The 57,671-nt window shown below is 40.1% G+C and carries 47 protein-coding genes and 1 pseudogene (2 of these 48 cut by a window edge); 20 read left to right on the plus strand and 28 right to left on the minus strand.

Going from position 1 to position 57,671, the window contains the following annotated elements:
* The 3 genes and pseudogenes from QZL88_RS16720 to QZL88_RS16730 all read right to left on the minus strand — a co-directional run.
* Positions 1-913 (minus strand): annotated as a pseudogene (locus tag QZL88_RS16720) (THUMP domain-containing protein); its annotated part reaches 194 nt to the left of the window's first position; the annotation flags it as partial.
* Positions 914-949: 36 nt separating this feature from the next.
* Complete coding sequence (locus QZL88_RS16725; protein WP_296942977.1) at positions 950-2,500, minus strand: family 10 glycosylhydrolase; 1,551 nt, start codon at positions 2,498-2,500, stop codon at positions 950-952.
* A 22-nt stretch (positions 2,501-2,522) separates the two neighbouring features.
* Positions 2,523-3,440 carry an endonuclease/exonuclease/phosphatase family protein gene (locus QZL88_RS16730; protein WP_296942980.1) on the minus strand — a complete coding sequence of 306 codons (918 nt, stop codon included), beginning with the start codon at positions 3,438-3,440 and terminating at the stop codon, positions 2,523-2,525.
* A gap of 701 nt (positions 3,441-4,141) precedes the next feature.
* Between QZL88_RS16730 and QZL88_RS16735 the strand changes: the two genes are divergently transcribed.
* From QZL88_RS16735 to QZL88_RS16745, 3 genes are read left to right on the plus strand one after another with little or no spacing between them, the layout of a single operon-like run.
* The gene (locus QZL88_RS16735) at positions 4,142-5,386 is read left to right on the plus strand and encodes a metallophosphoesterase (protein WP_296942982.1); all 1,245 of its coding nucleotides are present in this window, start codon (positions 4,142-4,144) and stop codon (positions 5,384-5,386) included.
* Positions 5,387-5,421: 35 nt separating this feature from the next.
* Positions 5,422-6,159 carry a WG repeat-containing protein gene (locus tag QZL88_RS16740; RefSeq protein ID WP_296942984.1) on the plus strand — a complete coding sequence of 246 codons (738 nt, stop codon included), beginning with the start codon at positions 5,422-5,424 and terminating at the stop codon, positions 6,157-6,159.
* 12 nt (positions 6,160-6,171) lie between these two features.
* Positions 6,172-6,771: a ribonuclease HII gene (locus QZL88_RS16745; RefSeq protein WP_296942986.1), complete on the plus strand. Its 600-nt coding sequence runs from the start codon at positions 6,172-6,174 to the stop codon at positions 6,769-6,771.
* A gap of 30 nt (positions 6,772-6,801) precedes the next feature.
* Here the strand turns inward: QZL88_RS16745 and QZL88_RS16750 are convergent, their stop codons facing one another.
* The 8 genes from QZL88_RS16750 to QZL88_RS16785 all read right to left on the minus strand — a co-directional run bounded on the left by QZL88_RS16750 (position 6,802) and on the right by QZL88_RS16785 (position 13,859).
* The gene (locus tag QZL88_RS16750; protein WP_296942988.1) at positions 6,802-7,374 is read right to left on the minus strand and encodes a hypothetical protein; all 573 of its coding nucleotides are present in this window, start codon (positions 7,372-7,374) and stop codon (positions 6,802-6,804) included.
* A gap of 75 nt (positions 7,375-7,449) precedes the next feature.
* Positions 7,450-8,598, minus strand: coding sequence for a 1-acyl-sn-glycerol-3-phosphate acyltransferase (locus tag QZL88_RS16755; protein WP_296942990.1), 1,149 nt, complete (start codon positions 8,596-8,598; stop codon positions 7,450-7,452).
* Between the two features lie 100 nt (positions 8,599-8,698).
* Positions 8,699-9,682, minus strand: a complete 984-nt coding sequence (locus QZL88_RS16760; RefSeq protein ID WP_296942992.1) for a D-alanine--D-alanine ligase — start codon at positions 9,680-9,682, stop codon at positions 8,699-8,701.
* A 103-nt stretch (positions 9,683-9,785) separates the two neighbouring features.
* On the minus strand, positions 9,786-10,853 hold the full coding sequence (locus QZL88_RS16765; protein WP_296945119.1) for an RluA family pseudouridine synthase: 1,068 nt from the start codon (positions 10,851-10,853) through the stop codon (positions 9,786-9,788).
* A 2-nt stretch (positions 10,854-10,855) separates the two neighbouring features.
* Positions 10,856-11,470, minus strand: coding sequence for a PASTA domain-containing protein (locus tag QZL88_RS16770; RefSeq protein ID WP_296942994.1), 615 nt, complete (start codon positions 11,468-11,470; stop codon positions 10,856-10,858).
* 180 nt (positions 11,471-11,650) lie between these two features.
* On the minus strand, positions 11,651-12,115 hold the full coding sequence (locus QZL88_RS16775; protein ID WP_006799740.1) for an Lrp/AsnC ligand binding domain-containing protein: 465 nt from the start codon (positions 12,113-12,115) through the stop codon (positions 11,651-11,653).
* Positions 12,116-12,236: 121 nt separating this feature from the next.
* Positions 12,237-13,253 (minus strand): FKBP-type peptidyl-prolyl cis-trans isomerase, encoded by a 1,017-nt coding sequence (locus tag QZL88_RS16780; RefSeq protein ID WP_296942997.1) that lies wholly within the window; start codon positions 13,251-13,253, stop codon positions 12,237-12,239.
* A gap of 21 nt (positions 13,254-13,274) precedes the next feature.
* Positions 13,275-13,859 carry an FKBP-type peptidyl-prolyl cis-trans isomerase gene (locus QZL88_RS16785; protein WP_296942999.1) on the minus strand — a complete coding sequence of 195 codons (585 nt, stop codon included), beginning with the start codon at positions 13,857-13,859 and terminating at the stop codon, positions 13,275-13,277.
* 173 nt (positions 13,860-14,032) lie between these two features.
* Between QZL88_RS16785 and QZL88_RS16790 the strand changes: the two genes are divergently transcribed.
* Complete coding sequence (locus QZL88_RS16790; protein WP_296943001.1) at positions 14,033-14,725, plus strand: NAD-dependent deacylase; 693 nt, start codon at positions 14,033-14,035, stop codon at positions 14,723-14,725.
* 36 nt (positions 14,726-14,761) lie between these two features.
* Here the strand turns inward: QZL88_RS16790 and QZL88_RS16795 are convergent, their stop codons facing one another.
* Both QZL88_RS16795 and QZL88_RS16800 read right to left on the minus strand, forming a co-directional pair.
* Entirely contained in the window at positions 14,762-16,216 is a 1,455-nt protein-coding gene (locus tag QZL88_RS16795; RefSeq protein WP_296943003.1) for an aminoacyl-histidine dipeptidase, read from the minus strand.
* A gap of 136 nt (positions 16,217-16,352) precedes the next feature.
* Positions 16,353-17,366, minus strand: coding sequence for a lysylphosphatidylglycerol synthase transmembrane domain-containing protein (locus QZL88_RS16800; protein WP_296943005.1), 1,014 nt, complete (start codon positions 17,364-17,366; stop codon positions 16,353-16,355).
* 198 nt (positions 17,367-17,564) lie between these two features.
* Here QZL88_RS16800 and rsmA point away from each other — a divergent pair, with 198 nt between their 5' ends.
* Entirely contained in the window at positions 17,565-18,365 is an 801-nt protein-coding gene (gene rsmA, locus QZL88_RS16805; RefSeq protein ID WP_296943007.1) for a 16S rRNA (adenine(1518)-N(6)/adenine(1519)-N(6))-dimethyltransferase RsmA, read from the plus strand.
* 28 nt (positions 18,366-18,393) lie between these two features.
* Positions 18,394-19,338, plus strand: coding sequence for a magnesium/cobalt transporter CorA (corA, locus tag QZL88_RS16810; protein ID WP_296943009.1), 945 nt, complete (start codon positions 18,394-18,396; stop codon positions 19,336-19,338).
* An 88-nt stretch (positions 19,339-19,426) separates the two neighbouring features.
* Here corA and QZL88_RS16815 read toward each other — a convergent pair whose 3' ends face one another.
* From QZL88_RS16815 to QZL88_RS16840, 6 genes are read right to left on the minus strand one after another with little or no spacing between them, the layout of a single operon-like run.
* The gene (locus tag QZL88_RS16815; RefSeq protein ID WP_296943011.1) at positions 19,427-20,419 is read right to left on the minus strand and encodes a polyphosphate kinase 2 family protein; all 993 of its coding nucleotides are present in this window, start codon (positions 20,417-20,419) and stop codon (positions 19,427-19,429) included.
* Positions 20,420-20,431: 12 nt separating this feature from the next.
* A complete protein-coding gene (locus QZL88_RS16820) occupies positions 20,432-21,223 on the minus strand; it encodes a GNAT family N-acetyltransferase (protein ID WP_296943013.1) in 792 nt (263 codons plus the stop codon).
* A 1-nt stretch (position 21,224) separates the two neighbouring features.
* Entirely contained in the window at positions 21,225-21,746 is a 522-nt protein-coding gene (locus QZL88_RS16825; protein WP_296943015.1) for a gamma carbonic anhydrase family protein, read from the minus strand.
* A complete protein-coding gene (locus tag QZL88_RS16830) occupies positions 21,733-23,160 on the minus strand; it encodes a thioredoxin-like domain-containing protein (protein ID WP_296943017.1) in 1,428 nt (475 codons plus the stop codon). Before QZL88_RS16830 ends, QZL88_RS16825 begins: the two co-directional genes overlap by 14 nt.
* Positions 23,150-24,928 (minus strand): aminopeptidase P family protein, encoded by a 1,779-nt coding sequence (locus QZL88_RS16835; RefSeq protein WP_296943019.1) that lies wholly within the window; start codon positions 24,926-24,928, stop codon positions 23,150-23,152. The genes QZL88_RS16830 and QZL88_RS16835 overlap by 11 nt, the downstream gene beginning before the upstream one ends.
* A 25-nt stretch (positions 24,929-24,953) precedes the next feature.
* Positions 24,954-25,304: a polymer-forming cytoskeletal protein gene (locus QZL88_RS16840; RefSeq protein ID WP_296943022.1), complete on the minus strand. Its 351-nt coding sequence runs from the start codon at positions 25,302-25,304 to the stop codon at positions 24,954-24,956.
* Positions 25,305-25,492: 188 nt separating this feature from the next.
* Between QZL88_RS16840 and folB the strand changes: the two genes are divergently transcribed.
* The 4 genes from folB (at position 25,493) to QZL88_RS16860 (ending at position 30,988) form a co-directional block, all read left to right on the plus strand.
* A complete protein-coding gene (folB, locus tag QZL88_RS16845; RefSeq protein WP_296943024.1) occupies positions 25,493-25,846 on the plus strand; it encodes a dihydroneopterin aldolase in 354 nt (117 codons plus the stop codon).
* A 5-nt stretch (positions 25,847-25,851) separates the two neighbouring features.
* The gene (locus QZL88_RS16850; RefSeq protein ID WP_296943026.1) at positions 25,852-26,379 is read left to right on the plus strand and encodes an RNA methyltransferase; all 528 of its coding nucleotides are present in this window, start codon (positions 25,852-25,854) and stop codon (positions 26,377-26,379) included.
* 64 nt (positions 26,380-26,443) lie between these two features.
* A complete protein-coding gene (locus QZL88_RS16855) occupies positions 26,444-27,961 on the plus strand; it encodes a DUF4301 family protein (RefSeq protein WP_296943028.1) in 1,518 nt (505 codons plus the stop codon).
* Between the two features lie 210 nt (positions 27,962-28,171).
* On the plus strand, positions 28,172-30,988 hold the full coding sequence (locus QZL88_RS16860; RefSeq protein ID WP_296943030.1) for a T9SS type A sorting domain-containing protein: 2,817 nt from the start codon (positions 28,172-28,174) through the stop codon (positions 30,986-30,988).
* Positions 30,989-31,008: 20 nt separating this feature from the next.
* On the opposite strand, the gene QZL88_RS16865 is transcribed toward QZL88_RS16860, so the two are convergent.
* Together QZL88_RS16865 and QZL88_RS16870 are read right to left on the minus strand one after the other, a co-directional pair.
* Positions 31,009-31,359: a hypothetical protein gene (locus QZL88_RS16865; protein WP_296943032.1), complete on the minus strand. Its 351-nt coding sequence runs from the start codon at positions 31,357-31,359 to the stop codon at positions 31,009-31,011.
* A 286-nt stretch (positions 31,360-31,645) separates the two neighbouring features.
* A complete protein-coding gene (locus tag QZL88_RS16870) occupies positions 31,646-32,188 on the minus strand; it encodes a glutathione peroxidase (RefSeq protein ID WP_296943034.1) in 543 nt (180 codons plus the stop codon).
* A 184-nt stretch (positions 32,189-32,372) separates the two neighbouring features.
* Between QZL88_RS16870 and glpA the strand changes: the two genes are divergently transcribed.
* From glpA to QZL88_RS16915, 9 genes are all read left to right on the plus strand, one after another.
* Entirely contained in the window at positions 32,373-34,022 is a 1,650-nt protein-coding gene (gene glpA, locus QZL88_RS16875) for an anaerobic glycerol-3-phosphate dehydrogenase subunit A (RefSeq protein ID WP_296943036.1), read from the plus strand.
* Complete coding sequence (gene glpB, locus QZL88_RS16880) at positions 34,012-35,283, plus strand: glycerol-3-phosphate dehydrogenase subunit GlpB (protein ID WP_296943038.1); 1,272 nt, start codon at positions 34,012-34,014, stop codon at positions 35,281-35,283. The genes glpA and glpB overlap by 11 nt, the downstream gene beginning before the upstream one ends.
* Complete coding sequence (gene glpC, locus QZL88_RS16885) at positions 35,280-36,494, plus strand: anaerobic glycerol-3-phosphate dehydrogenase subunit GlpC (protein WP_296943040.1); 1,215 nt, start codon at positions 35,280-35,282, stop codon at positions 36,492-36,494. Before glpB ends, glpC begins: the two co-directional genes overlap by 4 nt.
* 345 nt (positions 36,495-36,839) lie before the next feature.
* Positions 36,840-37,019 carry a hypothetical protein gene (locus QZL88_RS16890; protein ID WP_006799714.1) on the plus strand — a complete coding sequence of 60 codons (180 nt, stop codon included), beginning with the start codon at positions 36,840-36,842 and terminating at the stop codon, positions 37,017-37,019.
* Positions 37,020-37,600: 581 nt separating this feature from the next.
* Positions 37,601-37,726 carry a hypothetical protein gene (locus QZL88_RS16895; RefSeq protein WP_296943042.1) on the plus strand — a complete coding sequence of 42 codons (126 nt, stop codon included), beginning with the start codon at positions 37,601-37,603 and terminating at the stop codon, positions 37,724-37,726.
* 608 nt (positions 37,727-38,334) lie between these two features.
* On the plus strand, positions 38,335-39,183 hold the full coding sequence (locus QZL88_RS16900; protein WP_296943044.1) for a sulfite exporter TauE/SafE family protein: 849 nt from the start codon (positions 38,335-38,337) through the stop codon (positions 39,181-39,183).
* Positions 39,184-39,188: 5 nt separating this feature from the next.
* The gene (locus QZL88_RS16905) at positions 39,189-39,602 is read left to right on the plus strand and encodes a DUF1634 domain-containing protein (RefSeq protein WP_006799712.1); all 414 of its coding nucleotides are present in this window, start codon (positions 39,189-39,191) and stop codon (positions 39,600-39,602) included.
* 45 nt (positions 39,603-39,647) lie between these two features.
* Entirely contained in the window at positions 39,648-40,649 is a 1,002-nt protein-coding gene (locus QZL88_RS16910) for a M20/M25/M40 family metallo-hydrolase (RefSeq protein WP_296943046.1), read from the plus strand.
* Between the two features lie 4 nt (positions 40,650-40,653).
* Positions 40,654-41,616, plus strand: a complete 963-nt coding sequence (locus QZL88_RS16915; RefSeq protein WP_296943048.1) for a M20/M25/M40 family metallo-hydrolase — start codon at positions 40,654-40,656, stop codon at positions 41,614-41,616.
* Positions 41,617-41,690: 74 nt separating this feature from the next.
* Here QZL88_RS16915 and QZL88_RS16920 read toward each other — a convergent pair whose 3' ends face one another.
* The 6 genes from QZL88_RS16920 to QZL88_RS16945 all read right to left on the minus strand — a co-directional run bounded on the left by QZL88_RS16920 (position 41,691) and on the right by QZL88_RS16945 (position 53,589).
* Positions 41,691-42,863 carry a glycoside hydrolase family 130 protein gene (locus QZL88_RS16920; protein WP_296943050.1) on the minus strand — a complete coding sequence of 391 codons (1,173 nt, stop codon included), beginning with the start codon at positions 42,861-42,863 and terminating at the stop codon, positions 41,691-41,693.
* A 133-nt stretch (positions 42,864-42,996) separates the two neighbouring features.
* Positions 42,997-44,928 carry a RagB/SusD family nutrient uptake outer membrane protein gene (locus tag QZL88_RS16925; protein ID WP_296943052.1) on the minus strand — a complete coding sequence of 644 codons (1,932 nt, stop codon included), beginning with the start codon at positions 44,926-44,928 and terminating at the stop codon, positions 42,997-42,999.
* A gap of 15 nt (positions 44,929-44,943) precedes the next feature.
* On the minus strand, positions 44,944-48,174 hold the full coding sequence (locus QZL88_RS16930) for a TonB-dependent receptor (protein ID WP_296943054.1): 3,231 nt from the start codon (positions 48,172-48,174) through the stop codon (positions 44,944-44,946).
* 300 nt (positions 48,175-48,474) lie between these two features.
* Positions 48,475-48,717, minus strand: coding sequence for a hypothetical protein (locus QZL88_RS16935; RefSeq protein ID WP_296943056.1), 243 nt, complete (start codon positions 48,715-48,717; stop codon positions 48,475-48,477).
* 283 nt (positions 48,718-49,000) lie between these two features.
* Positions 49,001-51,295 carry a GH92 family glycosyl hydrolase gene (locus QZL88_RS16940; protein ID WP_296943058.1) on the minus strand — a complete coding sequence of 765 codons (2,295 nt, stop codon included), beginning with the start codon at positions 51,293-51,295 and terminating at the stop codon, positions 49,001-49,003.
* A gap of 26 nt (positions 51,296-51,321) precedes the next feature.
* Positions 51,322-53,589, minus strand: coding sequence for a GH92 family glycosyl hydrolase (locus tag QZL88_RS16945; protein WP_296943060.1), 2,268 nt, complete (start codon positions 53,587-53,589; stop codon positions 51,322-51,324).
* A gap of 370 nt (positions 53,590-53,959) precedes the next feature.
* Here QZL88_RS16945 and QZL88_RS16950 point away from each other — a divergent pair, with 370 nt between their 5' ends.
* Positions 53,960-56,536, plus strand: coding sequence for a hypothetical protein (locus QZL88_RS16950; protein WP_296943062.1), 2,577 nt, complete (start codon positions 53,960-53,962; stop codon positions 56,534-56,536).
* A 54-nt stretch (positions 56,537-56,590) separates the two neighbouring features.
* On the opposite strand, the gene metG is transcribed toward QZL88_RS16950, so the two are convergent.
* On the minus strand, positions 56,591-57,671 hold the 3' portion of the coding sequence (gene metG / locus QZL88_RS16955; protein WP_296945123.1) for a methionine--tRNA ligase. The gene runs 992 nt beyond the window's last position; only the last 1,081 of its 2,073 coding nucleotides appear in the window; the start codon falls outside the window, past its right edge — the gene reads right to left on this strand; its stop codon occupies positions 56,591-56,593.

Genomic DNA, 57,671 nt, shown 5'->3' on the forward strand with positions numbered 1-57,671 from the left:
GTTCGCCATATGGTGGATTCGTAATCAATATTCCTTTCTCCGCGGGAGCCTGTGTGTATTTTTCGAAAGGCTTCGCTTCGAGATTGATATGACGTTCCAAACCTGCACCCTTAACATTTTTTGCGGCTATATCGATAGCTTCCTGAGAAATATCCGATCCATAAATCTTATAATTGAATTCCCGTTCTCCGCTATCATCGTTGTATATGGTTTCGAAAAGGTCGGCATTAAAATTCTTCCACTTTTCGAAAGCGAAATTCTGACGGTATATCCCCGGCGGTACATTCATAGCTATCATAGCAGCTTCGATAAGCAGTGTCCCTGAACCGCACATCGGATCCACAAAGTCGGATTCGCCCCGCCATCCTGTTTTAAGGATCATTCCTGCTGCCAGCACTTCGTTCAAAGGTGCTTCTGTTTGGGCTACACGGTATCCTCTTTTATGCAATGATTCGCCCGAGCTGTCAAACGACAAAGTACATTTGTCATGCGCGACGTGAAAATTGATAAGCAGGTCGGGATTTTTTGTATCCACAGACGGACGTTTGCCCGTTTTTTGCATAAAGTAGTCGGCAATAGCATCCTTTACACGGTAAGCCACAAATTTAGAGTGGGTGAAATAGTCTGAAAAAGTGATAGCGTCAATGGCGAAAGTACTATCCTCTGTCAGATGTTCATACCAGTTCATAGCCTTTACCTTCTTATATATTTCGTCTGTATTTTTAGCCTTAAATTCAAATACGGGACGAAGTATGCGTAAGGCTGTCCGGCTGTGTATATTTGCTTTATAGAGCATTGCCAGATCTCCTTCGAAGGAAACCATACGCTTACCGATCTCCAGATTATTTGCTCCAAGTCCGATAAGCTCTTCAGCCAAAACATCTTCTAGGCCGGCCATCGTTTTGGCTATCATTGTAAATTCTTTCTTTATCATCGTTTGCTTATCAGCTTATAATTTTATTTTTTTCGATTTCCCTTTCGATTCGTTGTGGAAAGCGTCTACTGCGGTGACTACATATTTATACTCCTTATTACCACCTTCGTAAGGCAATACAAGGCTGTTGTCCCGTGTTATGGCTACAATATACTGAGGGTTGTCCAGATTCTCTTTCTCTCCTTTCGCAAAACGGTAAACCACATAGTATTGGGCTGTTTCAGGATCATATTTGTCCGAATTGCTTTTCCAATTCAATGTATGAGAGGTTGCTGTATAGGATTCCTCCACCTTATTTACCTTCTTAGGACTTTTGTTGTGCATATGCTTATATGCCGGAATAAGGGCAGGGTATTTGTGATAATTATTTTTCAATTGGGTAGCGATACCCTTGTAGTTATCCAATAATTCGTATGCCGGCCAGAAACAGTTGCCATGTACAGTTGTAAAACTACGCGATAGCACCATCTTTTCATTCAGCTGATTATCACCCGAAGGCTGTGTATTAGCATCCATTGTCCGTTTTACATCCTGACCGATATAAAGATGCTGGTCGTAATTATTGAACGCCCACCATTTGATCAGGGTTTTATAATCGGCGGCTTTGTGGCCTATCTCCCAATATACCTGAGGCATATTGTAATCTATCCAGCCATTTTTTACCCATAACTTTACATCGGCATACAGGTCATCGTAATTTTGCAGACCATTAGTATCACTTCCCGAACCGTCAGGGGTGCTTTTCTTATTGCGGTAAATACCAAACGGGCTGATTCCAAATCTTACCCATGGTTTTGATGTCATCAGGGTATGTTTTATCTCTTGTATCAGCAAATTCACATTGTTGCGCCGCCAGTCGGTCAGTTGATTCTGAGAGAAACCCTGTTGTTTTGCATATGTCCTAAAACTGTTATCATCAGGGAATCCTTCTCCGGCAATAGGGTAAGGATAGAAGTAATCATCCATATGTATAGCATCTACTTCGTAACGCATTACAATATCTTTTACCACATCGCAGATAAATTTACGGTTGGCAGGAATGCCCGGGTCGAAATAGATTTTACCCCCGTATTTTAGAAACCGTTCAGGGTATCTACGGTATATATGGTTTTTTGCGAACATATCATTCTCGCTGGCTGATACGCGGTAAGGATTGAGCCAGGCATGAAGTTCCATATTGCGTTTGTGACATTCTTCTACAAGGAATGCCAAAGGGTCGAATCCTCCTTCGGGAGCTACCCCCTGCGTTCCGGTAAGAAAAGCGCTCCAAGGCTCCAGTTCCGATTTATAGAATGCATCAGCATAAGGACGTGCCTGAAAAATAACGGCATTGATACCTTCGGCATGAAGTTCATCCAGTGTTTTTATGAAATATGTTTTCAACTGCGATACTGTCATAGTCCTATACCTTGTTTGCCAGGCTGTACTTAGCCATGCCCCGCGGAATTCTCTTTTGGGGTGGGCTATATCGGTAAATGTAACACGTTGTTGCTGGGTTTTACAGGACGACAGTATAGATAGAACTATAACTGTCAGGAGCAGATGAAGGGCTTTATTTTTATTCATGGAGTCTGTTTAAAATATGTATTTATTTTTTATAGTGTAAATAAACTTTCACCGGATAATGGTCTGATGGCAAACGGGTTTCTGCTTCAGTTGAGAACACTTCTTTCGGGAAATCCCCGACATGCAGTTCTTCGCTGTTTTCTATCGGAACACGGTATGTATCAGTGAGTACACCATAGCGATCAACTTCAAATCTGCCGCTTACGAATATATGGTCGATACGGCTGTTAGTCATCAGGTTAGGCTTGAATGCGTTGAATGTACCATTCAGTGCATAGCGAACTCCGGCTTTCTCATACGAATCGAACAGGATATTCGAATTTGCCAATAGTTTATAACTTTCGTGAGTCTGGTCTACATTGAAGTCGCCTGTCAGTATTACAGCATCTTTACCGCACATTTCCTCTATCTTTTTCAGTACCAGTTGTGCGCTGTGCCTGCGCGCTTCTACACCTACATGGTCCATGTGCAGATTGAAGAACCAAATTTTTTTCTTCTTTTTCCTATCTTTAAATTCGGCCCATGTACAGATGCGCGGCAGGGCTGCATCCCAGCCTTTATTCGGAAAGTCTGTTTGTTCGGCCATCCAGAAATGCCCTGATTTCAGCAGTTCAAACCTGTCCTTTTTGTAAAATATAGGAGCATATTCTCCTGCGGTTTTCCCATCGTCACGGCCAACCCCTACATATCCGTACTGAGGTAATTCACGTTGCAGGTCTTCCAGTTGATTGTGAAGCACTTCCTGCGTGCCCAGAATGTCAAAATCGTTGAACGAGATCAACTTTGTGATTACAGGATAACGGCGCTCCCATCCGTTGCCTTTCTGCGCATCACCCTGATTATTGTAACGGATGTTATAACTGCCTACTACTAAATCCTGCGCATAGATAAAACTCACACATAGGAATACAAAAACCGATAAAGAAATAGTTTTTTTCATAAGGAAAAATATATCAGAAGTAATAATCGTTAATATGTACTTACAAAAGTAGGAATAATAACTAAGATGTCTTTTATATAAAGTAAAGTAAACGCATGATTATATAAAATTTGAGTTCAAATCAGCTATTTATTAAAAAGGTAACAAAGGTAACACATGTTTCAGTTAACAGTCAACAGTTAGCAGTTAACAGAAATACAGTTTTCCAACTTATTGCTTATTGTTTAAGACTCATTACTTGTTGAAAAGGTAACAAAAGTAACAGATATATCATTAAATAGTCAACAATTAGAACTCCTTTATACTTATTACTCAATACTTACTACTTTGAAAAGGTAACAAAGGTTACACTTTTTTACTTATTATTTCTACCCTCTCTGTAAGTCCCCCAAGGGGCAGGGCTGTTAAGTTCTATTTTTTTTACCCTCTGTGTCATGTTGAACGGAGTGAAACATCTCGTTTTTCAGGGTCGGGATCCTTCGTTTCACTCAGGATGACAGCAGAAAATAACAGAACAAAGTAGAGAACTAAACAACCCTGCCCCTTGGGGGATTTAGGGGGCTGTTCATTCTTTCAAAGAACTATAGCTAATAGTCTTTAGCTATCAGCTCTAATTATATAGATAAACTTTCCTAAAACTTATTACACGTTTGCCCTGTTTACATAAATACCTTATTTTTGTTATAGCTAAAAAGATACCCATGAAACAGATTTTACCGTATATATTATTTCTCCTTTTTGCGACTTCAATATTCGCCGGTGAACCGATAAGGATAGGTGTGATAACTGATACGCATTACCTTTCGGAAAAGCTGATGGATGATGGTTATGCATTACAGGATTATATACAGGTGAGCGGGAAAAATATAAAAGATGCCCCCGCAGTATTGGATAAAGTATTAGATGATTATCTGCATAGCGATATACAAGTATTGCTGGTAAGCGGTGATATGACAAAAGACGGCGAAAAACAGAGCCATCTTGATTTTGTAAATAAATTGAAACCCTTACAGGATAAGGGAGTAAAAGTATTCGTTATACCCGGCAACCACGATATAAATATGCCTAACTCTGTAGAGTTTAAAGGAAATAAGACGCTGCCTGTATCGAATGTTACTCCCAAAGAATTCACGGATATTTATGCTTCATGCGGATACAATAATGCTTTACTGAGAGATACGGCGTCGTTGAGCTATGTGGCTCTACTCGATGCTCATACCTGGCTTGTGGCCATAGATGCGGCAAGGTATAAAGAATATAAGACCCGGAGTATTTCGGGCGGAAAGATCTCTTCTGATACCGAAAAGTGGCTTGTTGAAGTTTTGGATGAAGCCAGGTTGCAGAATGTAACTGTAATAGGTATGATGCACTGGGGGCTAACAGAGCACATCGTATACCAGTCTATGTTCTTCAAAGATTATCTGGTAGATGACTGGAAGCGTCTTGCAAATCTTTTTGCCGATAAAGGTATGAAAGCCGTTTTTACCGGTCATTTCCATTCCAATGATATATCGGCCTTTACCTCTGATAAAGGAAATACGATTTATGATATTGAGACCGGGACATTATCCGGCTATCCCTTTTCTTATCGCTTTATAGAATTGAGTGAAAAAGGGATGGATATAAAAACAAAAAATGTAACTTCGTTACCGGATAATCCGGCATTGGCAGAAGAGGATAAACAGCGTATGCAGTCTTTATCTAATAAATTAGCTGTTCAAAAGCTGAAAGGGATGGGTTATAATTTACCCGATGATGTATCGAAGCAATTCGCAGACGTGTTGTCCCAGATATTTGTATTACATCTGTACGGAGATGAAAAGCCGGATGAGAAATTGAAACAATCGATGCTCAGATTATCCAAAGCAATGGAAACCCCGATGGATATGGAAGATTTGCAGATCGACTTTCCTCCTGCCGATAATAATGTACAGATCGCTTTTTGATGAAATTATATAGAAAACACAATAAACTACTATCTATGATTAAAAGATTGATTATTTCTCTACTCATTTTTATTCCTTTGGTATCTTTTTCCCAAAATGTAAATAATTCCGATAAATTAATACCTTTTCCTGATAGCCGGACAGGTAAGGTCGGATATGGAAATGCCAAACTGGGTGTTGTTGTAAAACCTCAGTTTACATCAGGAGGTTATGATATAAACGGTTATTATGTGGTTTCGAAAGGGAAGGCTTTGGAGCCCGATGAAAAGTTTGCAGTGATAGACCGAGCAGGGAATTACTATATCAATTTTAAAGAAGGATATGAATTTATTGCTCTTGGCAACGAAGAGAATAAAGATCTCATAATGGTAAAGAAAAAAGGTAAATATGGTTATATCGACTATAATAAAGTAGTTGTTATACCTTTGATTTATGATAATCTGGGCGATTTTCATGCAGGGTTGGCCTATGCCGAGCAGGGAGGAAAATATGGATTCATTAATAAAAAAGGAGAAGCAGCCATTGACTTCGCATATGAAGGTGCTGGTGATTTCAGGACGTTGAAGTCCGGTGAATATTATGCACGGGTGGAGACAAATGATAAATATGGCTGTATAAATCTAAAAGGGGAGTTTATCATCCCTTGCGAATACGACTTTATAGAAACAAGCCAGGTAAATACGATTGCTGCGACGAAGGGCGACGAAATATATCATTTCGATATAAACGGCAAACTGGAGAAGAAAGAAAAAGCGCAGAACAATATAAAATAAATAATATCCGCAATGCTACAATTATCATTATATCCGGATCAGATAGAAGCCGGATGCGACGAAGCTGGGAGAGGATGTCTGGCTGGGCCTGTATTTGCTGCTGCTGTGATACTACCGAAGGATTTTGAATGTGAGAAACTAAACGATTCTAAGCAGCTGACCGAAAAAGAACGATATAACCTGCGTCCTCTTATCGAGGAGAAAGCTTTAGCCTGGGCTGTAGGAATTGTGGATCATAAGGAGATAGATAAGATAAATATACTGAATGCATCTTTTCTGGCTATGCAGCGGGCTGTAGCTTCATTGAAGATCAGGCCGCAGCATTTATTGATCGACGGCAACAGGTTTAAGAAATATGAGGATATACCCCATACATGTGTGGTGAAGGGGGATGGTAAGTTACTGCCTATTGCAGCAGCATCTATTCTTGCCAAGACATATAGGGACGATTATATGGAGAAACTGCATGGAGAGTATCCCTTGTATGACTGGGATCATAATAAGGGCTATCCTACGAAGAAGCATCGTCTTGCTATAAAGGCGCATGGGGTGACTCCCTATCACCGGCTTACATTTAATCTTACAGAAAGGCAGCTGAAACTTGAATTTTAATAGAAAAAAATAATACTTAATATCGAGGTCTTAGTGGCCGAATTTTCCTTCGAAATCTTTTGAAATTTCATTCAGAAAATATAGTGTACTTTTACGTGTATTTACTCTGAATTCCTGTATATTATCATTAAGTTCGAGAGCATTGTCGGTAATGAAGTCTTCAGCTCTGATTATGCGTGGCAGCAGTTTATTGTTTGCATGGTTCTCATATAAATAAGATATATCGGTAACCTCCAATATGCATTTATCCTGAAACAGGAATCCGTTTATACGGTATCTCATAATCATTTTTTCGCGTACACCTTTCGAATTTGCGGGCAGAAGTAGTTCTATCCTAGATTTAGCAATAAACTCATTGTTCTTCGTATCGTGACGTACACTTGATATGAAAGGGTCTTTGCCATAATTAATGATAGCCCACTCCTTTAGTATCTTATAGTTGGCATCTTTAGAAATATCTTTTTGGGCCGAAATCTCTTTCAGAAATGTAACTTTTCCTTCAATAACGGGAACGTTAATGAAACTCTCACCCGATCTGACAACCTGAGAGAAACATACGGCAGAGAGCATGAAACAAATAGTATAGAGTATTAGTTTTTTCATAGTTTGAGTCATTTGTGTGCTGCAAATATAGGAATATATTTGAAAACTCAAAGAACGAGAAGACTCTATTTCATTTTACGATTGTATGGCTTCCAGGTGATTTTTTAATGTATTAGAATACATTTCCAGCATCTTATCCCACACAAAGTCATAGTCGATATAATCGAGATCTATTTTCTGTATTTGCTTATCCAGATAAGATTTAAAGCTTTCCAACTGCTCGGATGTATACTTATCATTGAACTTACTTACTTTGTAAAACATGTCATAGGCCATGTAATTACATGGGAATATTTCATAGTTGGAGTGTATCTCCTTATCAATGATTTTTGCAGCCAGTTCGGGCTGTAAACGTTTGTCGGGCTCAGTAATCTTATCCAGTTCAGGATTGATACAGTTTCCGAAGCGGAATATTACATTCCCTTTTTGTCCCAGTATGCCGATTTCCATATTCAGAAGATCGTCTCGTTGAGATTTTTTGAAGTCAGGATCATCGCGTTTTTGTTGAAATTCTTTGGCTTTCAGATAATCACACGGGTCATATTCATATGAAATAGACAGTGGTATAAGATTCAGTTCTTTCAGACTTTCAATGAACGGCTTATCTTCCGGATATAATGCCAACATTTTCAACAGGCTGTCCTGTGTTCTGTCATCTGAATTTTTAGCCCGGCCTTCACGCTGTGCGATCCATACCGATTCACCTTTCGATGATATTACATGATGGATATATTCAGATAGGTGCTTGGATGCGGTGAGTCTTTCTTTTATAGAAAGGCCGCGCCTTACTATAAAGCTCTTATTGAGTCTCACCAGCTTATCTATCCAGGGATGGATAAGCAGATTGTCGCCAATGGCGATTTCTGTTGTTTTGAATCCTTCCTTGTGACGGAGTATATTCAACAATCCGGCATCCAGTACAATATCCCTATGGTTGGATAGAAAGAGGTGTTGTACCGATTTGTCGATGGTTTCCCATTTATCACCTTTGATACTGGTTGCTACTTTCATGCCCAGCATTGTTACCACCGGGTATATCATCTCTGCCTGAAACTGTTCTTTGGATTTATATCTCAGCATTTCGGCCGAAAATTCATCCCAGTCTATATTCGGTATTATATATTTTACAGCGTGCTGGAATCCCGGATCTACCAGTATATCCTGAATGGCTTGTTCCACCTCATGGTCGTATAGAGGTGCTATGTCGTCAAATTTATTACTCATAACCGTAGGTAATCGTAAGTATTAATGATATATTCTAAAGTTATAACTGCTCATTGTATTTATACTTAACAAAGCAATAAAAAGGTCTGTGACCTAAAATTCAATTCGCGTTAAATTCGTTTTCTATAATTTCTGTCAGCACATCAGTTATATTTAATCCTGCTGCAGCTACCTGCTGAGGAATAAAACTGGTCTGTGTCATGCCGGGAACGGTATTTACTTCCAGTAAGTACGGCATATTGTCGGAGATGATAAAATCTACTCTGATAATACCTTTGGCTCCTACCATATCATATATGTTGCGAGTTAATCGCTGTATCTCATTTGTCATTTCATCCGGTATGCGGGCAGGGGTAATTTCCTCTACCTGGCCCTCATATTTAGCTTCATAGTTAAAGAATTCATTCGGAGTGACTACTTCCGTAATAGGAAAGACCACTTCTTTACCCTTTATTTTATAACAGCCGCAGGTGACTTCTTGTCCACTGATAAAGCTCTCGATAATTACTTCGGGTGTTTCGCCGAACGCAATGTCTATAGCTTTTTGCAGTTGTTCTATCGATTTTACTTTCGTTGTAGCAAAACTCGAACCTCCTGTGTTTGGTTTTACAAACATAGGAAATCCCAGCTTTGCAGCAATGTCATCTATGCTGCAACTTGTATCTTTATTCAAATATAACGAATCTGCGACTCTTATCCCAAAGTTTTTAAGAAAATTATTGCAGACAAATTTGTTCATGGTCAAAGAAGAAGCCATCATGCCGCAGGTAGAGTAGGGGATGTTGAGCATATCGAAGTAGCCTTGCAAGCGGCCATCTTCGCCTGGTGTACCATGTATAATAATGAACGCAAAGTCAAATTTTATTTTCCCGCCCTTTTCCGGACATGTATAGCTAAAATCGTTTTTATCGACAGCATATGTCACACCGTCTGCTTCGACAGTCCAGCTTTCCCTAACTATTCTAACTTTGTGAATATTGTATTTTTCTTTATCCAAAAAGGAATAAACGCCGGACATACTTTTTTCCGATACTACTATTTCGGAAGAATATCCTCCCCATACTATGGCGATGTTTCGTTTCATTGGTCGATTAAACTTGATAGTTAAGGTCACAGACCTGATTTATTATTTTTATATGTAAAACAATAACTGATCGTTATGTTTATAAATCCTTTTCAATTCCTTCTTATATTTCCCTGTTGGCTATATATCCCCGCCATTTCTCTAGCAGTTGGCCCATATCATCCGGTATAGGCGCTTCGAACATAAGTTCTTCGCCCGTACGTGGTTGTATGAAGCCCAGTGTCTGCGCATGTAGCGCCTGGCGTGGACATATGTTGAAGCAATTCTGAACGAACTGCTTGTATTTTGCAAAATGAGTTCCTTTCAGTACCTCGTTGCCTCCGTACCGTTCGTCGTTGAACAATGTATGTCCTATATATTTCATATGCACACGTATCTGATGTGTACGGCCTGTTTCTAAGCGGCATTGTACCAATGTTACGTAACCAAGGCGTTCAAGTACCTTGTAATGTGTGACCGCAGATTTACCGTGTTCCCCGTCTTTGAAAACGGTCATTAACATACGGTCTTTCAGATCGCGGCCGATATTGCCTTCTATACGTCCTTCATCCTCTTCGATTGCACCCCAGACGAGCGCTACATATTGGCGCTTTGTGGTTTTGTTGAAAAACTGAGCGGATAGATGTGCTTTCGCATAAGCATTTTTTGCCACTACAATCAGTCCTGAGGTATCTTTGTCGATGCGGTGGACAATCCCCAAACGTGGGTCCTTGGCATCATATTCGGGAGTGTCTTTCAGTAGGTACGCTACAGCATTTACCAGGGTCCCCTGATAATTTCCGAATCCCGGATGTACAACAAGCCCCGGAGGTTTGTTAATCACCATCAGGTCGTCATCTTCATAAACTACATCCAGAGGGATATCTTCCGGTATTATTTCCAGTTCGCGTGGGGGGCGGTTCATCACTACGGATATAACGTCGAGCGGTTTTATCTTATAGTTTGATTTTACAGGATTATCATTTACCAGAATACAATTTGCTTCTGCAGCTTGCTGGATTCTGTTGCGTGATACACCCACGATATGCATTGCCAGATATTTGTCGATGCGTATCATACCCTGTCCCTTGTCGGCTACAAACCGGTAATGTTCGTATAGGCCCGAATCTTCCTGTCCTTCGGTTAATTCATCTTCCGGAAGGTCTTCTATGTTGTCAAAAGAATCGTTCATCATTATTGAAAGAAAGATTCATCTACATTGGTATCTGCATCGGGGATGCTGTCTTCGAGAGCTTCTCCTCCCGCACCCACAGTCATTCTCAGAGTAGAACCTTTCGGTATTTTTTGATTTGGAGACAGTGTTTGTCCTTTATATGAAACTGAGATAACGATACCGGCATATGCTGACGGCACCTCTTCTATTATGATCTTGTCAAATCCGAGCGAATTTAGCTGGGCTTCAGCCTGACGGCGCGAATAATCTTTTAGTTCGGGTATAGCCACCATCTGAATGCCTTTAGCCTGAATGGTAAGGAAAATGGTACGTCCTTCTTTTACTTTCGATTGCTCTTTGGGTGTTTGTTCTGTAATAGCTCCGGGAACACCTCCTGTTGTAAAAATAGAGTCCACAACTTCATATTGAAGGTTTGCAGCTTTGAGTATTCCTTCTGCATCTTCTACTTGTAAGCCTTTTACTGCAGGCACAACAACGGATTCGTCGTGTTTGGTATATATGCTCAAAAAGAATAATACGATAATTACCAGGACGAATCCGGCGGCAATCATCAACAATATATTCTTAACGTAAATATTGGTCAGAAATTTCGAAACAAAGCTTTTTTTCTCCATGTAAACAAATTAAGTAAGGTCATAGACCTATTCCATATTGAACGTGATGCAAAAATATTAAAAAATTACGGGTTTTGCTCCTTTTACATTACATATTTATGTTATTATAAGTAAAGATATCCCTAAAGAAAAAGGATAGCCAAAAATGACTATCCTTTTATATTAAGAATGAGTTATATCTTATTCCGATTTAGATATTGGTATCTGGCGTTTAACTCCCTGACTAAGAGAAATCATAGTCTCGGTAGCTACAACACCCGGTATATCCTGTATCTTATTATTCAACAAATCCATCAGATGCTCGTTATCGCGGGCATACAATTTGATAAGGATAGTGTATGGTCCTGTGGTAAAATGAGATTCAACGATTTCAGGAATCTTGTCCAGTTCAGGAATCACAGTCTTATACATGGAGCCTCTTTCCAGTTTTACCCCGATATATGTACACGTGTTATACCCCAATACTTTTGGATTTACAAAATAACCGGAACCTACTATCACATCCATCTCAATCATGCGTTGTACACGCTGATGAATGGCAGCACGGGAGACACCACACTCAAGAGCAACATCTTTGAATGGAATCCTCGCATTCTGAGATATAATCTCCAGTATCTTCTTATCAAGTTTGTCAATTTTCTGCATAATATGAGCGTTTTATCGTTATTTTAATCCAAATATAGGATATTTTTTATAAAAACAAGGCTTTTTGCTCGAAAATTTACATTGGATGTGCCAAAATAGTATCTAAATCTTACTTTTTGACTTATTTCTTTTCAATGTCCAATAGTTCGATATCGAAGATCAAAGTAGAGAAAGGTTTGATAGTTCCTCTGTCTTGTGCGCCATAAGCCAGATCGTAAGGGATATAAACTTGCCATTTAGATCCTACAGGCATCAATTGAAGTACTTCAGTCCATCCTTTGATAACGGCACTTACATTAAATGTAGCTGGTTCTTTTCTGTCTACAGAACTGTCGAATACAGTACCATCAAGAAGGGTACCGTGGTAGTGTACTTTCACTACATCGGTAGCTGTTGGTTTTGCACCTGTACCTTCTTTTACTATTTTGTATTGAAGTCCGTCAGGAAGAGTCACAACGCCTTCTTTGGCTTTGTTTTCATCAAGGAACTTTTGACCTGCTTCTATTTGAGGAGTATATTGTTTCTTCAACTCTTCTTCTTGTCTTGCCTGAGCTTTAGCTTGTACTTCCTGCATTTTTACCTGGAAAAGAGAAGCCGGATCGTTTACGGCAAATTTACCTTTTTTCATTGCAGTAGCCATTGCTGCTATAAAAGCGCTGGAGTTGATTTTTTCTTTCGAGTCCGGTCCGTACATTTGATTGATCAAATTAGGGAACATTTGTTTCGAAATTTGTCCTCCGACAGAAATACCGGCATAATATGCAGATTTAGAATCAGGAGCATCGATGCTTTCTTTCAGCCCTTTCAGGAATTCTGCTATATTTCTTTCGTTTACTTTTACAGTAGAGTCAAGCTTGTGTTTCATTACTTTTTGTAATGAATCTTTTTTGAAAGAATCTTGCTCTGCTTCAATTTGTCTTTTGTAAAAAGCAGTAAGACCGGTAGTATCGCTAACTACACCTAGCTGTTGTAAGTGCATAGAAAGCCCTTGGTCATACAGGCTTGCTCCAAAAGCATAAGAAATAGTATCGTTTTCGGTTTTCAATGAAGCATCTGACGAAACGCTTCCTCCACAAGATGTAAACAACGCTCCTACGGCTACGAAAGCACCAAGGGCAACAACTTGAATTTTTTTCATGTTTTAACTAAATAATTATTATTAAACAATATCTAAAATTTCTACTTCAAATATCAGGGTAGAGTTAGGTTCGATAGATTGTCCTGCTCCCGCTTTTCCATAAGCAAGATTAGAAGGAATGAATAGTTTCCATTTTGAGCCTGCAGGCATTAATTGAAGGGCTTCGACCCAACCCGGGATGACTTGGTTTACACCAAATGTGGCAGGTTGTCCGCGTTCTACCGAACTATCGAATACAGTGCCATCGATAAGAGTTCCGTGATAGTGGCATTTTACCTGGTCTGTAGCTTTCGGCTTAGAGCCGTTTCCTTCTTTCAGTATTTCGTATTGAAGACCACTTGGCAGAGTTACAACACCCGGTCTGTTTTTGTTGATTGCTAAAAACTCTTCTCCGGCTTTTAGGTTTACTTCAAGTCTTTCATCTTGCAGTTTGGTGAAATAATCGTTCATTACTTCCTTAGCCTCATCATATGACATGGCAAGCGGAGCTTCGTTTATTACATCCTGCATCCCTTTCAAGAAAGCTTCAAAATCTACTTTTTTGATACCGGAACTTAAGAAGTTATTACCAATACTTAATCCCAGAGCGTAACTGATTTTATCCATATGTATTTTTATTTTTAATTAATATTGTAAATCAGAATGATAGATAACTGATAACAAAGATTAATTGTTTATTTTAATTAGCCAACAAAAGTAATTCTTTTCGCGATACATTGGTGAAATTTATAGGCGAAAAAACTATATTTGTATGTCATACTTACATTTTTTTAATATTTATGAAACATATTGTTGTTTTATCAGGTGCCGGAATGAGTGCAGAGAGTGGTATATCCACATTCAGGGATTCTGGAGGATTGTGGGAGCAGCATTCGATAGAAGATGTAGCTACTCCTGAAGGATTCAGGCGTAATCCGCAGCTTGTTCTTGATTTTTATAATGCAAGGCGGAAAGCGGCTTTTGAAGCTAAACCCAACAAAGGGCATATCGGGTTGGCGGATATGGAAAAAGAGTATAAAGTATCGATAATCACTCAAAATGTGGATAGCCTTCATGAACGAGCGGGTAGTACCAATGTAATACATCTGCATGGCGAACTGGATAAGGTACGTTCTACGGCCGATCCTTCCATCATCTATACGCTTACTCCCGATAATGCAGAGGTTAAAGTGGGGGATAAATGTGAGAAAGGTTCACAGCTCCGACCACATATTGTCTGGTTCGGAGAGGCTGTGCCAATGATAGAAAAGGCTATAGAGGTGGTGCAGACAGCCGATATACTGGTAGTGATAGGTACGTCGTTGAATGTATATCCGGCTGCTGGGTTATTGAATTATACTCATCGGGGAACCCCCGTTTTCCTGATAGACCCGAATGAAGTAAAGGTTTACCAGCAAGATATTCATTTTATAAAGAAAGGGGCATCGGAAGGTGTAGAAGAATTAAGGGAATTGCTGAAAAAAATGATATAATAGAAAACGGCGGGAACTAATTCCCGCCGTCTCTTTTTATTTAATGTTTTCGAGAGTCTTTACCAGATAATCATAGAACTTGGTTACTGTATCTATTTCTACAAACTCGTCAGGAGAGTGGGCGTTGAGAATTGTAGGGCCAAAGGAAACAATATCCAGTCCCGGTGTACTGCCCAGGATGATACCACATTCCAGTCCGGCGTGTACAACCACTACGTGCGCTTTCTCCTTATACATGGTTTCGTATAGTTTAGCCATCATATTCAGTGTGTCCGATTGGGCATTAGGCTGCCATCCCGGATAACCGTTTTCGATGGAAACTTTCGCACCGGCAAGTGCAAATACGCTTTCCAGACTTGAGCAAATTTCGTCTTTACGGGATTCCGAAGAACTGCGGGCAAGGATCTTAGCTGCAATATGCCCTGATTCTGATTTGATGGATGCAAGGTTGGTGGAAGTTTCCACGATGCCTTCAAAATCGGTAAGCATGCTGATTACACCATTTTGGCAACCAACTACAGCATTAATCAGGCTATCCTGTATTTCTTCAGGTATGAGCGTCTTCGGTAAGTCTGCTTTTGCAGCTTTGAAGGATAAGTTTTGCTCTACGGCTTTGTATTCTTCTTTGAAAATCTTTTCGTACGATTTCACTAGTTTCAGGAAGTCTTTTTCATCCTCTTCGGGAAGTGTCACGATGGCAACGGCTTCGCGAGGGATCGCATTGCGCAGCGAACCTCCGTCGATTGCCGAAAGACGTACTTCATAACTGCTTACAGCTTCTTTGAGGAAGTAGAACATAAGTTTGTTGGCATTGGCTCTGCCCAGATGTATTTCTGTTCCTGAGTGACCTCCTCTCAGGCCTTTCAGCGTGATTTTATAAGCTATATCACCTTTTGGCACTTTTGCATCTTTGAATTCCCAGTCTGCATTTACATCTGCACCTCCGGCACAACCAACACAAAGTTCACCGATTTCTTCAGTGTCGAGGTTTAGTAAGATGCTACCCGAAAGAAATCCTTTCTTCAATCCCATAGCGCCTACCATGCCTACTTCTTCGTCGACGGTAAATAAAGCCTCGATTTTTCCGTGCTTTAGTTTTTTGTCTTCCAGAACGGCCATCATAGCTGCTGCACCGATACCGTTGTCAGAACCTAAAGTGGTTGATTTGGCTTTTACTTTGTTTCCGTCTATAACAGTTTCTATAGGGTCTTTAGTGAAATCATGCTTTACGTCAGAATTTTTCTGAGGAACCATATCCAGATGGGATTGCAGGATTACAACAGGAGCCTTCTCCATACCTTTTGTTGCAGGTTTGGTAATCAGTATATTACCCGTCTTGTCTTGCTTTACGTCCAGCCCGAGCGATTTACCAAAGTCGATGACAAATTTAGTAACCTCTTTCATCTGGCCCGTAGGGCGTGGGATTTGAGTTAAATCGTAGAAGTGCTTCCACAATTGTTGCGGTTTTAGTTTAAGTATTTCTTTCGACATACGATTATGTTTTAAAATTTACGAATAGTAACAAAGATAGAAAAATATCAGTGCAGATAATCAGTATGATCGATATTTTTAGATTATTTCTGAACAGATTGTTGACAATCTGTTTTCTCTGTTGTGGTAAATTATTCTATTTCTGTTTCTTTAAAGCCAGAGCCGCTATTCCGAATAATCCGCAAAGAATAACCCATATGATGGATTGTAACGCAAACACCCCCGTCGCAAAGGCTGTGGCATTTAATTCGCTGACTCCATATAGCATCAATGAAGCTACTACTGCTATCTGCCAGGGGCCCAAGCCGCCGTTGGAGGGAATAATCATACTGAGACTACTCAGAGCAAAGGTTATCAGTCCGGCTGTAATGCCCAGATCTGCGGTGAAATCGAAGGCGTAGAACGTAATGTAAAAGTAAAAGAAATAGGAAGTCCAGATAGCAATTGAGCAAAGCAGCAGGCGTCCTTTGGTTTTCATTCTCCATATGGTTTTCATGTCATTGGCCATGTTGGAGATGAAGCTTTTCACCTTCTTTACTATTATATTTTCTTTGAAGAACTTGAAAACTATATAGGTGGTGATAACTGCTGCAACAAGTGCTATATATAGAACAGGCGATTTTACAATCATCAGAATGATGTCCAGTGTTGATTTGCTTTGTTCCAGTTGAGTGATAAAAAATTGCATGTTTATCAGGAATGCGGCAAGGCAAATAACAATAACTGTTATCATATCGAATATACGGTCGAGGATCATAGTTCCGAATAACTTAGTGAACGGAATCTTCTCTTCTTTAGCCACCATACCGCATTTCCAGATTTCCCCGGCTCTGGGTATCGCAAAGTTTACAGCATATCCTCCGAGAATGGCGTATATAAGGGTCGATAATTTGGGCGTATATCCAAGTGGCTGAATAAATAATTCCCAACGGTAGCCTCTTATAATGTTGCCTAATAAGCCAAATATGAGAGAGGATAGAAGAATCAGCCAATTGGCATTTTTGAGGACAATCCACAATTCGGCTGGGTCTATTTTGCTGATAAGGTAATAAACGATGGCAATGCCCAGCAATAAAGGCAGTACTATCTTTACGAAAGTATTGAGTAATGATTTTTTCTTAGGGGTCGTTACTTCTGTCGATTCTTCCATTCGAATTGTAAAATTGTATTATCTTTATATAACAGTAGAAGTAAGGTCGCAGACCTATTTATTACTTTCATATCTAAAACAACAATAGTCAGTTATAATTAAATAATGTTGCATAAGACACCTTCTTTTACTTATAAGCAAATTTTCAGTAATAAAACACTACCTTTGCGCCTGCAAAGATAATCATAATTGTTAAGCATGGCAGTAGTTAAAGCAAAGAAATTCTTAGGACAGCACTTTTTGAAAGACCTGGATATCGCCCGTCGTATTGCGGATACATTGGACGATTTTCCGGATGTACCTGTAATAGAAGTGGGCCCGGGGATGGGAGTGCTTACCCAATATCTGATAGAAAAGGAAAAGGAGCTTACTGTAGTGGAGCTGGATCGCGATTCGGTTCCATACCTTAATGAGCATTACCCGGCCTTGCGGGGACATATTATTGAAGATGATTTTCTTAAACTGGACTTGTTGAAAATATATGATAACCAGTTTTGTGTAATTGGTAATTATCCATATAATATTTCTTCCCAGATATTTTTTAAAGTACTTGATTATAAAAACCATATACCATGTTGTTCGGGAATGCTCCAGAAAGAAGTCGCCGAACGTATTGCCGCCAAACCCGGCGGGAAGATATACGGTATATTAAGTGTACTGCTTCAGGCATGGTACGATATTGAATATCTTTTCACGGTCAGTGAGAAGGTGTTCGACCCTCCTCCGAAGGTGAAGTCGGCGGTGATTAAGCTTGTCAGGAATAAACGCCAGAGTTTGGACTGTGATGAAAAATTGTTCAAAACAGTTGTAAAAACAGGATTTAATCAACGTCGTAAAACATTGAGGAACTCAATGAAGCCATTGCTCGGAAAAGATTGTGATGCTTATACCGATCCGATTTTTAATGAGCGACCCGAAAGGCTCTCGGTTGCAGATTTCGAAAAGCTGACAAATATTGTTGCCGCTTTTCTGCCCGGGAGACAAGAGGAGAGGAAATAGAGTACACACCCTTTAAAAGAAAGCGCTCATGTCGGAAGTAAAATTATTTTACCATAAAGACAATGCTATAAGAATGAGCCGTAGCATTGAATTCCTGAAAACTACACCCATTAAAAACTTCCTTTGGATCGACCTGAACAATGTAGATGAAGAAATAGAGAACGAACTGGAAGACTATCTGAAAATCTATATACAGGAAGAGGAAGAGATGGTCGAAATTGAGATGTCGTCGCGCTATATGGAGACTACAGACTCTTTGGTAGTCAATTCGAATTTTTTGTTAAGCAATTTCGAAAGAGAACCGGTTTCTTTCATCCTCAAAAATAATATCCTGATTACCGTCCGTGGCGAAGACCTGACTTCTTTCCATGAAACGATAAAGAAGATATCTGCTAATCCAAAAATGTATCCGACAGGTTATCATGTTTTTGTGGCTATATTGGAGACACGGGTAGAAATAGACGCAGATATGGTGGAGGATATGACACAGGAGATTACAACCCTCAGTAATAGTATCAGTATTCAGGAAGCCGATGAAGAGCTTTTGATGGAGATAAAGAACCTTCAGGAAAAGACAATGATGTTGCGTGAGAATATTATAGACAAACAGCGTGCTGTATCCAGTATGTTGAAAAGTGAACTGATGCCAAAGGAACTGCATGGCAGGATTACCATTCTTATTAAAGATATAAACTCCCTGCTCGAACATATCCGTTTCAGTTTCGACCGTCTGGATTACTTACAGGATACTTTCCTCGGGTTTGTGAACATCGAGCAAAATAAGATTATCAAGATGTTTACCGTGATTTCCGTTATATTTATGCCGCCTACACTTATTGCCAGTATATACGGGATGAACTTTGGCGATATGCCGGAACTGAGCTGGGAATTCGGGTATGCATTCTCAATCGGGCTGATGATATTCGCTGTGGCTGTTATTCTGATTTATTTCAAGAAAAAGAAATGGCTTTGATTATAGCATAGGTCATGTGATATAAAAACGCATAAAAGACGGTCTTTTATGCGTTTTTCTTATTTTCTGAATTCTCTATTCTGTTCCTCTACGACTTTCTTATCTTTCTGTCGGATTTGGCGGCTTGCTTATCTTTTATTGTTTTTATTTTCGCAGCCTTTGGGGGTCTCGGCGAAGTTTTGGGCTTTTCCGCTTCAGTGTTTTGGGGTGCCAGAATTTTTTTTGCTGCTTCTAATTCTTGCTTAGCAGTCTCTGTTAATACAGGATAATGTAATTTCAGATCGTTGATCCTGTCACAGATAATTTCTCCTACTGCATATCGCATAAACCATTTGTTATCGGCCGGGATTACATACCATGGGGCATCTTCGGTAGATGTATGGGTGAGCATATCGGAATATGCTTTCATATAATCGTCCCAGTGTTCGCGCTCTTTGAGGTCCGATGCAGAGAATTTCCAGTTTTTTGATTCATCGTCAAGCCTTGCCAGAAAACGCTTCTCTTGCTCTTCGTGTGATACATTGAGGAAGAATTTAAGTATTATGGTTCCGTTTTCGGTCAGGTGGCGTTCAAGGTCGTTGATCTGCTTGTAACGCTTTTTCCAGAACTTGTCGTCAATATCTTCTATTTTGTTGATTTTTGGTAATTTTCCGTTCAATACTATTGATGGGTGCACTTTGGCAACCAATACATCTTCATAGTGCGAACGATTGAATATACCGATCCTTCCGCGCTCGGGCAAGCATTTATAGATTCTCCACAGATAATCATGGTCGAGTTCTTCTGCCGATGGTTGTTTAAAAGAATATACCTGGCATCCCTGCGGATTAATACCCGACATTACATGCTTTACTGTACCATCTTTTCCGGCGGCATCCATCGCCTGAAAAATAACAAGGACGGAATAGCGATCCTGAGCATAGAGTTTATCCTGGAGCTTTGCCAGTTTTTCTGTATTTTCGGTCAGTAATCTTTCTGCTTCGTCTTTTTTTAATCCGGCAGTGTAGCCTGTTTGATAATCGGAGACTTTGTGTTTTTCTCCGGGCTTAGCGATTATTTTCTTCAGAACATCTTTTTTCATAATGGCGCTTTTTTACAATGTAATATATATTCCAATAAACATACAAATGGAGAATATTGTTGCATTTATCAGTAACCCATGTCTGAATTTCAGCCTTTTGTATATAATAGCTACTCCTAATAAAATACCAATTATACTACAAATACTTTTAAGGACAAGAAACCAATCGGGATACATGAAGAAGTATAGTATTCCACCAAAGTGTTGAGAATATAATCTGCTTACAGCAAGATACAGCCAACCGGAATTGAATCCAATCATTAATACACCCAACTGTTTATTGTATTTGGCAGGACTTATTGTCTGGTATTTTTTCTTGATATCCAATACCATCAAATAATCATGTTCTCTTTCCTGTATGATTTCAAATCCCAGTTTCAGATACATTCCCGCAGCATAATTATTCTTGTCTACACTCAGGGATGTTTGTTTGTAACCTTCTTTGCGAAGGTGTTCTATCATCCTTGACATTAACAGTGTACCGTAGCCCTGATTCCTGTATTCTTTGAGTAATGAGATCGCAAATTCAGGAGTTTCATTATCTATATTTCCAAAGCCTTTTACTTCTCCTGCCAGAATGCGAGTCCATACTGCACCTATTATCTTGCCGTTGAGTACGGCTACCAGGCAATAGTCATCTTTCAGTTTGCCAAAATCGTGTATATAAGCGTCTATTTCCGGTCTCTTGATTATATCGTATGGTAGAGGCGCGGAGCCTTCGTCCTGATAAATTGCTTCATATAGCATACTTTCAAGAACAAAGAACTCCTCTCTTTTTATTTCCCTTACCGATATTCTTTCCAAGTTATTCTTCTTCTTTGAACCAGCCCGAATACATCAGGTAATTCTTTGCAATCTTCTGATTCATTTCCTTAGCCTGTTCCGGATCTACTTTTTTTACAAATTTGGCAGGTACACCGGCATAAATACTACCCGGTTCTACCTGTGTACCGCTAAGCACAACTGAGCCTGCCGCTATTATTGCACCTTCGCCGATGACTGCATGATCGAGAATGATAGCTCCCATACCTATTAACGCGCCATTTTCTATTTTAGCTCCATGTATGACTACATTGTGTCCTACAGAAACATCATCGCCAATCTCTACTACCGACTTTTGATATAATGTATGCAGTACACTGCCATCCTGGATATTTACACGGTCTCCGATACGGATGGAATTTACATCACCACGCAGTACGGTGCTGAACCATACACTGCAATCGTCTCCTATAACTACATCGCCGATGATTGTTGCATTCTCGGCCAGATATGTATTTTTTCCTATTTCGGGTGTGAACCCTCTAACTTCTTTAATTAATGCCATTGTTATTTATATAATAATCGAAAAGTTTTTCCAAGTTTTGTTCGCTTACTTTTTTTGCTATGATTGTTTTGTTTTTATTTAAAACGAAGACAGCCGGAATACCTGATGTGTCATAATAAATCCAGTATTGGGATTTATATTCAGGGTCGGCACAATTTATCCAATCGCCGATGTTTTTGCTTTTTACAAACTTTTCCCATTCTTGTTTATCATGGCTCAAATTGATAGTTACTACCTTAAGCCCTTTATCTTTATATTTTGCATACAGTTTGTCGTGAAGCTCGGGTGTGGCTGTTTGACAATGTCCACAACTTGGACTATAAAAATATAAGAGTAAATATTCCGCATCAATATCATTTGTATTGATAGTATCGCCATCAAGGCTTTGCAAAGTCAGATTATGAGCTTTCATCCCGATACGGTTGTTTTTAATTAGCTCGTATTGTCTCCGCAATTCCGAATTCTGGGCACTATCGATCCAAGCTATATCTCTGTCGAAAATATAATCTTCAGCCAGACGAGCCCAGATATTTTCATCACCCATGCGCAGGCTCTTTAGTGATTCGTTTGTTAGTTTCGACAGCATCTCTTTAAAACAAAATTCATTTCCTTTTGTTTTGGCTACAAGTCTGCTAGCAGCACTGGCAACCGAATCGGGCACCTGATCTACCCAATGTTGCAGATATGTATCTATATGGCTGTCCATATAGTTGGTCGACCATAGACGGGGATCGGTAAGGTCTATATTGTCAAAGAAATGCAGTTTACCATATTCTCTGTTTTCTTGGAATTCTTTCCCGTCTTTTGGCTGCTTGTAAGGTAATGTAACAGCTTCCGTACCTTTAAGAAAAATTCCGAACCAGTTATCTTTATTATCTTCTATAGTTTTCCGGATATAAGCCTGTGTATTTTCATCCAACTTTAGTATTTCTGTATCAAGGTCTTTTCTTTTTTGAGCTGCAATAGAGGTGTCTTCAAGCTGTTTCTCCAGTTTGCTTCGTTCTATATCTCTTTTTTGGATGTTATCCAAGTATGCCCACAATAGTTTGGTGCTGTTGCTGCCCGTTACAGTACTTTTTGTAAAGTCTTCTTCGTTTATATATAGATGGATATCATCTTCTCCTTTATCGAGAAGGAGGTCTATGCGAAAGTCTGGCTTGATGAAAATGAAATATTGCCCCGCAGTTAATCCTTCCGGAATGCTAATCTTGGCTTTTCCCTCGCTGGAGAGCTGTACCGAATCGCGTGCATAGGTAGTACCTTTCCAATAGTAGCCTAGGTACAGCATGTTGTTTTTTTGAGATGGAATGTTTGCATCAAGGTGAAAGCTCGCTTCGTCTTTGTTTGTGTTTTTTTGAGCCTCCGCTTTGAATACAAAGAGGAGGCTTATAAGGATCAATATATTATATTTCATTCGTTTTTTCTTTTAACCAGCCTTTTTCTTCCTCAGTTAGCAGAGGTGAAAGACGATCATATACAAATTTGTGGTATTCGTTGAGCCATATGATTTCTTCCTTGGCCAGCATTTCTTTCACTACCGGTGTTGTGTCTATCGGACAAAGTGTAAGTGTTTTGAACGAATAGAAATCACCGAACTCTGTAGTCGTCTCATGCTGTGTAAGTATAAGGTTTTCTGTGCGGATACCATATTTCCCGGCTCTGTATAGCCCCGGTTCATTGGATGTAACCATACCAATCTGTAGTGTGGTAGGATTCTCATTCATACGGATGCTTTGCGGGCCTTCGTGTACATTGAGGAAATGGCCTATGCCATGTCCTGTTCCGTGCAAATAATTTATACCGTTGTCCCACATGGATTTTCGTGCGAGGATGTCCAGCTGGCTACCGCGTGTTCCCTGCGGATAAATGGCGGTGGCAAGGCTGATGTGTCCCTTCAAAACCATTGTGTAATCTTTTTTCATTTGCTCGGTAAGCGAGCCTACAGCTACAGTACGGGTGATGTCGGTAGTGCCGTCAAAGTATTGTGCGCCGGAATCTACCAGGAGGAAGCCTTCGGGCTTGATTTCAACCGAACTTTCAGGTGATACATGGTAATGTACGATAGCTCCATTAGGGCCGTAACCTGAGATGGTGTCAAAACTTTCCCCTACAAAATTATCTTGCCGGCTTCTGTATTCTACCAGCTTTTCAGGAATCATAATTTCTGTAACTCCACCTTTCGGTACAGCTTTTTCGAGCCACATGAAGAAATGCACTAAGGCGACCCCATCGCGTTCCATCGCGTTGTTGAATCCTTGTATTTCGGCTTCATTTTTTATGCTTTTCATCAAATCGGCAGGGGATGGGATATCTACGATCCTGTTCTCTGTCGGGATTGTATTGTATAGGCTGAAAGTTATTTTGCTACTGTCGAGGCAAACAGATGTTTTTATATTTGATACGTAATCATATACTTTAGAATATTCAGCAACTGTTACTCCTTCTGCTTTCAGATAATCTGTCGTTTCCTCAGAAAGTTTTTTCGGATCAATAAATAATACTGTTTCATTGCGTGAAATATAAGCATAACTTACGGTCACCGGATTGCATTTTACATCATTTCCTCTGATGTTGAATATCCATGCAATGGTATCTAATGATGCTACAAGTAAAGATTCGGCTCCGTTTTTTTCGACAGAGTCGCATATGCGTGCTATTTTCTTGCGAGCCGGTTCGCCTGTATACTTTTCAGGAAGTACAAAGAACGGATTCTTTGGGATTTCAGGCCTGTCGTGCCAAATGGTATCGAAAGGGTCATAATCGCTGATCAGATGCAGCCCTTTTATATTCAGCTTATGAGTCAGGCTGAATGCTTCTTTAGCGGCATACACATTGCCGTCTATACCCACATAGTCGCCTTTTCCGAGTTCGGAAGCCAGCCATTCATCAATGGCGGGAGTCTGAGGCAAACCATCTTTGAAGAGGTCTATCCCCGTACCATCCAGTTCACTCGCCGCCTGAAGGAAGTAGCGCGAATCAGTCCATAATCCGGCTTTTTCGCGGGTTACAACCACTGTTCCGGCCGACCCGGTAAAGCCGCTTATCCATTCCCTCGAAGCCCAGTGTAACGCAGGGTATTCGCTCAGGTGAGAGTCTGTACTGGGAATAATAAAGGCATGCAACCCTTTCTCTTCCATGAACCTGCGTAGAGCATTCAGTCTTTTATGAATTGTATTACTCATATATTGTATATTTATATAAAATGTATTATTCTTTATACATCGAACAGCTACCATCAAATTTAGCACCCGGTTCGATTTCTATTGTTGCCATTCTTATATTCCCTTTCAGGAATGAGGAAGCCCTGAGTATAACATTTTCGACACATGAGATATCTCCATTCACGGTTCCCCATATTTCTATGTTGGAACAGTTTATGTCGCCCGTAATTTTACTGTTGTTTCCTACTATAATTTTTCCTTTACAATTTACATTTCCTTCTATTGTGCCATCTATCCGAAAATCTTCTTCAGCACTGATATCGCCTGTTATTTGTGTACCTGAGGCGAGGATGTTGTGAGTGTTGGCTGTTGTTATAACCTCTTTGATTTTTGCCATGCTACTAATTTGTTCGGTTTTATTAGAAAACAAACTTAGTTAAAAATCATCAGAACTATAGGAATCTTCATCAAAAATAGCAATGGTTTTAATAGTTTATAACATGTTTTCTGCATGACCGGTAAATCATTGGAAATGCATCTTTTTACCTATCTTTGCTTGTCGAATAATCAAAATACAACATAATTGTGAAAAGTTTTATATTATTAGAGAACCTGACCTTTTATGCCAATCATGGCGTTTTTGGTCAAGAGACTGTGGTCGGTAATGTTTATATCATTAATCTGAAGATCGGGGTAGACCTCACGAAAGCATCTGTGTCAGACGATTTGAATGATACTATAAGCTATGCGGATGTTTATGAGGATATTAAAATAGAGATGATGGTGCCGTCAAAATTATTGGAGCATGCAGCGAAACGTATCATCGATCGTCTAAAGAGTAAATACACTCAAATAGAAAGTGTTGAGCTTAAACTGTCGAAACGTAATCCGCCTATTGGTGCGCAGTTGGATTGTGCAAGTGTAATTCTGATTGATTAGAAGCTATGAGGGTTAAAAAAATTACGGAACTTAACAGGATTTCGATAGATGAATTTAAGGCTGCAGAAAAAACTCCGTTGGTTGTTATTTTAGATAACGTAAGGAGTTTGAATAATATAGGATCGGTTTTTCGTACTTCAGATGCATTTTTGATAGAATCTGTTTGTCTATGCGGGATAACAGCTTGTCCACCAAATGCAGAAATACACAAAACGGCTTTAGGGGCTGAGGATTCTGTAGATTGGGCGTATTATAAAGATACGAGAGAAGCTGTCAGGGAATTGAAAAACAGAGGTTTTACTATTTGTGCTATAGAGCAGGCTGAGCGCAGTATTAAGCTCGATGAACTGGTGTTGGATAAGGCTAAAGGATATGCTGTCGTTTTAGGAAACGAAGTGAAAGGTGTCCGGCAGGAGGTTGTGGATTTATGTGATTGTTGTATCGAAATTCCTCAGTATGGAACAAAACATTCATTGAATGTTTCCGTTGCAGCAGGTATTGTTATGTGGGAATTTTTTAAACAGTTGGGGTAACTTTGCGATATTTTTGTTAGTTTTGCAGTTGGACTTTAATAATATAGATGTATAACGTAAGGCTATGATCACAGAATCAGATAAACTTTATCTTGAGGAAAAAGGTATTTCCCCGGAAGAATTTCAAAAACAAATCGACAGTTTCAAAAAAGGATTTCCATTTTTGGAAATATCAGCTCCTGCTTCGGTCGAAAAAGGAATAATGGTAGTTTCAGATAATGAGGAACAAAAATATTTGGATGCATGGAGTAAATATGCATCTTCGGGTCGTAAGATAATGAAGTTTGTTCCAGCCTCAGGTGCTGCCAGCAGAATGTTTAAGGATTTGTTTGAATTCCTGGATGCGCCCTACAATGTACCCACTTCTGCATTTGAAAAAGCTTTCTTTGAAGGACTCGAAAAGTTCGCTTTTTATGAAGAATTAGATGCAGTTTGTATCAAAAATGAAGGTAAAGATATCGAGACTTTGTTAGCAGGAGGTGACTATAAATCCGTAGTGAAGAATCTACTGAAAGTGGAAGGGCTTAATTATGGAAGTTTGCCAAAAGGGTTACTTCGGTTTCACCGCTACGACGGTTTTTCCCGCACTCCGGCCGAAGAGCACTTGCAGGAAGGTTATCTGTATGCCCGAAATGACAAAGGAGAGATAAATCTTCATTTTACAGTGTCTCCGGAACATCGAAGCTTGTTTGAAAAGTTGATTAGCTCGGAAAAAGAAAAAGCTGAAAAAGAATTGTCGGTTAGTTATAATATAAGTTTTAGCGAGCAAAAGTCCAGCACAGATACTGTAGCTGTGGATGCAGATAACGAGCCATTCAGGGATGATGATAAGATCGTATTCAGACCTGGAGGACATGGAGCACTGATTGAGAATCTGAATGATTTGGATGCGGATATTATCTTTGTGAAAAATATAGATAATACAGTGCCTGATAAATACAAAGAAATTGAGACTAAATATAAGAAGATACTGGCAGGTGTGCTGGTGGAAACTCAGGGGAAAGTTTTCGATTATTTGAAGCTTTTGGATAGTGGAAAATATACCCATGACGAATTGTTGGAGATTCTACATTTTGTGCAGAGTGTGCTGAATGTAAAGAATCCTGATACAAAATTCCTGGAAGATGCAGAGCTTGTTCTTTATCTAAAACGTAAACTGGACAGACCATGTCGTGCCTGCGGTATGGTAAGGAATGTCGGGGAGCCCGGCGGAGGACCGTTTTTGGCGGTGAATTCGGATAAAACGGTTTCTCTTCAGATTCTGGAAAGTTCACAGATAGATATGTCAGATGAGGCAAAAAAAGAGATGTTTAAAAGTGGGACACACTTTAATCCTGTAGATATTGTGTGTAGTGTAAAAGATTACAGAGGATACCATTTCAATCTGAAAGATTATGTGGATTACAATACAGGGTTTATATCTATCAAGTCGAAAAATGGAAAGGAGCTAAAGGCTTTGGAGCTACCCGGATTATGGAATGGGGCTATGTCTGATTGGAATACAATATTTGTAGAAGTTCCTATTGAGACTTTTAATCCTGTGAAAACTGTAAATGATTTATTGAGAGGACGCCATTTGTGATTGTATACCAGTTGATTGACGTTTTCTCTTGTGTGTGATGGAAAACGGATCATTTTTAACTAAAAAATGGCTTAAAATGTTCATTAATAAGAAAAAAAAATTATCTTTGTAGGGAATTTTGAAGATACATGAAACTTTATAAACTTGTCTTCCTTATGGTATTTTTAGGATAACATTTTGATTTTGACTGACTTTAATAAAACTACAATAATGAAACTTCGATTAGTATTAGTCGTATTACTTCTTCTGCCCTTATTTCTTAAAGGGCAATCTGATGTGATATTTTACTCCAAAGGTAAGATGTATGTCAAATATAAAGATGCTACAGCACCTGAAGTGAAAGGCGAAAGTTCGTCTACTACTTTGTATATCAGTGGTTCTGCTAAATTTGTTACAGGCGCATCAATTAAACAAAAAGGACGTACGGAAATAACAAAAGATTTTATTAATGCTAAAGATCCCAGTAAAAAGGATGATACTGACGAGTCTCCACAGCTTTTTGTAGGAAAAGATGATTCCACGGAAGATGATGGTGTTATTGCTTTTGTGGGTAAGCCTCTTTGGAATGCTACTTTAGGAAGGAATGTGGCTACATTGCAACGTATATATGGTAACAATCTGGATGTTGCAACTGCGACATGGGATAGAAGCCTGCAGAAGCAGTATAATTGGGTGAATTTTCCTACTATTAGTGTAGAGAAAGGGGAACCTGTAAGCATATCAGAAGGAGGAAAGACTAAATATACTGATGACTGGCGCAATTTAGGTTACCTTGTGGTTGATACATCAGCTGCGATTTCTGTTGATTATATTCGTGCTGATAAGCATAACCGTTTTGCGGTTAACGCTTCCTATGATAAAAACGATGTGGATCGTATAAATAGTGGACATGCGAGAATTAATCATGTTCACTCTAAGACGCTGGCCGATCCTTTGGCTTTGGCCAGATACAGTCAGGTGAATCTGAAAATGTATGATTATGAAACCGGTTCATCACCTGTTGATGATGGTGCTTTCGAGGCAGGTTCTATAGCTAACAGACCTGTTCCGTCTTCAAGCACATTTGGTAAAACGTTAAGAACCGGTGTGCCACATCCTCAGGGCGAAGGCTGGAATTATTTGACAGGATTTACTCCTCCTTTCGAGCAATTGGGGGCTGATTATATGTTTTATCATACATTGACTAAACCAAATGGAAGTAGTATTACTTCTTATGAGGGACCTATTGTAGACCCTTTCTTCAGGATGCAGGCCGGACGCGGATACTTTATCAGTATGGAAGTTTCGCATGCAGACCATACTTCAGGGGAAGGTAATATTAATGGAAGATGGGATTTCTTTGGAAGCAACAGAGGTATATTTAATGAAAGACGTGCAAGGGGTGGATATGTTTTTAATCGTAGTGTTTTTCAGGATTATCTGTCTGTTCCGGAAGATCAGTTGTTAGCCGGAGAACAAAGAATGGATAACTTTAGCCGTTTCCTGTATGATAATACAACAGTAGCGGGGATATTCGATCAGGCAACTAAACTTCCGCTTTCCACAACATATAATGTATATGGAGAAACCGATAGACCATTGAAAGGATTGAACCTTCCTCAATGGATGGAGGAAGTTAATGGAGTAAATAAAGATAGATCGAGGTACGAGTTGATGGATCAGGAAAAGTTTAATGTTGGGCCGGTAACAGTAGATTTGGTACCAGGTTTAAACTTCTTGGGAAATCCGTTCATGGCTCCGATAAGTTTAAATCCATTGTTAGGCTTTAATGCCAATCCTGAAAATGATGGTACTTATGCTGAGCTTGGAGAGGCTTCGGGTATTGCAAATGGATTTGAATCCACAATGTTTACACCAGCCGGGGCATCTTCTAAAGTAACTATATCTTCTGTTTCTCCAACTGCTGATGTGAGGGCTAAATATTGGCTGATAAATCAGGCTTTGGTTAAATATTATCCAACTGAAAATATATTCCGTTATCGGACAACTTACGACTTTGTGAGCCGGGTAGGAGCTTCAGCTATATCTGATGTTCAACCGGGTAGGACGTCTGCTCCGGGTACAGGTATTCCTTCTACAGAAGGCGGAGCAAACTGGAATCCATTGACCCATGTTATTTCTCCTATGCAAATGTTTTGTTTGCAAGCGAGCAAGTCTGTAACTATAAAGATAGATTCTGCATTGCAGGTTTTTGGATTGCCTCGTTTTGCTAAAAGTGCAGAGGCGACTAAGGCTTCAGTCAGTGGAGATAACACCTCAATAATGAAAGACTGGTTTATTGTAGAAGCTAAAAGTAATAATGGGCTTGCTGCAGATAGAGCTACGGTTATTTTCAATGATAATGCCAAACCCCAGTATAAGGAAGATTCGTACGATACGCGAAAAGGTGTATCAGAAGCGTTTGAAACGTATGAGGATGTGATAAACGGTAAACCAACCAAAACCTCATTTGAGCAAAGTAAAGCAATCGTTTATACAAAATCCAGTGATCAAGAAAATCTCTTAGGAAATGCAATTCCTACGCAGACAAAAGAGTTAGCTCTGTATTTTATGACACCTTCTTCAACACAGGAGATGACCTTAAGATTTTATGGTTTGGAAAATATAGAATCTGTTCCCGGTGTATGGCTTATTGATAGATATTTAGATAATAAAACAGTGAAGATTACTCCTGAAACTGAGTATACATTTGTATCAGAGGCTGCATCGAACTCTACTAGTGAAGTAAATGATAATCGTTTTATTCTTCGCTTCTATGATGCCGGAGGATCTGTTATAGAGAAAGAACAGATGGCAATATCTTGCTATTATAACTCATCTACATTGTATATATCCGGTTTAATTGAAGATGATGTGAATAGCGATGTCGTTATCTATGATATGCAAGGACGTCTGATGGGACGCACAAAGATTACAGAATTACAGCAACCGTGGTCATATGTGAAGCCACTGAATATTGGTACATACATTGCAAAAATTACAGGAAAAAGAAATCATACAGTTAAATTTGTGAATTTACAGAACTAAATACAACGACGTAAGCTAAGTTAAGTTACACAGACACGCACGCACGTAAAATAAAGATAGATGAAAACGAAACTACGAATATTGATGTTTTTGACGTTATTCTTTTGTTTAACGATTCCTTCGGTATCCATCCAGGCTGAGGAGATTCTTGATGCCCCGGTTATAACAAATGATTTACCTTCAACTTCATATCTGAAAAAAGAGAAGAGATCCATAGCCAGCGATAACCAAACTTCAGCATTGGCTGCGCCAGCACGGGGGTTTTTGGCTAAATCGAGTTCTTGGGAAGATCCATTCTTGCCAGGTGAGGATGAATGGTCTAATCCGGGTAATGTCGGTGCACCGATTGGTGATGTTTCATTACCTATCATTTTGTCTATATTATTCTTATATATGGTATATAGAGGAGTGACTACATCGAGGCGACGAAATAATCTTTAGAATTATAATTATATAGACATATAAATATAAGAAAGAGGGTATCTGCATATATTGCGGATACCCTCTTGCATTTGTTTTTGTCTATAGGATGGGTTCTTACAAAAAGTAAGATTATGGCCGGAATGAATTCGATAATGTTTTTGTCTCTGTTTTATCTAGCTCTATTTTTTTTGATGGCTTTTAAAAACTTCTGATATATAATAGACAATTAAGTATTTATTTTTGTTCAATCCATTTTACTATTTTATCGCAAAACGGATCTTCACGTGGCGGGACGAAATCAACCAGATGGCCGTTTTCATCAATCATAAATTTTTGAAAATTCCATTGTACCTCAGTATCCAATTTGCCATTTTCTGCTTTTTCGGTAAGCCATTTATAGATTGGAGCTTTGTTTTCTCCAACTACATCTATTTTGCTCATCATCGGGAAGGATACATTATAATTTAGTGTACAGAATGTTTTGATTTCTTCGTCTGTTCCTGGCTCCTGTCCATTGAAGTTGTTGGCAGGAAAGCCTATGACAACAAAATTACTATCTTTATATTTTTCATATAATTCTTGTAGCTTTGTATATTGAGGTGTTAAGCCGCATTTGGAAGCTACATTTACAACCAGAACTTTTTTCCCTTTCAAAGAAGAGAAGTCGAATTCTTTTCCATTAATATCCTTTACTTTGAAATCATACAAAGTCTTATCTTCCTGAACCATGGATATCATTATTAAGCTAAAAAATAAAGCAAGTGTCAGCTGTTTCATACCTTTTGTATTTGATTAACTAATAAATAAAACAATTAAGTACTGATAAAGTTTAAGAGCAGTTGGTTGTTTACCTTATTTATTTTCTAAAATAGTTTCGATATGTTTCAAATAGTTTTGAAAATATTTTGAAATGTTCCGATAATTTCTTTTTTTTGTATAGTGAAACTGAAAAAACTAATGTATGAGTACCAATCAGCCTAATTCAGCAAAGTTGTTCGATGTTATCATCATCGGAGGAGGTGCTACCGGAGCCGGAGTAGCCCGCGATTGTTCTCGTCGGGGGTTGCATGTATTGTTATTGGAAAGATTTGATATAGCGACAGGTGCTACCGGACGCAATCATGGCTTGCTTCACAGTGGTGCGCGTTATGCGGTCACAGATAGGGAGTCGGCAGAAGAATGTATAAAAGAGAACATGATTCTGAAAAGAATAGCCAGTCATTGTGTCGAGGAAACAGATGGATTATTTCTCACCTTGCCTGAAGATGACATAACTTACCAGTCGAAATTTGTGGAGGCCTGTACCATAGCGGGTATCAATGCACAAATAATAGATCCGAGGGAGGCGTTGGCAATAGAGCCTTCTGCTAATAAGGATATCATAGGTGCAGTAAAAGTGCCCGATGGATCGGTCGATCCTTTTCGTCTTACTGCTTCCAATATGATAGATGCGAAGAATTATGGAGCTGTGGTTTATACATATAATGAAGTAATTGGCTTGATTCGTGAGCAAAACAGGATTATAGGAGTAAAGGCTTTTGATCATAAAACGAAAGAAACAAAAGAACTGTATGCCTCTGTTGTAGTAAACGCAGGGGGTATTTGGGGACAACATATATCCGAGTTTGCAGATGTGAAAGTAAATATGCTTCCGGCCAAAGGGGCTTTATTGATTTTTGGCCACCGGATAAACAATATGGTGTTGAATAGGTGTAGAAAGCCTGCTGATGCCGATATACTTGTTCCCGGAGATACAATATCGCTGATAGGTACTACGTCGAGTAATATTCCGTACGACCAGATAGATAATATGATTGTGACCCCGGAAGAAGTGGATACGCTTATCCGCGAAGGGGAAAAGTTAGCTCCGATACTCAACCGGACGCGTATATTACGGGCTTATGCAGGAGTACGGCCCTTAGTTGCTTCTGATAATGACCCTACAGGGCGTAGTGTAAGCCGGGGTATTGTTCTGCTCGATCATGCCAGGCGGGACGGATTGGAAGGATACATTACTATTACAGGAGGTAAATTAATGACTTACCGCCTGATGGCAGAATGGGCCACCGATCTTGTATGTCAAAAACTGAATGTGACAAATAAATGTACTACTGCCGAAGAGAATCTGCCGGGTTCGCGGGAGAAAATGGAAGATATAAGCAAAAAAATAATATCACTTCCCACAGCACAACGTAAATCGGCTATTTACCGTCATGGAGATATGGCCGGTAATTTGTCGGGAAATACAGGGGGTGATAACAGTTTGGTCTGCGAATGTGAAGAGGTGTCGGTAGGTGAGGTAAAATATGCGCTGGAAGAACTGAATGTGACCAATCTGGTTGACCTTCGTCGCCGTACACGAGTAGGGATGGGAACATGTCAGGGGGAACTGTGTGCCTGCCGTGCTGCCGGTATTATGAGTGATGTGGATAAGTTGTGCACAAAGAGTGCCAAAGAAGACTTGGCTTACTTTCTGAACGAACGCTGGAAAGGTATTTATCCCATAGCATGGGGCGATACATTGCGTGAAAGTGAATATACAAACTGGGTATACGAAAGTGTGTGCGGATTGAAGTTGTCACAAAAACAAGAAGGAAAAGATGAAGTTTGATACTGTAATTATAGGAGGAGGCTTATCCGGCCTTGTATGTGGAATACGTTTGTTGCAGCAAGGACACCGTTGTGCGATTGTTTCTTCGGGGCAGAGCGCGTTGCATTTCTCATCAGGTTCGTTCGACCTGTTGAATGTATTGCCTGATGGCGAAGTGGTGACTAATCCGCAGAAGTCAGTAAAGGATTTGATCCGGATGTCGCCTTGCCATCCATATGCAAAATTAGGTGGAGATAAATTTTGTGAATTGGCGGGTGAATCAGAAGCTTTTCTCAGAGGAATAGGCCTCTCTTTTCAAGGTGATTCTATGGGAAATCATTACCGGATAACTCCTATGGGAACATTGAAACCTACCTGGTTGTCGACATCTGATTTTGCTGTCAGTAAATCGGAACGGGAATTACCGTGGAAGAAAGTTTCGATTTTTAATATTGCCGGATTCCTTGATTTCTATCCTCAGTTTATAGCGGACGAATTTGCTAAAGTAGGAACGAGGAGCGATATTCATCTGTTTAGCCTGCCCGGTCTGGATTATCTCCGCCGCAATCCGAGTGAGTTGCGTTCGACAAATATCGCACGGATACTCGATAAGGAATCTAATAAAGATGAATTGATAAGGATATTGGGTAAGGCGGCGCCGGATAGCGATGCTATCATCTTTCCGGCGTGTTTGGGATTGGAAAATGCAAATATGCTTGCCGCCTTGAGGAAGGCCACAGGTAAGCCGATATACCTGATTCCGACATTGCCGCCATCTATAATAGGAATACACACGCAACAGTATATGCACGACTATTTTATTCATCTGGGAGGTGTATATATGTTGGGAGATACGGTGAAGCGGGCTGATATGCAGGATAACAGGGTGACGAAGGTTTATTCCTATAATCACGGTAATATCCCTTTCAATGCTAATAATATAGTTCTGGCAACAGGAAGCTATTTCAGTCAGGGGTTGATCGCTACCCGTTCACGGGTTTACGAGCCTGTGTTCGATCTGGATGTGTCTTACAGTCCCGAGAGGAAAGACTGGTACAACCGGAATATGTTCGATAGCCAGAATTATCAGGAATTTGGTGTAAAGACAAATGAATCATTCAATGCTTTGTGTAAAGGTGAGGTTATAGAGAATCTATATGTTTCCGGTGCCGTCTTAGAAGGATTCAATCCTATAAAAGAGGGCAGTGGGGCAGGGGTTTCCATACTTAGCGCCCTGTTTATAGCGGATGAAATAATTAGTAAAAAAGGAGGACGGTTATGAATCTTCAACAACATAACATAAGTGACAATAATTTCGAACAATGTATCAAATGCACCATCTGTACGGTGTATTGTCCGGTGGCAGCTGTAAATCCCGATTATCCCGGACCAAAACAAGCTGGTCCTGACGGGGAGCGTCTGCGACTGAAAAAGTCGAACTTTTACGACGAAGCATTGAAATATTGCATCAATTGCAAGAGGTGTGAAGTGGCATGCCCTTCTAATGTGAAGATTGGCGACATTATTCAGTCGGCACGGATAAAATACAGTAAGAAAAAACCGAAACTGAGGGATTATATTTTGGCCAATACGGATATTGTAGGCTCGCTAGCTACTCCCTTTGCACCCATCGTGAATCTGGCTTTAGGATTGAAGCCGATGAAGTCAGTACTGGATGTTGCTTTGAAGATAGATCATCACCGTACCTTTCCGAAATATTCGTTCGGTACATTCGAAAGCTGGTATAAGAAGCAGGCGGATAAGCAAAAGAAATTTAAAGAGCAGGTCAGCTATTTTCATGGTTGCTATGCTAATTATAATAATCCACAGTTGGGAAAAGATATGGTAAAGGTGTTTAATGCACTCGGTATAGGCGTTCAGTTGCTTAGAAAAGAGAAGTGCTGTGGAGTGGCGTTGATTTCCAATGGACTTATAGATCAGGCGAAGAAACAAGCGAAAGTGAACATGACTTCTATCAGGGAATCGGTATTGGAAAAGAATATACCTGTAGTGGCAACCTCTTCGACCTGTACTTTTACCATACGAGACGAATATCCTCATTTGTTGGATATCGATACATCTGATGTGAGGGATAATGTAGAGCTTGCAACACGTTATATATATCGCCTGTTAAGTACAACCGATGTAAAGTTGCCGTTCGGTAAAGAAAAAATAAAGGTAGCCTATCATACACCCTGTCATATGGAAAAACTGGGATGGTCGTACTATTCGATAGAATTATTGAAACTGATCCCGAATATAGAACTGAAAGTTCTTGATTCGCAATGCTGTGGTATTGCGGGAACCTATGGGTTTAAAAAAGAGAATTATAAAACATCCCAGGATATTGGCGCACCTTTGTTCGGGCAGATAGAAGCAAGTGATATAGATTATGTAGTAACCGATTGCGAAACATGTAAATGGCAGATAGAAATGTCCACAACAAAGCGTTGTGAGCATCCTATTTCGATTTTAGCAAAAGCTTTGGGTTAATTTAGGTTTCGAATAAAGTTTCGATGAAATTCTATTAAAGTTTCTTTTCGAAATTATAAAAGTTTTGATTTGGAATATAATTTTATCTTTTATAGTTATCTATTTCGAAATTTAGTAAAAGATTAAATTTTGTAAATTGTTTATATATAGTGTTTTATTGTTCTATTGTGAATGCATGTAAATCAATGATGTTAAAAATGAATTTTTACGAAACAAAAGTTTGCAAAAATATGTTATTATCGTTATATTTGTTTATACAGTGAAATAAGATAAGGTATTAATGGATTTTTATATTTCAAAATTAGTTATGCTGCTGTTTTATTTTCTCTAAAAAAAAATCAAGTTATGGAAAGAATTTACAACATTGGAAGTAGCCATGAGGCCAAAATTAACGAATGTCGTCCGTTCGGCGTTCAGAGTTTTGAAGTAGAAGCTGAATATTCTTCTACCTACAATGAAATCTTGAAGATTTTCAGGGAAGCTTTCAGCCTTGTTGATGTTACTCAGATAGTAAAGAAACTGTAAGAAACTCGGTTGGGAAGTCAGTCTTTTTACAGATGATTATATGAATAGATTATACCTGTTTTTATAATCAGGTATTTCGTTCACAAAAAAGATGTATTCATTGGATACATCTTTTTTGTTTCTATAAAAACGAAAAAATGAAGTTTTCTTCTATGATGGGAATGGAGTAATTTTATCTATATAATAAGAGCCGATAGTCTTTAGCTATTAGCTGATAGCTCTTTGATGTATTGAATGGCATATTAGTAAATGACTGAAAAGACAGTTATGTTTGTTACATTTTAACGTTCGTTTTTTTACTACGCGCAATCAAAGATTGCTTGTGTTCCTTTTGCCCAAAGCCGCAAAAGGAACCAAAAACGCTTTAGCACCCCACTTCAAAGGCCGACCCGTTAGCAGAAGAGACGGCTAAACGAAAAAACTCGCTCTGAGGTTTGTATAGCCCGAATCGCCGGATAAGCTCAAACACGTTTTCGTTTTTTAGCCTTTCTCTCCTGACGGGTGCCCGTCCGTGAAGCATACGGCGCCTGCTGACGCGTATTTATTCTTCAAAGGGCTTTGCCTTACTAAGGCGTCAGCGGATGCGCATTAGTGACGCAGGCGGGCACCTGTCCGGTGCAGTCGGCGTAGAAAGGGACGGGGCGATAGCCCGTTTGTCCCCTTCAGCCGGCAAACCGTTGACAGGTCGCCGAGGAACGAAGCGCTAGCCTTTTGGTTCGTTTTGGGCAATGCCAAAATGAACATTCTGACGAAACGAAGTGAAGTCGATAAGAATAGAACATTTTTATATTACAATATACTGTCTCAATTACTGATTGGCTTTAATTCTTAATTGCTTTCCCTGTTACCTTTGTTACTTTTTAACCATATATAGTTAGCAGATGCAAAAATGACAAGATAAAAACAATAAAAAAACTGTCAGATGTGTCAGGTTTTAACTAAATATAGTTAATAAACGTGAATTAGGCAATAAGTTATGAATTATGAGTTGTAAATCATGAATTGGACTTTGCACCTTAGCATCTGTGCGTGAAAATACTGTTTGCTGCTAACTGTAAATCACTTATGCGATAGCTAACGGCTAAAAGCTATCAGCTAAAAGCTGAAGTATCTGTTACCTTTTAACTAAATACAGTTAATATATGAATCGTTTATGACGGTTAAGCAGGTACTATCTTAGGTTTATGTCAACATAAATAAAGCTGACTTGTTTACTAGAAAGGATTTGCAGATTTTATATTTGATAATATTACCGTTTGCTTTCCCTGTTTCCCTTGTGAAATAGTATCTTTACATTCGTAAAAAAATAAATGAAATGGACTTAAATTTAGAAGTATTCTCCATCATCCTATTTTTCGGTGCTTGCTTTGCCGGATTTATCGGTTCACTGACAGGATTGGGTGGGGGAGTTGTGGTAATCCCCTTACTTACTTTGGGGTTTGGCGTAGACATGCGCTATGCGATAGGCGCGGCTTTGGTAACATCGATTGCTACATCGTCGGGCGCGGCGGCGGCTTATATCAAAGAAGGAATAACCAATGTGCGTATAGGGATGTTCCTCGAGATAGCGACTACCACCGGAGCCGTGATAGGCGCTATAGTGGCTATGTATCTCGATAAAGTGTATATTGCTATTATATTCGGCTGTGTATTGATTTTTTCGGCAGTACGCTCTATCAGCAAGAAGGAAGAGAATATAGATTATGCTGCCCCGGGTGATAAGCTGGGCGAAAAATTAAAGCTTAACGGTTCTTATCCCACAAAAGACGGGAAAATAGAAAAATATAATGTACACAATGTCGTGGGTGGTTATTCACTGATGACATTGGCGGGAGTTTTGTCCGGACTGTTAGGCATCGGTTCGGGAGCTTTAAAAGTGCTGGCAATGGATACAGCTATGAAGATACCTTTTAAAGTATCTACCACAACGAGTAACTTCATGGTGGGTGTAACAGCTGCTGCGAGTGCGGTTATTTACCTGCAACGCGGATACATAGACCCCGGACTGGCAATGCCTATCGTTGTGGGAGTATTATTGGGAGCGTTCTTCGGCTCTAAAATACTGCCTAAGACCAATGTGAAAAAATTACGCTTGCTTTTCAGTGTCGTGATTTTCTTCCTAGCTGTTTCGATGATATATAATGGTATAACAGGTAAACTATAAAGGGTATGAATATATTTACAAAAGAATTTTGGGCCGAAAGGGATATGGAGCTCTTTATAGGAAAACTGCTTCGCTATGGAGTTACCCTTGCCTGTGGTATTACACTTCTGGGAGGTATTATTTACCTTTTCCAGAATCATGGGGTGTCTATGGAGCATTACAAACCGATTCCGGACGGGCAGCCATTTCCCGGAGTAGAACATTATCTGAGAGAATTGTCTACTATAATTCCCCGTGTTTTATCTTTCGATGGCGCTGCTATTATACAATTTGGGGTATGTGTGCTGATTGCGACACCTATATTGCGGGTTGCTTTTTCTGTAATTGGCTTTCTGATCGAAAAAGACTACATGTATGTGGTGATAACCTTAATTGTTTTATGTATTATTGTAGCTAATATGCTTTTAGGATTACATTAGGACTTGTTTATTACTTTGTTTAGTACAGATATAACCAATAGATAGATGGATAAAATATTTCTTATAACCGTTTTTTTTATATCTCTGTCTGTTCTCGGGCAGTCGGGAAAAGATACAGGCCTCGGCAGTATCAACAAGGAAAGCGCCGAAGCTTATATCGGTTTCCTTGCCAGTGATGCTTTACAGGGACGTGAAGCGGGTAAGAATGGCAGTTGTATTGCTGCAGAGTATATCAAATCTCTGTTGCAGGATATGGGTGTTAAGCCCCTGAATGCCGGTTCTTATTTCCAGCCGTTCGAAGCATATAGCCGCGCGCGTCAGACACGGGCGCGATTTTCCGTACATCCCGATTCTATAGCTAAATATAAGCAGGAAAGGGCCTACAGAAAGCTGGATCTGAAAAACGTTCTGGGATATATCGAAGGTAAAAGGAAAGATGAATATGTGATTGTCGGCGCTCATTATGACCATCTGGGAATGGATGAGAGTCTGGCCGGAGATAAAATATATAACGGTGCTGATGATAATGCTTCCGGGGTATCAGCTGTATTGCAGATAGCAAAAGCTTTTGTCGTTTCAGGTCAGCAGCCTGAGAGAACGGTTATATTTGCGTTCTGGGACGGGGAAGAATTGGGTTTGCTGGGTTCGGAATATTTTGTGGCTGAGTGCCCTTTTGTATCATCTGTCAAAGGATACCTTAACTTTGATATGATAGGACGTAATAAGGATGAAGCAAAACCTGAACACGTCGTTTACTTTTATACCGAATCGCATTCTGCGTTCGGAGAATGGCTCAAGGATGATATAAAAGCATACAAACTGAATCTGAAACCCGACTACAGGCCGTGGGATAAACCTATAGGAGGAAGTGATAATGCTTCTTTTGCAAAACGGGATATTCCTTTGATCTGGTATCATACCGACGGACACCCCGATTACCATCAGCCTACCGACCACACAGATAAAATAAACTGGGATAAACTGGTCGATATCACCAAGGCTTCTTTCCTTAATCTGTGGAATATGGCAAACCTGAAAAACTTTTAAAAACATGAAACATATACTTACTTCTACACTACTCTTACTCTCTATCTGTTGCTTTTCTCAACCCCCCGAGGAAAAGGGTTTGTCTGCTATTACCCGTCACGATGCCGTTACTTATATAGGGGTTCTGGCCAGTGACAGCCTCGAAGGGCGAAAGGGAGGCGAACCGGGAGCAGTTAAGGCTGCCGGATATTTAAAGGATATGCTGGATAGCATAGGTGTAAAACCTTGGCGCGGGAAATATTTTCAGCCTTTTACCCCATCTCGTTTTCAAGGTTTATCGGGTAAGAAACTATCGTTATGCAATGTACTGGGATATATTCCGGGAAAAAATAGTGATGAAATAGTTATGGTAGGTGCTCATTATGATCATCTAGGGATAAGGGCAAATGAAACAAACGATAGCATATATAACGGAGCTGACGATAATGCTTCGGGCGTATCGGCTGTATTGCAGATAGCTAAGGCTTTCGTTGCTTCGGGGCAGAAACCGGAACGAACCGTTGTTTTTGCACTCTGGGATGGTGAGGAAATGGGGCTTTTAGGCTCCTCCCATTTTGTGGAAGAACATTCCTCATACATACCTATTCCGTTGCTTTCACCTATCCCTATAAAAGGATATATCAATTGTGATATGATAGGGCGCAACAAAAACGGAGACGGTGCTCATGTGTCTGTTTTTTATAGCGATAGTAAGCCGGTATTCGGAGAATGGATAAAGTCCGATATAGAAAGATACAGCCTCAAGCTTACACCTGACTTTCCGTCTTTAAACAGTTCGCCGGGAGGGAGTGACCATATGCCGTTTATGCAGAAAGGTGTTCCTGTGATTTTTTATAATACCGATCTGCATCCCGATTATCATAAGCCTAGTGATGAAGCCGATAAGATAAATTACGATAAGGTGGTGGATATAGCTAAACTAGCATTCTTGAATCTTTGGAATATGGCTAATCTGGAGAGTTTCTGAACAGAGTGCCGGATAAAAAATATGCCAACTCTGAATTAGATGTTGGCATATAGCTTATTGATGATGTGGCGTTATTATTCGATAGGATCTCCCGGGACTTGTTTGCCGGGATCATAAATGGCAACCCCAACTTTAGAATCGGCACAACCATAGTATAGGAACCATTTGTTATTGAGATAGGCCAGTCCTTCTATAAAAACAGTCCCGTCGGTATATTGGCCGCTCTTTTCAAATTCGGCCATTGGGCGAAAGAAAGGAGTATCGAGCCGTCCGATGACTTTATATGGGTTCTGCAAATCGAATAATATCTGTCCGGCGCTGTATGTTCCTGCATTGAAGCGCTCGTCACGCTTATCATCGGTTCTGTTCTTTCCATTATAGAGAAGCAGAATGCCTTTATCGGTCATTATCGCCGGAGGGCCGCACTCGGTAAGGGCGCTGTCGAAATACTTATAGCGTGGATAGATAAGGCCTTTCAGCTCGTTCTTTTCATTGAGGAGAGGAGTCCAGTTTATCAGGTCGGTCGATGTAGCGGCATTGATCATGTGTTCGCCCCAGTACATCAGATATGTCCCGTTTACTTTGGTAATTACGAGTTTATCGTCTACTACCTTGGTGACAATCGATGCTGATTTGCTCGCCAGGTCTTTGAAGCGGCCGTCATATGCTTTAGCGAAAGCCGGGCCGTGTTTCTCCCATGTGATGAGGTCTTTGGATGTGGCTACACATAGGCGGGGAATTTGCCGGTTCCATGCGGTGTACATCATTACAAATGTTCCGTCTTCGGTCATGGCAACACGCGGGTCTTCGCAGCCGCCTTCCCATTCATATTCCTTATTGTTATCTTCAGCGGGATATAGCACAGGGGTATTGCGTAATTGCATAGTTATACCATCTGCACTTTCAGCTAAGCCTATACGGGATGTACGTTTGCCTATGCCTGTGGCGGAATTGTCTTCGGCACGGTATAAGACATAGATTTTCCCGTCTTTTACGACTGCTGCCGGATTGAATGTATCACTTTCTTCCCATCCGACTGAATCTTTCCGCATAGGACAGAAGAATTTTGTAGCCGGATTAGGTTCTATTAGTGGATTGACTCCGTCCGGACGGATAAATCCGCCAAAAGCCCATTCCGGAAGGTTGTTAGAGTTATCTGATACAGATGCTTTACTTTCTTTCTTACTACTGCAGGAAAGTATACTAAAACAGATGATCAGAATGAAAAGCGCTCCTAAGTGTTTCATGTTCAGTTGATTTTTGTTATCGTTTCTATTCTAAGGTTCTCATACTTATATTAAGGGATAAAGATAAATAATAAAGGCCATAAAACAGTGAAAGAGAGCTGCAAACTCTCTTTCACAAGATAACCAATAAAATTTACCAATCTGGATTTTGTACCAGATTCACAGCCTTCTGTAACTCGGTTTGCATAATCGGCCAATAATAATGCTTAGGAGCCTCGAATACCCGTGTTTCCTTACAGAAACGTTCCATTCTGTATTTCTTGCCTCCAACTTCGATTTTACCATTAGGATCTTCAACAGGCATCATCCCGTTGATCATGCGTTGGCATTTAGGATATGCTTGATGGTATTGAGCCCAGTAGTTTTTAGACCTTTCGTTGTTTGTAGAACCAGCCGCCAGCCATTGTTGCTCTTTCTTTAACTCCGATTCGGATGTCGGTTCCAGATACAAACGGCTATAGAATGTTCGCTTATTCTCATAGTAGAATTCCACACGACGCTCACGCTTTATGTATTCTCGCATCAGGTCTTTGTTTGTTTTACAGGCTACTGGCATAGGTACCATAAAAGAGCGGGCCCTAACGGTATTCACCAGATCGTATATTGCCTGATTAGGTCCCGATACCTCATTTACAGCTTCAGCGTAGATATAGATGAATTCCGGTAATCGCCATACTGCAGGGGCACTAATGGAAACACTACCACTCCTGTTCCAGCCTTCTTGCAGATATTTGCGGTGATAATAACCGGTGGTGGTGGCATTACTTGCCCCGATTTTGTCACTGCCTGAGGCTGTATTTGTAACAGACGGATTATTCCCTCCATCGCGGAATGCCGCTCCGTGAAATATAATATCACGGTAGAAACGAGGGTCGCGTCTGACTGACATATATGGATTAGTGTCATCATATCCGTCTGCTACGGCTTTACTGTCATAGATAGGATAACCGTATCCATCAGGAGATATATATTCATATTCATCTACTTGTTCCTGTACAGGTTGCTGACGGGATCCACCTCCACGGCTAGGAGGATACATATCACCAAACCAACCTTCATGCTTGTCCTTTGTTACAAACCAGACGGCTTCGTTCTTGAATGCTTCTTCGTCGTAGAACATTTGCCAAAGACGGGTATATACAGTAGATCCGTTATAGTCTTTACCACCGCTGTCATTGAAATCAGCATTAGTATATTTGGTATAAAGGGAATAGCGTGGTTTGCCGTCTGCCTGAAAATCAAGCACAGCTTTAGCTGCATCGCGGGCAGCTTCCCAACGTTTGATATCGTAAGCGTACTCAGATTCAAATTCGCGTTTCCCTGTGTAACCGTAACTGGCAGCTCCGTTGTACATAGGTGCAGCAGCAGTCCATTTTGCGATAGCAATCAGCCCTAAACAAGCACCTTTGTCGGCACGGGCAAAATCTATCCCTGTCTGATTTGCAGGCAGTCGGTTCGCAGCTTCATTGGCATCGGCTGTAATCTTATCAACGATCGTATGTACAGATTCTTTCTTGAAGTCCATAGGTTGGTTGGCATCTACTACATAATCGATATACGGTACTTCACCGTACATACGTACTAGCAGATAATGCAAATAGCCTCTGATGAAATATGCTTCTCCGACTCTTTTGTGCAAGTCGCCCGGATTGATCGGATTGTCGGGAGTATTATACTTGGAAACTCCGGCAATGATTACATTAGCACGGCGTATAGTATTATAGATACCTTTCCAGAACATATCGTTGTTAGGCTGAGGTACAGCCGTAGGACTCCAGTCTCCGCTATTGTAACGGTTCGTGATGTTTCCCTCCACATTAGTTGCCTCAGCCTCATCGGTCAAGCCCGCAGAGGAAAAATGGGATAACCATGTCATTGGCGCATTACATCTTTTGGTTCTCAGGTACAAGTCCGTTACAAGCTGGTTTACCTTCTCATAACTGGCAAAGGTTTTTTCTTCAGGAATCTGATCATCGGGTTGCTTGTCCAGATATTCGCTACATGCAGCAAGAGATACCAACATGACTGCCAGCAGACCTCTTAATATATATTTGAAACTTTTCATATTCTTGTTATTTTATTAAAATGTAATATCCACACCAAAATTAAATACCTTCAATATAGGATACCAGTCTCCTCCTCCATTACGCATTTCAGGGTCTACATCTACATCTCCAAGTTTGTCCCATGTAGCCAGATTTTGAGCCTGAGCATATACTCTGACATTGCTTAGTCCTGCTACTCTTATTATTTTTCGAGGCAGTGTATAACCAAGTTCTATATTCTTTAATCTTACATACGAACCATCGTACATGAATAGAGAACTGCTTTCATTCTTATTGTTAGAGTGCGTACCAATATGCAGAGCCGGATATTTGGCTGTCGCAGCAGTTTCTGGAGTCCATCTGTCGAGGTGCATAGGCCTTACGCGTCCTATCTTATCTTGGTCGAAATTAGGAAAATCGAATACTGCAGCATCTTTTAGCATGATGGTAGAGTTTGTCGCACCCTGGAAGAGTACACTAAAATCGAATCCCTTATATTGTAATGTAATAGGTAATCCGAATTGGATCTCAGGGCTGCGGGGATATCCCATCGCCATGCGGTCATTCTGGTCGGTAATAACACCATCGCCATCCAGATCTTTGTAAACAGCATCTCCCGGTATCAAGGTTCCCCATGGCTGGTAACCATCAGCATTCAATCTGTCTGCTTCGGCTTGATCTGCTACAAAGTGATCGAACACATAAAGCATATTTACATCCAGAGCTTGCCCTGTCTTCCGTCTCCATGCATATTCATAGACAACTTCATTCATGTAATCCACTCTATTGCGGGCAAATGTAAAATTGGGTTTGATAAAATATCTGAAATCTTTGCCTATCTTGTCAGACCATGTTACCTCAAATTCGAGACCATGATTTTTGACTTTACCTGAGTTTATACGAGGGGCGTCTTTTCCTACTATATCAGGGAAACCAAGTTTGTCTCCTGTCAGTTCGGTGAGGATGTCATACCTGTTTTCGTAGAAATAGTCAAATGAGAATCGTAATCTTTGTTTTAGAAAATTAGCATCTAGTCCAATGTTTAATTTTTTTGCTTTTTCCCATGTCAGTATTCTATTAGCCAAGCCACCTTCTCTCCATCCGCCGGGATTTGTATTGAAGCCACCTTCTCCAAAATTATAGCCTTCGCCTCCTTCGAAGAATTGTAGATAACCAAACCTTCCGCCCGGGAGTTTATCGCTACCAACTAATCCGTATGAACCTCTGATCTTTAAGAAGTCCATCCATGATTTAGTGTTATTCATGAATGATTCATTGGAAATTACCCATCCCACAGATCCGGCAGGGAAAAATCCATAACGTTTTTCTTTAGCAAAATTCTCAGAACCATTGTATCCAAAGTTAAATTCCGCGAAATAACGGTCAGAGAAATTATAAGTAAACTGTCCTGTCAGGCCCTGATATCTGTGGTCGGCACGAACTTTGTCTCCATCATATTGACCTTCTGTAGAGCGATTGAACAGAAACATTCCGGTCACATTATGATTTTGTGCGAATGAGTTCTGATACATTAATTTTGCCTGATAGTATGTCCTGTTAGAAGGGTTACTCTGAGTGAAGTTATTACCTACCGTCTGGTCTGTGTTGTATTTATTACCGGTGGAATATACTCCGTCGTAATGACCGGGAGTCCTGTAAATGTCAATGCCATCTTTAGGCTTGAATGTAGCATAAGAAGGATATTGGCGATACCCTTCACTATAAGTGTTGACCTCTCTTCTGGTCCATTGCTCTTCACGGGCATCATATGAGAAAGTTCCTTCGATTTTTAATCCTTTTGTAATGAAGTCCAGGTCATATCCCATAGAGAAGCTACCTTCCAGATAAGTATATTTTTGAGTGTGATAACCCGAACGGGATAGTTCTCCCAATAGATTGAAACGATAAATCTGGTCTCCGAACAGCATTCCTTTAGGATTGCTGACAAAATAGCTTTGATTGGCCGGATTATCGTTCTGTTCCAGTACAATCGGCAGATAAGGAGGCTGGGTCATTGCAATATTCACCAGACGGCTGGCTGCCGAACCAATATTTGTACGGTCTGTAATGCGTGCGCCCAAGTCGAGTTTCACCCAGAACTTATCTGTAATGTCTACATCTATATTAGACCGGAAGTTATATTTCTTGAAATTAGGTGATGCATCATAATCGGATAGGTCTACATGTCTGTAATTGGTTCCCTGATTCATATGTCCGGCCATAACAAAGTATCTGACCTTATCTGTACCTCCGCGAACCGACAGATTATAATCTTGCTGAGCGGCAGATTTGAACATATAATCGAAATAGTCCCAGTTGTATCCTAAACCATCAGAGTTGTCGCCTCTAGCCATTCTGAAATTGGCGATGGCCTCATCTGTAAATGGTTTTTTATAATTTTCCAGAGTTCCGTTCATCATCGCATCGTTTCGCGATGCTTCATTATATAGAGTGGCATAATCGGCAGAGCCTAATAAATTAGGGGTCTTACCTACTTTATTAAATCCAAAAGAAGCCTTGAAGTTCACAGAAGCCTTTTCCGAAGCTTTACCGCGCTTGGTGGTAACAACTATAACTCCATTGGCTCCACGGATACCATAAGGTGCAGTAGAAGCAGCATCTTTCAATATGGTGAATGTTTCGATCTCGTCTGCTGCAAGGTAGGACATGTCGCGTTCTACTCCGTCAACGATTACGATGGGTGATTGATCCCCATAAGTGGACTTTCCACGAATAAACAATTCGGATTTATCCACGCCCGGTTCTCCTCCGCTAAACTGGTTAACGATCAAACCCGGGAGTCTTCCCGCTAGCGCATTATTGATGTTTGCAGTAGGACTTTGTACAAGGTCTTTTGTGGTAATAGTTGCTACCGCACCAGTGATGTTTTCCCTTTTTTGAGTGGTGTATCCCACGACGACAACTTCATCCAGCGCCTTGATGTCCTCTACTAAATCAACATTTAATGTTGTTCTGCCTTTCAGTTCTATCTGTTGTGGCTGGAATCCGATATATGAAAAAACAAGAGTTGCTTCGGCATACGGAACTTTTATGGAGAAATTACCATCTGCATCTGTCATAGTGGCAATGTTTGTCCCCTTTACAGAAACGCTGACACCGGGCAATGTCTCTTTGCTGGAGCTATCGAAAACTTTCCCTGTCACTTCTTTTTGGGCTTGTTCGGTTTTGTGTACTGAAGCCGAGATGTATTGCGGGCTTCCTATTGCTAATAATGTTATTATAAGCAATCCCGTTCTTATGCGCATAAATACTTTTTTAGTAAAAATGTCTTTCATAATAGGTTAATTAAAGTTAGTAATTTGTGGTTCTTTACTATTTAATCGTGTCTCAGAGGGGCGTTTTATAACTCTTAGACACACAGGAATGTCCAGTCGATAGGAGTTTTTTGTTATTTTCATTGTTATAATAATTACGAATAAGGTTAGTTGTTAAAAATCTCTGATCTACTGTTCTCTTTTTTGTTTTCCCATAGGCTATAAATTTTAGATGTTAATAATTGGATTTTTTAATATGAATGGATGTTTTCCCTTCTCCAAACTATAATTTTAACAGATGTATATAAACACGGAAAACCTTCTTTCGAAGAACTGGTCAGTTCTTCGAAAGAAGGTTTTCTTAATAGAAAAGAATAGTCGGATTTTATCTGTTATATCCGGCCTATTGTTTTTTTGTCTTTTTTTAGTTAATGTGTGCTCTCTCTCTCTCTCTCTCTCTCTCTCTCTCTCTCTCTCTCTCTCTAGTAAAATACAGCTAACCGCCAAATTTTCAGTCGAAAAAATGCCTTTCATTGTTATTGTATTTTGTATTATATAGAGCATATATATGAGCTTAAATTAAAGGTCAATTCTTTGTTAATTGCAATCTTTTATATAATTGATTTTTTTTAGGTTTCTTTGGGATTAAAGCAGGAAAACAGTATGCAATATTAATTAATATTAAAATATCTTCTGCTATCCGCTTTACCAAAAGAAGTCTATAATTCGGCCATTGGCGTATATATATACTTCTTTGGTAATTTGGGATACCTGGGTATCAGGGTTGTTTTTGATTAATACAGAAATTTATTTTTTGTTATTTCTCATTAGAGAATGAATAGGGATAATCTGCAGCATTTGTACCTCTTTTTATATTAGGGGTAGCAGCCATTTTGTAATTGATATTAGCCCCTTTCAGTAAGGTATCGTGAGTCAGGTAATTTTTACTATGAGCTTTACCATTGATAGCCATGGATGATATATACCTGTTCGCTTTATTGTTGTTTTCAGCCTTGATAACTACTTTCTTTCCGTTTTCGAGATTCAGAGTGACCGAGTTGAATAATGGCGATCCCAGTATATACTCATCAGAACCTGGGCATACTGGGTAGAACCCAAGTGCAGAAAAGACATACCAGGCCGATGTTTGTCCGTTATCTTCATCGCCGCAATACCCATCAGGATTGGGGTTGTAGAGTTTGTCCATTATTTCGCGTGCCCAGTATTGAGCTTTCCAGGGTTCGCCTGAGTAATTGTACAGGTAAACCATATGTTGTATCGGCTGGTTTCCATGTGCATACTGCCCCATGTCCATCACCTGCATTTCTCGCATTTCGTGAATCATGCCGCGGCTTTCCATCCCTTTACTTCCAGGTACTATGAATACGGAATCCATCATTGTATTGAATTCTTTTTTTCCTCCCATGAGGTCTATCAGACCTTGCGGATCGTGGAATACGCAGAAACTCCAGTGCCAGCTGTTACCTTCACAGAATGCGCGGCTCCAGTCTTCGGCTACAAATGTTTTATCAAATTCACCGTTCTCATTGCGGCCTGTCATCAATTTGAACTTCGGATTGTAGAGATTCTTATAGTTCATGGCACGCTCTTTATATATGCTGGTTTCACTTTCGGGTTTACCCAATGCTTTACCCAATCGGTAGATAGTCCAGTCGTCATATGCATATTCCAATGTACGTGCTGCGCTTTGCCCTATTCTGACATCATCCGGCACATAGCCTAGTTTGTTGTAATATTCATATCCCAGACGTCCTGATGCCGAAACTTTAGGATGTACATTATTTGCTCCGTGTTTCAGGGCTTCCCATAGCGTTTCAATGTCGTAGCCTCTTAGTCCTTTCAGGTATGCATCAGCAACAACGGATGCAGAGTTGTTCCCTACCATAATATTGCGATGACCCGGGCTGGCCCATTCCGGTAAGAATCCGCTTTCCTTGTATGCGTTGACCAGACCTTCCTGCATTTTTTCGTTCATCGACGGATATACCAGATTCAGGAATGGGAATAAGCATCGGAATGTATCCCAAAAGCCAGTATCGGTAAACATATATCCCGGAAGGACTTCGCCATTATAAGGGCTGTAGTGAACAACTTCTCCTTTGGCGTCTATCTCATAGAAACTGCGAGGGAATAGTACCGAACGGTAAAAACAGGAATAGAATGTACGAAGGTTGTCGATGTTGTCGTCTTTTACTTCTATCCGTCCTAATGTTTCGTTCCAGACCTTGCGGCCTTTGTCGGCTATCTGGTCGAAGTTGTCACTGCCGAGTTCTTTGAGGTTTAGTTCGGCTTGTTCGGGACTTATAAATGATGATGCCACACGTGCGTGAACAGCTTCACCTCTCTTTGTAGCGAAGCCGATAATAGCGCCTGTATGGTTTTCTTTAGCTTCAAGTTCGTTCTTACGGATTTCGCTGTCTCCTACAGTTGCCTGATAGGTAAACGGCTTGTCGAAAACAATGACAAAATAGTTTTTGAAATTATCGGGTACGCCGCCGCTATTGCGTGTTGTGTAACCTATTATTTTGTTTTGTTCCGGAATAATTTTCACATAAGATCCCCGGTCGAAAGCATCTATAACAACATAGGAATTATCTTTCTCCGGGAAAGTGAAACGGAATATTGCCGCGCGGTCGGTTGGCGTTATTTCGGTTGTTATATCCGAATCGGCAAGATATACCTTATAGTAATATGGTTTTGCTACTTCCGATTTGTGCGAGAACCAGCTGGCCCGTTTGTCCTGATTGAAAACAGGTTTGTCTACAATCGGCATGATGGAGAATTGTCCGTAGTCGTTCATCCATGGGCTGGGTTGATGTGTTTGTTTGAATCCTCTGATTTTGTCGGCAGTATATACATACGACCAACCATTACCCATTTCCCCGGTCTGAGGCATCCAGAAATTCATCCCCCAAGGACGGGCTATGGCCGGATACGTATTACCTGTCGATAGCTCAAATTTAGATAATGTCCCTGTCAGGATACTTACATAGTCTACCGGATCTGTCTTAATTTGTGCAACAGTAATAATTGCAAATAAGAAGAATATACCAGAAGTAATTGCTTTCTTAATCGTGTTTTTGATATTCATAGTCGTGATAGTATAGTAATTGAAATTTATTTATTCATACTGAATGATGGCGGTACAGCGTTATCGTCTGAGGCCCATTTTTTATTCGGATGTTTTCCCATAACCAGTTCTAACTTTCCGCCTTGCATCAGTTCTTCATGTGAGAACCATGATTTATTCCAATCTTTACCATTTAATTTCGCGGATTGAATGTATTTATTTTCAGGAGAGTAGTTAATTGCCACCACTTCAAATGATTTGCCGTTGCCGATATTCAGTTTTGCACTCTCGAAAGTCGGACTTCCTATTACATACATCGGTAATCCGGGGGTAACGGGATAAAATCCGATCTGCGAAAATACGACAAATGCGGTGAGGCCACCTCCGTCTTCATCGCCGGGAATACCCATCACATCGTTTCTGAACCATTGATTCAGCAGTGTGTGTACACGCTTTTGAGTACGCCAGGGCTGTCCTGCATAATTGTATAAATACGGAATGTGCATTGCAGGTTCGTTCCCCATCGAGAATTGCCCGACATTACCGCTATGATCGGCATAAATATGATAAAAATCGGGTTTTCCTTTCCCCAGAGGGGTGCTGTACATATCTTCAAGTTCTTTTACAAAAGCGTCTTTTCCTCCGAGCATGCTTACTAAGTCTGCAATATTGTGTGGCACGTCCCAGCGATATACATATCCGGTATTTTCATCGTAAGCATCGCGTCCGCCAATACCCGGTGGAAAACGGTAATCAAGGTCTTCCATAAATTTGCCTGATGCATCTTTAGGATGGAAAAACTTAGTCTCGGGATTAAATACCTTATGGTAGTTTAGGCTACGTTTCGAGAAATAATCGGCTTCGTCATTCTTGCCTAATTGCTTTGCAATAAGCGACAGGCACCATTCATCGTAGACAGTACCCAGGGTAACAGCGATAGGCTGGCGTCTTTCCCACCCGTGAACTTCCGGAGCTGTTTCCTTTTCTCCCTTTGCCAGGGAAGGGAAGTATCCGTGTTCTTTGTAGAACCGGTCTAATACTCCGGCGGGCTTGGATGACCAGGGAGCCAGTGTTTTTTCGGTGATTGCCGCTTTGCTCACATTGTATGCCTCTTCAAGATTGAATCCTCTCAATCCTTTTATGTAGGCATCGGCAACCATAGCTGCCCCGTGATTCGAATTCATACGGCGGCTGTCACCCGTCACTTCGGGGAAGTTTGGCATCCACGGATTTTTCATCTGGCGGGTCATTACTATGTATGAGTTGACCATATCATCTTCCATCTCAGGCTCGATAATTATGCGCAACGGGTGTGTTGCACGGTAAGTATCCCAGATCCAGTCGTCGGTATAGAATGGACGGCCTTCGTCATTGTGGACTTTTCCATCATAGGCGCTAAAGTAATTCCCGTCTTCCGAAATGCAGATCATACGTTCGTAAGTACGGTAAAGAGAGGTGTAGAAAACTGTCTTGGCATTGTCATCGATACCCGAAACCTGTATCTTTCCCAGTGTTGAATTCCAGATGTCGCGGCCTTTTTGCGCCAGGTTTTCCAGATTATAGTCTTTTATTTCTCTCCTTAGATTATTTTTAGCCTGTTCGGAACTTATAAATGAGACTCCGTAACGCACCTTTATTTGTTTGGTTCCGGCAGGATATTTCATCACATAAAAAGCGTTCCGGCCTTGTGTGGTTTTTTCGTTGCTATTTATAGTATTTCCTTTGTGAGTTCCAACTTCTGAAGGTTGTATATCAGTTTCGAAGTAAATGTATACTTTTGTATTGTTGCTAAGATTCTGATATCCGTATACTGTATTTTTATCCGAATTGAGTTCCCCGTCCCGGGTATTGAGGATCAGATAAGCGGATTGATTACTATTTTCGAAATCGATGTAATAGATTCCTGCCTGATGTGACGGTGCATATTGGGCATGTATATTATAATCGTCGAGATCGACACTGTAATAATATGGTTTTATGATTTCGTTGTCGTATCCGAAGTTGATTGTACTTTTTATATCTTCTACTGCTCCCTGATACGGGCTCAGATTAAAGGCAGAGCTTCCCCTATGGCTTGTGACGATCAGGGGAAGTCCTGCAATAGTATTGCCTGTATAATTTTCGCGTTCGGGATATACCCTGAGCATACTATTAGGTAAATGTACAGTCGGATAGGTTGGCACCAAAAGGTGGCTTATATTACCGATGTATGGATTTACATAGTCGACAGGCTGACTATTATTCTGGGCATTTATATTGCTTGTTAGTAAAAAGAGTAAAATTAAGGAGTAAGAGACGAATATACTTTTCTTCATATTTTGTAGGAATGTTATATTCAAATAAGGGCCTATTCGATTTTAGGGTTAATATAAGCTGGAAATGTTTATACAAACATATATCTATACTATTAACCGGGGTATTAATTAATTATTAATTGGCGCAAAAAGGAACACTTTTGTCTTGTTTGTATACCTCTAAGCTATCCGTTAAAGTATACAATAAGGTAGATCATTTGCGCTGACGTGAAATGTAATTGTGTTGAGGGATAGCTTGTTAGAATCTACTTAGTTTAAGAGACCTTTTTAGTGGGTTTGTTTTCAATGAATAATTAAAATTTTGTATCTGATTATGAATAACTAATTTTATATAATTTTGTACTGTGTGCGATACCTTAAAAGAAATAAGATGAAAATTACCATACTTTTTGTTTTTATTTTTTGTCCTTTCCTTACTATTATCTCACAATCCAAAGATATGGATAAAAGCTTTTCATATGGATTGAACTTTAAGTCTCATGAGGTAAATAAGGATGATAGGACTTCTCTTGATTTACTCCCCGATAAACCGCTAAAGTTAACCAAAGGATATACACTCGAATTTGATCTTAAACTTACAAACAGTAACCATACATACGGATATATATTAAGGATTATCGCAAATGATACTACAAGCCTGGATATGACGTCTTACCTGGGGAATAATCGCATCAATGTTATACTTAACGGCATACATAATACAAAAGCCTCATCGGAATATAAATACGAACGCAAACAACTGGAAGACAAATGGGTGAAAGTAAAGATCGAGGTTCGTACAGGTTCAGTGACATTTTCCATAGATGGAAAAGAAATATTGATTGATACACCGGATAATTCGCTGGGAATATCTACGATCGAAAAGATATACTTTGGGGCTAACAGGCATAAGTTTTTTTATACATCTGATGTTCCTCCTATGTCGGTAAAAAATATAGAAATCAAAGATGATAAAGGAAAAATTGTCCGTAGGTGGGATATGGGCAGGCATAATGTAGCTGCCGTATATGACGATACCAATGGATACAGGGCCATAGTATCGAATGGCATATGGGAAATAGACAGGCATACAAACTGGAATAAGGACATGAGTTTGATTACCAGGAATATTTATCCCCAGATTGCGACGGATTCTATTAATAACAGAGTGTTTGTAGCTACAAATGATAGTTTATATATAATGCATCTGAAAAATAAGTCGGTACAACGTATAAAGGTCGATGGAGGGAGACCTTATCAGGGTGCATCCAGTTATCTTATTTACGACTATATAGCGGATAGGTTAGTCTCATACAGTATAAGCCATCCCGAGCTGATATTATATAACTTTGATACCAACATGTGGTCGGGTAGCCCGTCGGATATGTCTTTGTATGTTCAGCACCACAACAAGTTTATAAATCCGGATACAGATCAATTGGTGGTATTTGGCGGTTATGGGCTGTATAGGTATAGCGCCGCTTTATCAACCTATAATTTGAATACAGGAGGGTGGGAGACAAAAGACCTTATAGACCAGTTAAGCCCCCGCTATTTGTCTTCGTTGGGTTATTTAGGTGACGGGCAGATTCTGGTGTTTGGCGGATATGGGAGTAAGACCGGATCGCAGGAGGCTTCATCGTATAACCTTTATGATCTTCATTTGGTCGATACCAAGGCTAAAACCAGTAAGGGACTGGGTACACTCGACGGGATGCAGGAACCTTATGTTTTTGGCAATTCGATGATAGTTAATATAAAGGAAAATAAATTCTATGTTCTGGCTAACAGGAGCGATGTGTATAAATCTTCGATACGCCTGATGGAAGTGAATATGAATGACTTTTCTTACCGGTTCCTGTCCGATTCCATACCATACAATTTTCAGGATACCGAGTCTTTTTGCGATATGTTCAGGTATAAGAATTCCACGATATATGCGGTTATATTACAAAGGACAGAAGGGGGAACATTTGAAATCGGTATATATTCATTGCTTTATCCGCCATTATCACAAACTGATATTTTGCAGGTACCTGGTGCAAGGAGTACATTCGGTAATTCTCCGGTAACTTATATAATTATAGGACTGTTCGTTATTGTAATTCTTGTGGTGATTTATCTGTTAAGAAGGAATAGAACGGAGAGAACAGGATCGTCCTCTGTTGTGGATGATAAAGCGTTCGTTTCTGCACCTGTATTGCCTCAGGTACCCCATATACATAAAGAAAAGAAACGCTCAAAAATATCGTTACTGGGTGGCTTTCAAATTTTCGATAGGGGAGGGAATGATATAACAGGCTTCTTCACTCCGGTAATCAGGCAGATGTTTTTAATGTGCTTGCTTGAATATATTGCTACGGGAAAAGGGGTGACATCTGAGCGTTTGGATGAGGAGTTTTGGTTTGATATGGATAAAAATAAGGCGACCAACAACCGAAATGTAAATATCCGTAAACTGCGACTCCTTCTTCAGGAAATAGGAGATGTAACTTTTCAGAAAGATAACAGCTACTGGCATGTAAGTATTGGGGACGATACTTTTTGCGATTATGTGACGGTAATGAATCTGTTACATGAAATATCATCTGCTGATAGAGTAATAGAAAAGCCGGTGATAGAGAAAATTATTGGAATTGCATCAGCTGGTTTGTTGTTGCCGAATATAGATAAGAGGTGGGTCGATAGATATCAGTCCGGTTATTCGGATCTGCTTATCACTACCTTACTGAAAGCGGCAAAAACAGCAGAAATAAGGAACGATTTCCGTTTATTGGTAAAGTTGGCCGATGTAATACTTATCCATGATAGTATAGACGAAGATTCTGTGCAGATCAAATGCCGGAGTTTATATAAGTTGGGGCAAAAGGGTTTATCTAAGCAATGCTATGATAAATTTTGTCTGGATTATAAGAGTATCCTGAACGAAGAACCACAACTTAAATACGACTCTATTATCTCGGAATAAAAAAGCCGATATACCTTCTAAATTGGTATACCGGCACATTATCTCATTAAATTATTATCCTATCTGGCTACCCGGAGTTACGTCTTTAGGCGGCTGAATCAATGATAGAGTGCCATCACTGTCTTCCACAGACAACAACATTCCCTGCGATTCCACACCTTTCAGTTTACGTGGTTCAAGGTTAGCCACAAAGCATACCTGTTTGCCTACAAGGTCTTCGGGTTTGTACCATGCTGCGATACCCGATATGATTGTACGTTTGCCCATTCCGTCATCTATAAGGAACTGGAGCAGTTTATCAGCTTTCGGCACTTTTATGCATTCCAATACTTTGCCTACACGAAGGTCGAGTTTTGCAAAATCATCGAACGCTATATTTGCTTTCTGAGGAGCAACCTTTATCTCCACAGCCTGCTCATTTGCTTTTTTTGTATCAAGCAGCTTTTGTATTTGTTTCTCTATTGTTTCGTCTTCTATTTTGGCGAATAATAGTTCCGATGGGTTTAGTTGATGGCCTGCCGGTAATAAATCTATTCTACCCAGTTGTTCCCATGTCAGATTATCTTTATTGATAAACTGTCGGATCTTCTGTACACTGAATGGTAGGAATGGTTCGAAAGCAATAGACAGGTTCGCTGTCAGTTGCAACGAAATGTTCATAATAGTTTCCACGCGTGCCATATCTGTTTTAGCCACTTTCCACGGCTCGGTGTCTGCCAGGTACTTATTCCCGATACGGGCCAGGTTCATTGCTTCTTTCAGCGCGTCGCGGAAACGGAATGTTTCGAGATACGACTCCACCACTTCCTTTACGTCGGCAAACTCCTTCAGGGTTTCTTTGTCGTAGTCAGTTAACTCGTGTATCTGTGGGACTTTGTTGTCGAAATATTTTTGAGTAAGTACCAGCGCACGGTTGATAAAGTTTCCGAGTATGGCAACCAGCTCATTGTTATTGCGAGCCTGGAAGTCTTTCCATGTAAAATCATTGTCTTTAGTTTCAGGAGCATTCGCTGTAAGTACATAGCGCAGGATATCCTGTTGTCCCGGAAAATCTTCGAGGTATTCATGCAGCCATACAGCCCAGTTGCGCGATGTGGATATTTTATCTCCTTCGAGATTCAGGAATTCGTTTGCC

This window comes from uncultured Dysgonomonas sp., from assembly GCF_900079725.1.
In the GTDB taxonomy this organism is placed as follows: Bacteria; Bacteroidota; Bacteroidia; order Bacteroidales; family Dysgonomonadaceae; genus Dysgonomonas.

Excerpts from the sequence above, each read along its gene's own strand:
- QZL88_RS16905 (WP_006799712.1), top strand. The coding sequence starts at position 39,189 with ATGAATATATTTACAAAAGAATTTTGGGCCGAAAGGGATATGGAGCTC.
- QZL88_RS16765 (WP_296945119.1), bottom strand. The coding sequence starts at position 10,853 with ATGAACGATTCTTTTGACAACATAGAAGACCTTCCGGAAGATGAATTA.
- QZL88_RS16890 (WP_006799714.1), top strand. The coding sequence starts at position 36,840 with ATGGAAAGAATTTACAACATTGGAAGTAGCCATGAGGCCAAAATTAAC.
- QZL88_RS16830 (WP_296943017.1), bottom strand. The coding sequence starts at position 23,160 with ATGAAATATAATATATTGATCCTTATAAGCCTCCTCTTTGTATTCAAA.
- QZL88_RS16815 (WP_296943011.1), bottom strand. The coding sequence starts at position 20,419 with ATGAAAAAAGATGTTCTGAAGAAAATAATCGCTAAGCCCGGAGAAAAA.
- QZL88_RS16940 (WP_296943058.1), bottom strand. The coding sequence starts at position 51,295 with ATGAATATCAAAAACACGATTAAGAAAGCAATTACTTCTGGTATATTC.
- QZL88_RS16925 (WP_296943052.1), bottom strand. The coding sequence starts at position 44,928 with ATGAAAAGTTTCAAATATATATTAAGAGGTCTGCTGGCAGTCATGTTG.
- QZL88_RS16750 (WP_296942988.1), bottom strand. The coding sequence starts at position 7,374 with ATGAAAAAACTAATACTCTATACTATTTGTTTCATGCTCTCTGCCGTA.
- QZL88_RS16865 (WP_296943032.1), bottom strand. The coding sequence starts at position 31,359 with ATGATAGGTAATGAAACATCACCAATCGGTGCACCGACATTACCCGGA.
- QZL88_RS16915 (WP_296943048.1), top strand. The coding sequence starts at position 40,654 with ATGAAACATATACTTACTTCTACACTACTCTTACTCTCTATCTGTTGC.
- glpB (WP_296943038.1), top strand. The coding sequence starts at position 34,012 with ATGAAGTTTGATACTGTAATTATAGGAGGAGGCTTATCCGGCCTTGTA.
- QZL88_RS16950 (WP_296943062.1), top strand. The coding sequence starts at position 53,960 with ATGAAAATTACCATACTTTTTGTTTTTATTTTTTGTCCTTTCCTTACT.
- QZL88_RS16730 (WP_296942980.1), bottom strand. The coding sequence starts at position 3,440 with ATGAAAAAAACTATTTCTTTATCGGTTTTTGTATTCCTATGTGTGAGT.
- QZL88_RS16945 (WP_296943060.1), bottom strand. The coding sequence starts at position 53,589 with ATGAAGAAAAGTATATTCGTCTCTTACTCCTTAATTTTACTCTTTTTA.
- QZL88_RS16775 (WP_006799740.1), bottom strand. The coding sequence starts at position 12,115 with ATGCAGAAAATTGACAAACTTGATAAGAAGATACTGGAGATTATATCT.
- QZL88_RS16790 (WP_296943001.1), top strand. The coding sequence starts at position 14,033 with ATGAAACATATTGTTGTTTTATCAGGTGCCGGAATGAGTGCAGAGAGT.
- QZL88_RS16895 (WP_296943042.1), top strand. The coding sequence starts at position 37,601 with ATGCGCATTAGTGACGCAGGCGGGCACCTGTCCGGTGCAGTCGGCGTA.
- QZL88_RS16860 (WP_296943030.1), top strand. The coding sequence starts at position 28,172 with ATGAAACTTCGATTAGTATTAGTCGTATTACTTCTTCTGCCCTTATTT.
- QZL88_RS16725 (WP_296942977.1), bottom strand. The coding sequence starts at position 2,500 with ATGAATAAAAATAAAGCCCTTCATCTGCTCCTGACAGTTATAGTTCTA.
- QZL88_RS16785 (WP_296942999.1), bottom strand. The coding sequence starts at position 13,859 with ATGGATAAAATCAGTTACGCTCTGGGATTAAGTATTGGTAATAACTTC.
- QZL88_RS16935 (WP_296943056.1), bottom strand. The coding sequence starts at position 48,717 with ATGAAAGGCATTTTTTCGACTGAAAATTTGGCGGTTAGCTGTATTTTA.
- QZL88_RS16740 (WP_296942984.1), top strand. The coding sequence starts at position 5,422 with ATGATTAAAAGATTGATTATTTCTCTACTCATTTTTATTCCTTTGGTA.
- QZL88_RS16760 (WP_296942992.1), bottom strand. The coding sequence starts at position 9,682 with ATGAAACGAAACATCGCCATAGTATGGGGAGGATATTCTTCCGAAATA.
- QZL88_RS16900 (WP_296943044.1), top strand. The coding sequence starts at position 38,335 with ATGGACTTAAATTTAGAAGTATTCTCCATCATCCTATTTTTCGGTGCT.
- QZL88_RS16870 (WP_296943034.1), bottom strand. The coding sequence starts at position 32,188 with ATGAAACAGCTGACACTTGCTTTATTTTTTAGCTTAATAATGATATCC.
- QZL88_RS16825 (WP_296943015.1), bottom strand. The coding sequence starts at position 21,746 with ATGGCATTAATTAAAGAAGTTAGAGGGTTCACACCCGAAATAGGAAAA.
- QZL88_RS16735 (WP_296942982.1), top strand. The coding sequence starts at position 4,142 with ATGAAACAGATTTTACCGTATATATTATTTCTCCTTTTTGCGACTTCA.
- QZL88_RS16910 (WP_296943046.1), top strand. The coding sequence starts at position 39,648 with ATGGATAAAATATTTCTTATAACCGTTTTTTTTATATCTCTGTCTGTT.
- QZL88_RS16850 (WP_296943026.1), top strand. The coding sequence starts at position 25,852 with ATGAGGGTTAAAAAAATTACGGAACTTAACAGGATTTCGATAGATGAA.
- QZL88_RS16930 (WP_296943054.1), bottom strand. The coding sequence starts at position 48,174 with ATGCGCATAAGAACGGGATTGCTTATAATAACATTATTAGCAATAGGA.
- glpA (WP_296943036.1), top strand. The coding sequence starts at position 32,373 with ATGAGTACCAATCAGCCTAATTCAGCAAAGTTGTTCGATGTTATCATC.
- QZL88_RS16780 (WP_296942997.1), bottom strand. The coding sequence starts at position 13,253 with ATGAAAAAAATTCAAGTTGTTGCCCTTGGTGCTTTCGTAGCCGTAGGA.
- QZL88_RS16795 (WP_296943003.1), bottom strand. The coding sequence starts at position 16,216 with ATGTCGAAAGAAATACTTAAACTAAAACCGCAACAATTGTGGAAGCAC.
- corA (WP_296943009.1), top strand. The coding sequence starts at position 18,394 with ATGTCGGAAGTAAAATTATTTTACCATAAAGACAATGCTATAAGAATG.
- glpC (WP_296943040.1), top strand. The coding sequence starts at position 35,280 with ATGAATCTTCAACAACATAACATAAGTGACAATAATTTCGAACAATGT.
- QZL88_RS16840 (WP_296943022.1), bottom strand. The coding sequence starts at position 25,304 with ATGGCAAAAATCAAAGAGGTTATAACAACAGCCAACACTCACAACATC.
- rsmA (WP_296943007.1), top strand. The coding sequence starts at position 17,565 with ATGGCAGTAGTTAAAGCAAAGAAATTCTTAGGACAGCACTTTTTGAAA.
- QZL88_RS16800 (WP_296943005.1), bottom strand. The coding sequence starts at position 17,366 with ATGGAAGAATCGACAGAAGTAACGACCCCTAAGAAAAAATCATTACTC.
- QZL88_RS16855 (WP_296943028.1), top strand. The coding sequence starts at position 26,444 with ATGATCACAGAATCAGATAAACTTTATCTTGAGGAAAAAGGTATTTCC.
- QZL88_RS16920 (WP_296943050.1), bottom strand. The coding sequence starts at position 42,863 with ATGAAACACTTAGGAGCGCTTTTCATTCTGATCATCTGTTTTAGTATA.
- QZL88_RS16770 (WP_296942994.1), bottom strand. The coding sequence starts at position 11,470 with ATGGAGAAAAAAAGCTTTGTTTCGAAATTTCTGACCAATATTTACGTT.
- QZL88_RS16835 (WP_296943019.1), bottom strand. The coding sequence starts at position 24,928 with ATGAGTAATACAATTCATAAAAGACTGAATGCTCTACGCAGGTTCATG.
- QZL88_RS16745 (WP_296942986.1), top strand. The coding sequence starts at position 6,172 with ATGCTACAATTATCATTATATCCGGATCAGATAGAAGCCGGATGCGAC.
- QZL88_RS16755 (WP_296942990.1), bottom strand. The coding sequence starts at position 8,598 with ATGAGTAATAAATTTGACGACATAGCACCTCTATACGACCATGAGGTG.